Here is a 40,437-nt window from a genome sequence, read left to right as displayed (position 1 = left end):
GCGGGAACGGGCGCCGGCGCTTTCCCCGCGCGCTCCGGGACCGGGTTTTAAAGAAGAATCCTGAAGTCTTCCGCCGGCTCCGGAACGCGTCTGAAAGACAATGCTTTCAGACTTGAACGGTCCTCACCGTCGCGGAGCGATTCGCTCCAGACTTCAGGATTAAACCCTCTAAGGAGCGCGCGGGGAAAACACCGCCGCCCTTTGACTCTTCCCTTTTTTACAACAAGTTTCTCCCTTGAATAAATGGAGCGGGTGCCGCCGGAGCCGGGTTAGCGGGGCCTTCGCGAACCTGAGGCTTACGCAAGCGCCGAAGGTGAGTGATGGAAGCCGGCCACGGTGTGGACGGCTGTCCCCGCGTTCCGGTCCGGCGGCAAGCCCAGCCCTTTTGGCCCAGGAACCATGGCTAATTAGCTCCACCTTGTATAATTGACTGTTGCCGCGAAGCCAAAAGAGCTGGACAGGCCCCGCGAACCCGCAAGGCCGGCTGCCGGATAAAAAACATTCCTCCCTCTTACCCGTGAGGCGCCCGGATTTTAAGAGGGTTGCCAATGAAGAGACGGTGATTTTTAGGGGCCTGCGAAAGTCGGGAAATAGCAATTTTTGGAGGGGTTTTACAGAATAAAACGGGGTCCGCGGCGGCGTCAGTCAGGCCGCAGTCACCTGCCGGCAGGCAAGGCAGGCAGATTGCAAGTCACAAGTAAGAGATTGTCAGACGGTGGAGAAGACTGCCGGTTCGGGGCTTGGGCGCTATTTGGGATTATATTTCGTTTTGTACCCGGGATTTTCGTCTGGACGTAATTTATTAGGATAATTCCAGTCCGTTTTGATATTTACCATGACGGTCTTCAGCTGCTTGAAAACTTCGTAAGGGTTTTCCACCGCGATAAAATCTTCCGTAAGAGAATTGCCTTTGCTGTCGACTTTCCCGGCTGAAATACGCACCGTACCTACGCCCAACATGTTTTCCAGCGGGTTAACAGTAACCTGGACATCCGATATTTTGTCGTAATCCACCGCGTTAAAATCTATGCCCCAGAAACCACTTCTCATCATTACGCGTTTATTGGTAATGGCATAAAAAGTATTTTTATGCACCAATACAAGACGGAACATGTTAAGGATACTCCCCCAAAAAGGGAATAAATGCAAAGCAAAAAAAGGCACGATGAAGCCCAACGGCTCGGAGCTGTTCGCGCCGCCCATGGGCCTTATGAAACCGAAATAATCTATCGCCCCCCATAACAAACCGATGGCCAAAAACGGAATTCCGGTGCACAAGAACGGGAAGAACCGCGGTTCTCCCACCCAGATAATATTTTCATCCTCGTCTTTAACAGCCTGGAATTGCTGCGGGAGATCATTTTGAGTGAGCATTTTTCGACTCCTTCCCTGTCCGGCGCTATATGGCAAATGCCGCGGCAGTGAAAACAAGCGGGTTAACGGGGCTTTTTGTCCGCATTGCCCAATACTAGCATATTCATTTTTAAGACGGAAAAAACACGCCGGGCTATTTGCGGGAAAGGTCGGAAATCTCCATAAATTCTTTCACGCCTTTGTGTTCCGACTGGCGGAATTTGGCGGGCTCGGACACTTCCACGAACTCCCCCCCGTAAAGCATGGCCACCCGGCTTGAAATTTCAAGCGCGAGCTTCAGATCGTGCGTTACCACCACCGACGTGATATGAAGCTTGGCGCGCATATCAAGAATAAGGTCCTTCACCATACCCGTGGTCACGGGGTCAAGGCCCGTGGTGGGCTCATCGTAAAGGATATATTTAGGCTCCGCCGCCACGGAACGGGCCAGCGAAACCCTTTTTTTCATCCCCACAGACAATTCCGCAGGCTTTAACTGCTCGACATCTTTTAAGCCGACCAAAGCCAGCTTTTCTTTTACGATCCGTGGATAGTCGCTTTTAGGGACATCCGTAAGATATTTCAAGCCGAAGGCCACATTGTCCATAACCGTAAGAGAATCGAACAAAGCCCCCTCCTGGAACAGATAGCCGAAACTGCGCCGCACGCGCGCCAGAGTAAATTCGTTCACGGTGGACGCGATATCCTGTCCGTCCACGATTATACGCCCGCTCTCCGGCTTAAGCAGGCGTATGAGGCATTTAATAAAAGTGCTCTTGCCTATCCCCGACGGGCCTATAACGCTGAACAACTCGCCCTCTTTAATATCGACGGAGATATTCCTAAGCACGCGCTTCTCGCCGAAAGCCTTGTTTAAATTCCTTATTTTGATCATAAACTTTTCCAACTCACCCAAAGGGCCGGGCATGAGGCTGCTCTGGAGCCACATAGCGGATGGGGGGCCCCGCTTCGGGGGGAAACCACGGGAGGCCGTCTGAAAGCCATAGGCTCTTGAGACGGCACCTGCACAGGCATTGGGTTTCCCACGTGGCGGAAGGGCAGCCCCATGACTGGCCCGCACCACATCATATGCCCACCGCCACCAGCAGCGCGCTGATAAAGTAGTCCATAACCATCACCAGCACCATGCTGACCACCACCGCCTCAGTGGTGGCCTTGCCCACGCCCTCCGCGCCGCCTTTCGTGTTCAAGCCCTTGTAGCAGGACACCGTGGCTATCATGAAAGCGAAGAAAAAAGTCTTCAAAAAACCGTGCATAAAATCCTCTGTGCCCAGGTAGGTAAAAATATCGTCCTTGTAAACCGCCGGCGAAACGCCCAGCTTGACCATTCCGACAAGGCAGCCGCCCAGCACTCCCAGAAAATCCGCGAAGACGGTCAGCAGCGGCAGCGTGATCATGAAGGCGATATAGCGCGGCACAAGCAGGTAGCGCGTCGGGTTGGTGCCCAAAGTGTAAAGAGCGTCTATCTGCTCCGTCACCTTCATGGTGCCTATTTCCGCCGTGACCACCGCGCCGGCGCGGCCGGCCACCACTATGGAGGTAAGCACCGGCCCGAGCTCTTTCAGCATGGAGAAAGCGACCATGGTGCCGATATACATCGGCTCGTTGAAAAGATTTTTCATGGAATGGCCCATCTGCAGCGCCAGCACCATGCCGGTAAAAAAGCTGGTCAGCGCGGTAACCGTTATTGAGTCCACGCCTATCTTCATCGCCTGCTTAACGGCCTCGCCGGCCTCGAACCTGGACCTGAAAAGCCAGAAAACCACGGACTTGATCATAAGCGCCACGGCGCCCATAGTTTCGGCCAGGCTCATAAACTCCCTGCCCACATATTCCGTCAAACGGTGTTTCATAAAAGATAACTGTTCAGGTGGATAGGCTGTTAAATAACCATATGCCGTAGGCTTTAAGCCATAGGCGGATACAAAATAAGCCCTTAAGGGTTCCCTTACAGCTTACAGCTTATGGCTTATGGCTTATGGCATACGGCTTAAAGCAATTGCTCAGCCTGCAACCTATTCCACATACACCCGCGGCACTCTGGACGAGAGAAGCGTGGTAATTTCGTAAGGAATTGTAAGCGCCTTCACTGCCAGCTCGCGCGCCGTAATTTCTTCCCTGCCCTGCCGGCCTATTAAAACGGCTTCATCCCCGACCGAGACCTCTTTTACCCTGGTAACATCGATCATAAGCATGTCCATGGTAATATTGCCAAGCACCCTGCAGCGCCGTCCGCCCACCAGAATATCGGCCTTATTGGAAAGGGCGCGCGTGTAGCCGTCGCCGTAGCCGATAGGCAGCGTGGCTATCTTCATAGGGCCGGGAACCCTGAAAGACTTGTTATAGCTGATATAGGCGCCGCGCCGCACCGTTTTTACAAAAACTATTCTGGTTTTAAGAGTGAGAGCCGGTTTAAAACCTTCCATGCAGCCGTAAGCGGCAAGCCCTACCCGCACCATATCCCGGCGGCTTTGCGGATAGTTAAGCGCGGCGAAGGAATTGGCGGTGTGCTTTATAAGCGCGCCCCGGCCGGCGGATTCCAGTTCCCCGGCGGTCTGGCTGAAAATTTCAAGCTGCCGGGCGGTAAACTCAGGGTCGCTGTCGGCGCTTGAAAGATGCGTGTATAACCCCTCCGCCACGACGGTTTTGGAAGCGCCAAGCGCCTCAAAAATTTTAATGACGGCCGGCTTCCGCGCCCCTATGCGGCCCATGCCGGTTTCAAGCTTCACATGGCACAAGGCCTTTTTGCCCAAGCGCTGTGAAGCCCGCGCAGCCTGGCGCGCGCCCTGAAGGCTTGAAATGGTAAGAGTCAGATTCGCGTGGAGAGCCTCGACAAAGCTTTCGAACGGATAAAGGCTTCCAAGCACCAGCACGGGAGATCTAACTCCGGCCCCGCGCAGCGCGAGCCCCTCCTCCACCGACGACACGCCATACCCCCAGGCCAGCTTTTTCTTTTCGGCAAAAACGGCCGCTGCCGCGGCGCCGTGGCCGTAGGCGTCTGCCTTTACCACGAACATCACGCGGGTTTTAGCTCCCACGGTTTTTTTTATTTTAATGAGGTTGGCTGAAAGCGCAGGAAAATTTATTTCAGCGACGGTAGGCCTGTAAACTTTCATTGGAAGAATATATGATTTAGCACTGATACTAAAACACCGCTTCTTCCGCTATCTGCTCCAGTCCTGGAGGCGCGGGGTCGTCAAAGCGGGTGTATTCCTTGAAGAAATTCAGGTGCACATCCCCCACGGGGCCGTTGCGCTGCTTGGCTATTATAAGGATAGCCTTGTTTTTAAAGTTAGGGTCGTCCCTTTTATAAACTTCTTCCCTGTGTATGAGCGCCACCAGATCGGCGTCCTGCTCAAGCGAACCGGACTCGCGCAGGTCTGAAAGCTGGGGACGGTTTCCCTCGCGGGCCTTGTCCTCGCTGCGGCGGTTAAGCTGCGAGAGGGCGAGCACCGGCACTTTAAGCGTTCTGGCCAGATCTTTTAAAAGCCGGGAAATCTCGGACACTTCCTGCTGCCGGTTTTCAATGCGGCCGGTGCCGCGTATGAGCTGGATATAGTCTATGATGATCAGGCCGAGCTCTTTATTCTGGTTTTTAAGCAGGCTCATCAGCTTGCGGGCGCGCGTGCGGATATCAAGTATATTCAGGCTGGACGAATCGTCTATCCAAAGCGGCGATTCCGAGATCAGGGAGGAATACCTTGTAAGCTCGCTCCATATTTCCCTGGGAAAATACCCCTTGCGCACATTTCCAAGGTCCGCCCGGGCCGCGCCGCAAAGCATCCTCTGGAAAATGGCGTGCTTATCCATTTCAAGCGAAAAAACGGCCACGGGCACTTTCTTTTCAACGGCCGCGTGATAGGCCATATTAAGCGCCATGGCGGTTTTGCCCTGGCTGGGCCGGGCCGCCAGTATTATAAGGTCGGATTTTTGCAGGCCGCCGGTCATATCATCCAGCCGGCCGAATCCCGTCGCCACGCCGGTTATGGGGGAATGGTCGCCGTAAGATTTTTCAAGCCGCTCAAGCGTTTCTTTGGCAAGGACCTCGGCGGAAGTAAAGCCGTGATCGGTGTTGGTCTGGGCCACGGAAAGTATCTCTTCCTGGGCGTAATCAAGCTGGTGGGCCACGTCTTCGGGGCTCGTAAAGGACCTTTCTATAACCGTGGTGGACACGCGGATGAGCTCGCGCAGGATGGCTTTCTCTTTAACCAGCTGGGCGTAAGCCTGGGTGTGGGCCGGCGTTGAGACCTTTTCCGTCAGGTCCGCCAGATATTTCTGCCCGCCCAGATCGTCAAGGCGGCCGGCTTTTTTAAGTTCCTCGGTGAGCGTTACCATGTCAACCGGCTGATTTTTGGCGTAAAGGGCCCCGATGGCTTCAAAAATTTTCCGGTTGGAATCGTTATAGAAATGTTTGGCCTGCAGGATTTCGCTTACGGTCTCCACCGATTCTTTGGAAATAAGCATGGCGCCGAGGACGGCCATTTCCGCCTCAAGCGAATGGGGAGGCACTTTGGGAGTGTTCATTTGAAGAGATTACACGGATTAGTAAGAGAGATTACACTTTTTCCCCTGCAAAGCGATCTGTGTAATCACCGGGTTGCGGCAGCCCTACTTGCTTTGGGCTGAAACCGCAACTTTCACCTTGGCCGTGATGTTCTGCTTAAGGGCTATTTCCACTTCAAAATTCCCCACGGCTTTTATGGACGCGGGCAGCTTTATCATGTCTTTGTGAATTTTAATGTCGGCGGCCTGCAGATTCTTGATGATGTCGCTCTTGGCGATAGAGCCGAACATAACGCCTTCCTCGGACACCGGCCGTGAGAAGGAAAGGGTGATGGCGGTCAGGCGCTTGGCGATTCCCTCAAGGCCCGTGTTTTCCTGCGCCAGGCGCTTTGAGCGCCTGACTTCGCTGTTCTTCCACGCCTTGAGGGCGCCCTCGGTGGCCAGTTCAACCAGGCCGCGGGGCAAAAGGTAATTGCGGGCGTAGCCGTCTTTCACCTGCTTTATCTCGCCCGTCAGACCGATATTGGAAACGTCTTTCTTGAGTATAACTTTCATATTTAAGCCTCTTACTTGTGATTCGTAACTTGAAACTTGTGACCTGCGGCGCTTTGCGCCGCTCAGCCGTCGTAGGACATGAGAGAAAGGTTACGGTTTATTTTAACCGCTCTCGTTATCTGGCGCTGATGCTTGGCGCATGCGCCGGTAATTCTGCGCGACAGGATCTTGCCGGACTCGCTGCAAAAGCTTTTGACTATCTGTTGCTGCTTGAAGTCAATGAGAGCGATATGTTCGGCGCAAAGCCTGCAAACTTTTCTGCGAGGCGCGAAATGCCGCCTGCCCTGCGGCCGCCTGGCCATACTGCCGCCGGGACCGCCGCGTGAAGGCCCGCCTGTCGGGGGCAAGCCGGATGAGGGCCTTGACGCGCCGGCGTTCTCACCCTGGGCTCCGGCCGGTCTTGAATTATTCTGTTCTGTGTTGTCCATAAATCTCCTTAAAACGGCACTTCTTCTATGCCGGATGAACTTTCTTTAGCCGGAACGCCCGGCTGTTCCTCGGTCTCGGCGGTTTCCGCGGCGTCCGGAGCATCCGGAGCGGCGGAAGCCATGGCTAAAAATTGCACACGCCTGGCCGTCACTTTTAGAACTTTGCGCTTCTGCCCGGTCTTATCCACATATTCGGAACCGGCCAGACGCCCTTCCACATGTACGGGGCTGCCTTTTTGAAGCTTTTCCTTGCAGCGGTCCGCCATCGGCCCCCAAACGACTACGGGAACATAGGTGGTATCGTCTTTCCACTCGCCGGTAGCGATATCTTTGTAGCGGCGGTTCACGGCCACGTCAAAAAAACAACAGCCGCTGCCTTTTTGGGTTACGCGATGTTCCGGGTCCCGCGTAAGCCTACCCGCTATAATTACCTGGTTCTGTTCAGGAATTCGGATATTCATACTATTTCCCGACTTGTGCAGTCACAAGTCAGCTTAGTCTCAAGTTTCATGTCACAAGCAAACCATCACTCTTCACTTGTGCCCTGAAACATGAGACTTGCGCCTAACGGCGCATTGCGCCGTTAGGCTTTTTTGGCGGGCTCAAGCCCTGCCTTAAGCGTCATGGCCCTTAGGACATGCTGCTGAAGCTTCAGATTGCGGCTTATGGTTTTAATGGAGGAGGGGTCGGCTTTCACTTTAAGGTAAAAATAATAGCCGTCTCGGTGTTTTCCCACCTGATGATAAAACTTTTTACGGCCAAGCTTGTCTTCCGCGAGAACTTCGGCTTTCTCGTCGGTGATGATCTTCTTGGTCTTGTCCACAATTTCAATAACTTCGGCGTCGGAAACCTGAGGATTGATAATAACCATCAATTCGTATGCTTTCATATTAAGGTTAAGGATAGCAAATTAGGGTGCCCCGTTTCAATGGAAATTCAGCGGGGGCGCTAATGTGCTCTTACGGAGCAAACAAGTATCTGTTTGGGGCTGTCTGAACGGAAAGCGGAGCGGTCAAAATCTCCGTATTTGGCTTTTATTGTAAAACCGTTGTAATGCAGAAGCATTTCCAGCTCCAGCGGGAAAAAGCAGCGCATATTCAGCTTTTTAGCGCCGATATTGCGGCGGCCGCGTTTATAATGCCAGACAGGACGCGCCGCCTGCACAGCTTTGTCATAGGAATAACTTTCATTTATCAGTATATCGCCGCCGCCCGCCGGGTCTTTATAATGCCCTATCGGGATAAGCTCATCGGGGTCACGGACCAGATAATGCGGATTGGGATTGAAAACATCCAGTATAAAGCGCCCGCCGGGAGCCAAGTGTGCGCGCACGCGCTCAAAAAAGCGCTCTAGAGAAACCCTGTCATGGAGATGCTGCATTGAATTGAAAGGGATAAAAATAAGTTTAAACTTCTTTTTTAATTTGAAAGACCTGATATCGGCTTTGATAAAAATGGCTTTTACACCGGCTTTGGCCGCCTTTTCCCGCGCCCGCGAAAGCATCGGCTGAGAAATATCAACGCCCGCGATGTCAATGCCGGAGCGGGAGATCGGGATGGTCAGCCGCCCGGTGCCGCAGGCGAGTTCCAAAATGGGGCCTTTGGCTTTTTTAGCCTCTCTGATATAAAAAGGGATATCGGCCTGAATGGAGGTGTTATCGGCGTCATAGTGTGCGCCATCCCAGTAAACCTCGGAACCATCGGGGATTTTGTGTTTTAGCATAACCAGAGAATTCAGTAGTCAGAAGTCAGTAGACAGAAGAGTGGTAGACATTCCTTCTTAAATACCCTCCACCTTTAGTATATAGTTTTTTATTTGTGACTCCACTATTTACTGGTTACTGGCTACTTACTACTTTTCACATGCCGCCGTAAATTTTCAAGTTTATCGACACTGCCGATATCCTGCCAGTAACAGGCGTCATTTCTGAAACCCATTATTTTTTCGCCTTCCCCCGCCAGCCGCAAATAAACATCGGTAATGGAAAACACGCCGGATTCTGTCATTTTTCCAAAAATATCCGGTGAAATAACCTGAACTCCGCTGAATGCGAGCTGGGTAAGTTTGCCTGGGTCCGCCCCAGGTTGAAGTTTGCCTTTCAGGTTCAATCCGTCGTCAAACAGCAGTTGCCTGGCGGACGGTCTTTTTTTAACCGCCAGGGTGGCCAAGGCCCCGCTTTTCACGTGCGCGGCGTAAAGCGCGGAAAGGTCCAGGTCCGTAAAAACATCAGCGTTGTGCATAAAAAAAGGCTTCCCGTCGTCAAAAAAACAGGCCGCTTTTTTAAGTCCGCCGCCGGTTTCAAGCGGAAAATAGATTTCAGGCGAAATGTCTATATGCAGGCCGAAATATTCTTTTTCGGCCAGGAAAGAGAGTATTTTATGATGCAGGTGATGGACATTTATAACCAGAGAATCGGCCCCGGCGCTGATAAGGCGGCGTATGACTGTCTCAAGCATCGTCACGCCGCCCACTTCAACCAGCGCCTTTGGGACGCTGTCGGTGAGCGGCTTAAGCCGCGTGCCGCGGCCCGCGGCGAGTATCATGGCTTTCATGTTTTTTTGCTGCTTTCGGCCTCAAGTTCCCGGTGGGTTAAGTCCACTGTGGCCTTATATTTTTCCCTCAGGTGGCGGGCCAGGGCTTCGGCGCAGTAAACGGAGCGGTGCCTGCCGCCGGTGCAGCCAAAAGACACCATCAGGTCGGTAAAATTCCTGGAAAGATAATTTTCCACGGTGGCGTCAAGCAGACCGTATACATTTGTCAGAAATCCGGAAACCGCGGTTTCCCCATCAAGGAATTTTATCACCGCGTCGTCTTTGCCGGTAAGCGGGGCGTATTGTTCAAGCCGGCCGGGGTTCGGAAGGGCGCGGCAGTCGAACACAAAACCGCCGCCATGGCCTTTCTCGTCGGAAGGCACGCCGTTGCGGTAGGCAAAGCTGGTAACGCGGGCAGTAAGGCCCAGGCTGGGTTTTCCGAACTGGCGCAGCCGCGAGGACGAGCAGACGCGCCTGAAAACCTGCATGAGCTCAGGCAGTTTAAGCGGCAGTTCGGCGTTTTCCAAAAGCCACTCAATGTTCCTTACCGCGTAGGGCACGCTCTGGAGGAACTGCGTTTTCCCCTCATAAAAGCCGCGCAGGCCGTAGGCGCCCATGGCCTGCATGATGCGGATGAACACGAAAGCGTGAAAATACCGCATGAATACAGCCCTGTCCGTTTTGCCCTCAATTCCGGCGGCTTCCAGATAATATTTTATCAGCTCGGTCCGCTGCCGCGGACGTATATCCGCTTTGGCGTCATATAAAATGGACGCCAGGTCATACTGCAGCGCGCCTTTGCGCCCGCCCTGGTAATCTATAAACCAGGGTTCGCCCGCGACACCGGCCTGTTCAGCCTTAGACGGACTGTCCGCGGCTGCGCGCAGCATCACGTTCCTGGACTGAAAATCGCGGTAAAGAAAAAAGTTGGAATCCGCCTCCAGCAGAAAAGAGGCCAGACTGTTGAAATCATCCTCAAGCTTCTGCTCGTTAAAAGGGATCTTTGCGAGCCTGAGGAAATAATATTTGAAATAGCTGAGGTCCCACATTATGGACTGGCGGTCAAAACTGCCGCGCGGGTAGCAGCAACTGTAATCAAGAGTTTTGCCGGCGGACCGCTGAAACTTAGGCAGCCAATTAAGGGTTTTTTTATACGCCTCAACCACCTGAGGCGGCAGTTCCGAACCCGAACGCTCGCTTTGCATGAACTGAAAAAGCGTGGTATCGCCCAGGTCTTCTTCAAGGTAAAAACCGGTTCCCTCCTCAAAGGCGAAAATTTCCGGCACCGGCATGCCTTCCTGTCTGAAGTGCTTTGAAAACTCGATAAAAGCCCTGTTTTCAAGCTTATCGGGGCCGTATGCCCCTATCGCCGTGCGGGCGGCGGACCGGAGCCGAAATAACCGGCGGGCGGAACCGTCGCCGTTTAACGGTTCGATCAACTCCGGCTCAGTGCCGAATGTTTTTTTAAAAAGCTTTTTAAGCTCAATTTCAAACGCCTGCGGCGGTTTCTCTTTTTCATTGTTTTTTAAAGGCATAAACATGTTCCCCCCCCGGAAATCCAACAAATGCATAACTATTTTAGGTAGCCAGAAGTCAGAATTCAGGAGCCAGAATGAGAAAACCAACTACGAGAAAGATTCCAACATTCTGAATTCTGACTTCTGAATTCTGCCTACCTGAGCAGTTACCAAATTGTACTAAAATCCCCGTGATCCCTAATGCCTGAAATGCCTTATACCGGTCATCACCATGGAAAGCCCCAGCCTGTCGGCGGCGGCCACCACTTCCTTATCCCTCATTGAACCGCCCGGCTGAATAACTGCCGTTACACCGGCTTTAGCCGCCTCCTCAATGCCGTCCGGAAACGGGAAAAAGGCGTCCGAGGCAAGCGCCAGCGGTTTTGGCGCCGGATTATTTTTTAAAAATTCCTCATACTTGTGCCTGGCCATAAAAACGGCGTCCACTCTTGACATCTGCCCCGCGCCGATGCCCGCGGTGTATCCCGGTCCGGCCAGAACTATAGCGTTCGAGCGCACATATTTGGCAACTGTCCAGGCAAATTTAAGCGCCTCCTCTTCTTCTTTTGAGGGTTTTTTAAGCGTTGGCACTTCCCACTTGTCCCCGAACAGAACGCTGTCGCTTGAACTTACAAGTATTTCCTCCCCCACTGACCTGAACTGCAGGTGCTGCGCCGGGAAGTCTCTCCATTTCAAAAGCCGCAGATTGGGTTTCTTCGCGAAAACAGCCAGGGCCTGGGCGTCATAATCCGGCGCGCAGATAACCTCCACGAATTTCTTTGAGAGAAAGCCCGCTATCTCCCCGTCCAGTTTTCTGTTGACTGCTATAATACCCCCGAAGGCCGACAGCTGGTCGGTATTCCAGGCCCGTTCAAAAGCCTCGGAGAGGTTCAAGCCCGTACCCATGCCGCAGGGCGTAATATGCTTAAAGATCACGGCGGCCGGAACCGGAAATTCCAGCACGGCCTGGCAGGCGCCGTAGGCGTCAAGGATATTATTGTAGGAAAGCTCCTTGCCCTGCAATTGGTCGAAAGGCAGGCGTTTGTTTTTTGAGTAAAGCGCGCAGCTCTGGTGGGGGTTTTCTCCGTAGCGCAGGTCGTTTATTTTGTTCAGGCGGGCCTCAAAGAGATCAGCGTAATCCGCCTTTGCCGGCGTCGCATCTGTGTTTTGCCCCGCCCTTTTGGTATCGGAATTGTGATTTATCTCCCCGCCTATAATCTCACACGCCGTTGTTTGCTCCAAAAGAGCGGGGCTTTGCCCCGCCCTTTGGCCCGCTTCGGGAAAAAGGGCGGGGGCCAAAACGCCCGCGATGGCTGTGTCGTAGGCGGCGGTATGTTTAAAAGCTTTCAGCGCCAGCTCCTTCCTGAATTCCACCGGCAGAACGCCGCCGTTTTCCTTTAAATTTTTAATCACGGCGCCGTAATCCAGCGGGTTTGCCACAACGGCCACATCTTTATAGTTTTTGGCCGCAGCTCTAAGCAAGGCCACCCCGCCTATATCGATATTTTCTATCAGTTCCTCGGACCATGGCGCGGCTTTTTTTGCCGTTTCCTCAAAAGGGTAAAGATTCACCGCCACCAGATCTATGGACTCTATGGCGCAGCGTTTAACATCCTCGACATGGGCGGGGTTATCCCTGCGGTAAAGTATTCCGCCGTGCACCAGCGGGTGAAGAGTTTTCACCCTGCCGTCCAGTATCTCCGGAAATCCCGTAAACGTTTCAAGAGCGCGCACAGGCAGCCCCGCCTCTTTCAGCAGTTTATAGGTGCCGGAAGTTGAAATTATTTCAACGCCCATTTCCGTAAGGGCCTGCGCGAAATCCACGGCCCCGGTTTTATCGGAGAGAGACATCAGCGCCCTTTTGAGCGTGCGGCCGCTATCGCCCGGGGGAAGCACCAGCACCTTATTGCCCTCGATTTTCAGCCTGTCCTCGCAGAACAGCGCCGCGGCTTTGGGATAAAGCGCCAGCTCCTGGAAGTTCACCCTTTTAGCCAGCGATTCGGGCGTGTCGCCGGGTAAAACATTAACCGCGGCCTGGAGTATTATGGGCCCGCGGTCATAATCTTCGCTTACAAAATGCGCCGTGGCTCCGCTTAAGGCGGCGCCGGAGTTTATCACAGCTTCGTGGACTTTCATCCCGTAAAAACCCTTACCGCCGAAAGCCGGCAGCAAAGCGGGGTGGATATTGATTATTTTCTCATGCCACCCGGCAAGCATGCGGGGTCCGAGTTTAATCATATAGCCGGCCAGACAGACCAGGTCTATTTGATACTCTTTGCAGAGCCCGGCCAGGCGCGCGTCGTGCTCGGCAGGCGAGGCGAAATCCTTCAGCGGCAGGGCGACCGACGGAATATTTTCTTTTCCCGCGCGTTTCAGCGCGCCCGCGCCTTTCAGGCTTGAAATTACCAGAACCACTTTTCCTTTTATCCGGCCGCTTTTAACGGCGTCAATAATAGCCTGAAGATTAGTTCCTTCTCCCGAGGCGAACACGGCGATATTTTTCATGATTTTTTCAGCCTCTTACTTGTGACCTGTGACTTGCCGCTGCTCTTATTCCCAATTGGCCCTCAAGGCCAATTCCATCAATTCAAAAAATTTGTTTGCGTCCAGATCCTCTTTTTCGTTGTTCCAGGACGCGGACAGGCAATACCAGGCATTCCCCTTGCTTTTAAAAAGCCAGGTCATGTTCAGCACTCCGGGCTCCGCGCCGCCCTTATAGCCGGCATAAAGGAACTTGCCGGGCGGAATATCCAGCCCCGTGTTTATGGCCAGAATATCCAGCGCCTGCTTGTCGTTTTTTTTGTGGATATATTCCATCAGACGGCACAGATCGGCGGGCGAGGCAAGCCACTCTATTTTGTCTACGTGGAAAGGGCTTTTTTTTACGTCTTCCGCTTTAAGGGGTCTTGCCGCGAGTTTAGAGAGAAAACCGTATTTATCCCCAAGAGGCGGGTTAAAGTAGTTGAGGGCGGACTCAGTGTCGCTTTTCAGGCGGAAAATTTCCGAGGTTTTAAGGAACGGGCGCATGAGAGCGGGGTTTGAGTGGCCGAGTTTTTGCAGGTCCCCCTCCAGAGTTTTTCTGCCTACCGCATCAATAAGCAGGTCCGCGGCGGTGTTGTCGCTTTCAGATATCATCATGGCGGCAAGCGTGTGGACGGTAAGCGGCGCGCCGTCCGGCCAGTTTTGAAGGCGGCCGGAGGGGAGCGATTTTTGCTCATCCTTGAGATAAATAATTTTTTCCCATTCCGTGCCTTCCTCAAGCAAAGCGCCCAGAACATAAAGTTTGAAAGCCGAACCTATCGCGAAATAATCGTTTTCATTCGAACTTTCGATCCCCCTCTCGGCGTCGCCAAGCGCCGAGGAGGGGACACCGAAACGCCGCAGGCTAAAGCCGGTTTTACCGTCAAGCCGCCCCAGTTTTTCCTTAAACTCCCTGATAGAGAGGTTCTTTTTATAGGCCGTCTTGAAAAAAAGTACTGAAATTTTACCGGTGTCTGGGTTAATGGACAAGGCCGCCGGCAGTTCAAAATCATTTTCTGTTTCGAAAATGAAATGGGCGGATATCGCCGAGTCGATGCGTTCAAAGTGCACCGCCGTCACCCGGCCGTCGCTTTTATAGATACCCGAGAGTATATCGGAAAGTTTTTCAAGCGAGATATTGTGAAAAAAGTTGTTATCGAACAGCTCAGAAAGGTTCCGGGGCTTTTCCGTTATCTGGGCGGCAAGCAGGCGCGCGGCGGATGCAAGGGCCGGGTCAGGAACGTTTTTTTGGGTGAAACCGTTCAGGCAGAAAAAAAGCAGGCCCGTGCAAAGGATAAATTTTTTCATCGCTTCACTTCAAAAGAACTTTGCCGCGGCCTTTTACGATAGACCCCACAAGCCTTGTACCTTTGACGGCTTTCAGCGCCGCCGGCGCGTCGGCCGCGCGCACCGCGGCTATCATTCCAAGGCCCATGTTGAAAGTTTCAAACATCTCCCTCTCGCTTATGCGGCCCCGGCGCTGAACCTCGCGCATGAGCGGCGGCACGCTCCAGGAGGATTTTAAAATTACGGCGCCGGTCTTTTTGGGCAATATCCGTTCCAGATTCCCGGCGATCCCGGAGCCCGTTATGTGCGCCAATCCCAGAATATCCCCGCCGCGCCTTTTAAGGGCAGCGCGCAGGTCTTTAACATCTTTAACATAGATCTTAGTGGGCGCAAGCAGGCGGGCCGCGTATTTTTTAAGCGATCCGCCGGCAAGAGCTTTGCGGATGAGCGAGAACCCGTTCGAGTGGAATCCGCTGGACTCAAAACCGATAAGGGCGTCGCCCGGCTTTATTTTTGAACCGTCGATCATTTCGGTTTTTTTCACTATACCCACGGAAAACCCGGCCAGGTCGTATTCGCCGGTCTTGTAAAAGCCCGGCATTTCGGCTGTTTCCCCTCCGAGCAAAACCGACTCTCCCCGGCGGCAGCCTTCGATAATGCCGGCGATTATTTTTTTTGAACGTGCCAGGTCCAGCCTGGCGGTGGCGTAATAATCGAGGAACAACAGGGGCCTGGCCCCGCAGCAAACCAGGTCGTTTACGCACATCGCCACAAGGTCTATGCCTATGGTGTCGTGGCGGTCAAGCAGAAAGGCGAGCTTGAGCTTGGTGCCTACGCCGTCGGTGGAGGCGACCAGGCTGTAATCGCCGCCCGTTTCGGACAGCGGCAAAAGCCCCGCGAATCCGCCTATAAATTTCGATTTTTCTTCCAGGAATTCGGTAAATTTATCCGAGAGTTTCACATCCACTCCGGCTTTTTTATATGTAGTCATTTATTATCGCTCCGGCCAGATATCAAAGGATAAAACAACGCTCTGAAGTATAGTAGAATTATACAAATAGTGAATGCCGCCGCGCGCGGAAAGGATACTTTATCATGCCTTTAATAATCCCGGAAGTGAAAGAAAACATCGGTTCGCTCACGCTTAATAACCCGGCCCGGCGCAACGCGCTCAGCCTTGAGCTGTGCGATGAGATGGTGGAGGCCCTTAAAACTTTTGAGGCGCGCAGAATTCCGGTGATAATAATCCGGGCCGAAAAAAACGCGAAGGTCTGGTCCGCCGGCCACGACATAACACAACTGCCGCAGGTGCATCACGACCCGCTTGCCTATGACAGCCCCATGGAGCGGGCCTTCCGCCGCATACAGGAGTATCCGGGCGCGGTCATAGCAATGGTGCAGGGCAGCGTGTGGGGCGGGGCCACGGACCTTGCCGTCACCTGCGACCTTGCCATAGGCGATGAGACCGCCGCTTTCGCAATCACGCCGGTTAAAATGGGCCTGCCCTACAACGCCTCCGGCATTATGCATTTCATAAACCGCGTGGGCAGCAATATCGCGAAGGAAATGTTTTTCACAGCCGAGCCAGTGAAAGCCGAGAGAGCCTATCATTTCGGAATTTTAAACCATCTCGTCAGTTCCCGTGAAATTGAGCGGTTCACTTTTGAGCTGGCCCGCGTTATCGCCTCGAACTCGCCGCTCGCGGTATCGGTAATAAAAGAGCAATTCCGGATACTGGCGGAGGCCCACCCGATAAGCCCCGAAGCGTTTGAGCGCATCCAGGCCCTGCGGCGCAAGGTGTACAACAGCCGCGATTACGAAGAGGGCATAAAAGCGTTCATGGAAAAAAGAAAACCGCAATTTAAAGGGGAGTAATGACTACAGGGGAGAGGGGCTAGCGGATAGAGAACAGGGGTGGAATGGCTAATTTTATTCCTTCCCCAGCCACTATCCGCTAACCCCTCTCCCCTGCCCTTACGCCCCTATATCCTTGCGATACTGCATGCCGTCAAAATTTATCGCCTTTGCGGCGGCGTAGGCGTTTTCAGCGGCGGATGCGACATCCGCGCCAACAGCCGTAACGCCTAAAACCCTTCCCCCGTTTACAAAAAACTTTTCGCCTTCCGCTCTGGTTCCGGCGTGAAAGATCAAAGTCTGCGGCGGCACTTTGTCCAGCCCTTTTATCCCGGCGCCTTTTTCCGGGTTCTGCGGGTAGCCGCGCGCCGCGAGTGCCACACAAACACAGGCGCCCGCTTCGGTCTCAATGGTTTTCCCGGCAAGCTGCCCGTCCGCGCAGGCAAGCATGAGAGCGGCCAGGTCGGATTTTATCATCGGCATCAGGCACTGGGTTTCCGGGTCCCCGAAGCGGACATTGAATTCAAGCGCCCTGGGGCCCTTATCGGTCAGCATCAGCCCGGCGTAAATAACGCCGCGATAGGGGAGGCGGTCTTTCTTTATGCCCGCCGCAAAGCGTTCCAACACTTCTTTTTTTATGGTTTCAAGCGTCCGGGCGTCAAGCGGCACCGGGCAAAACGCGCCCATGCCGCCGGTGTTCGGGCCCTCATTATTATCAAGCAGGCGCTTGTGGTCGCGCGAAACAGGCAGCATCAGGAAAGTTTCTCCGTCAATCAGGGCCATTACCGAAACCTCTTTGCCCGTGATGAATTCTTCAATTATTATCTTTGAGCCGGAATAGCCGAAAACCCGCTTTTCCATGAAATCAGAAACGGCTTCCAGCGCCGAGGCCTCATCGCTGCAGATGCGCACGCCCTTGCCGGCGGCCAGGCCGTCCGCTTTTATCACCAGCGGGTATTTTTTATTTCCCCTTATTTTCTCTTTAGCGCAGCCCGCGTCGTAAAATACCTGGAAAGCAGCCGTGGGAATGTCGTGCCTGCTCATGAATTCCTTGGCGAATTGCTTTGACGCCTCGAGCATGGCGCCCTTCTGCGAGGGCCCGAAAACTTTTACGCCGCGGCCGGATAAAAAATCAGCCGCGCCCTTTGAAAGCGGCGCTTCAGGCCCTACCACCGCTAATTCGATTTTTTTTTCAAGGCAGAACTCCGCCAGCTTTTCGAAATCGTCAGGGGCGATGCCTGTGGGCTCGGCCAGCCCGGCCATGCCGGCCGAACCGGGGGCGGAGTAGAGTTTTTCAACCAGGGGGCTCGCTTTCAATTTCCAGGCCAGCGCGTGTTCGCGCCCGCCGCTTCCGATGATCAAAATATTCATAAAATCCCCGTTACCGCTAAAGTAGACAGAATTCAGTAGTCAGAATCCAGAATTCCGACTTCCGACTTCTGAATTCTGACTACTGGCTGCTTTACCTTTCTACCTGATTACCGGATACTTTCCGGTGAAACAGGCCGAGCAGAAATCCGCTCCGGAATTATTACCGCAGGCTTTCGCAAGATTTTCAGGCGAGAGGTAATAAAGCCCGTCGGCGCCTATGAATTTTCTCACCCCTTCCGGCGAAAGCCGGTTGGCTATAAGTTCGTCTTTGTCAGGCGTGTCTATGCCGTAAAAACACGGGCCTATAACCGGCGGCGAGGCCACGGCCATAATTACTTTTTTTGCGCCCGCGTTTTTCAGACTGCGGATTATCCGGCGCGAAGTGGTGCCCCGCACAAGGGAGTCGTCCACAAGAACAATGCTTTTTCCCTTTATCACGTCCCTTATGGGCGCGAGTTTTAAATGCGCCGTGAACTCCCTCAGCTTCTGGTCGGGCTGGATGAAGGACCGGCCGCTGTAATGATTGCGCATGAAAACCGTTTTATAGGGGATGCCGGACATTTGAGAAAACCCAAGCGCGTAGGCCGTGCCCGAATCCGGCACGCCCGAAACCAGGTCCGCTTTAAGATCTTTAAATTCGCTTGCGAGCAGGCCGCCTATATCATGGCGGGCCAGCTGCACGGTGCGGCCGCAAACGGCGGAATCGGGGCGGGCGAAATAAACCTGTTCAAAAACGCAGCGCGCCGCTTTCCCGCGCGGGGCGAATCTTTTTGAGAAAAGTTTTCCGCCTTTTATGGTCACCATCTCCCCCGGCTCAACCTCGCGGATAACACGCCCCCCCACAACTTCAATGGCGCAGGTCTCGGAAGAAAGCAGCCAGGCCCCGCCAAGCCGGCCAAGCACGAGCGGCCGGATGCCCAGCGGGTCGCGCGCACCTATAATTTTGCCGGGCGCCATAAAAGCGAAAGCGTAGCCGCCGCGCAGCCTGGGCAGGCTTTTTGCCACGGCGGCCTCGAGCCCGTCGCCGTTACACCTGGCCATAAGATGGACTATCAGTTCGCTGTCGGTGGCGGATTGAAAAATAGCGCCGCGGGAGCCAAGCTCTTTTCTTAATTTGGCAGCGTTGGTAAGATTGCCGTTATGTGCCACGGCGAGTTCGCTGGAGGCGGTTTTAAAGAAAAGCGGCTGGGCGTTTTTTATTTCGCTTGAGCCCGCAGTGGAATACCTTACATGGCCCACGGCGCTTTTCCCTTCAAGGTAAGCCAGGGCGGAATTTGAAAACACCCCGCCCACAAGGCCCATGCCGCGATGCGTCAGCAGGCGGCCCTTATGTTCGGTTACGATGCCGGCGGATTCCTGTCCGCGGTGTTGAAGGGTAAAAAGGCCCACATAGGCGAGCCTCGCGGCCTCTTTATTCCCGGCTATAGCGAATATTCCACACATAAAATCCGTGACCGGCGGCGGTGATCGGTGAAGTAAAAACAATAAGAATTTTTCCAAAAAACTCAATTTGTAATGTCTCAGGAACTTAGGGATATTCTACAACATTTGAATAATGTAGAATTTACAAGTAAGAAGGAGACACATACCATGAAAAAGTACTATGAATTGAAAATGGGGAAACTGCTTAGCTTCACCACTAAACTTGTTTACACTTGTTCTTTTCTGCCGGTCGTGATAGCGGCTTTCTATGCGTGGACCAAGCTGACTTATCCGGCACCTTTCCCCTACGACCCTTTCTCCGTCGCATCCCGCCCCATCCCCTGGGCGGCTCTGCCGATTTTTTTAGTCATTCCGGTGGTTGTCATGTTGTTCAGGGGACTTGCGCCCGACGGCTACGTTTTAAACGACGTTCAACTTATAATAGACCGGAAATTCAAGCCGATAGTCATACCGCTGATGGAAATTACCGAAGTGCGGTTATTAACGGACGAAGAATTGAGATGGACCGTCAAACTCAGCGGCTCGGAAGGTTTTTACGGTTATTTCGGGGTTTGCTGGAACAAAAAACTGGGAATATTTAAAATGTACGCCACCCGCAGAAAAAACCTGGTGGCGGTAAGAACCGCCAAAACGCTCTACGCTCTGAGCCCCGAAGACATAGAAGATTTTTTAACGACCCTGAAGAACCTGACAGGCCGCTAGTGTAGCGTCGCATAAATAACTTTACTTTTTTATAAAGTCCCGCCACGCCTCTACATGGACTCCAGAAGCTTCATTATCGTTTGGGAGCGGGGGCCGGCGGGGCCTTTCATAGGGTAAAAAACCTCCGGTCCGGGTCCAAAGCCGGTTAAGCCAATGGAATAGGGCTGACCGAGTTTTTGGGTTATAAAAGCGAAAGAAGCGAGTTCCGCCAAGTCCTCAGCCCAGCTCTTTGAGCCGTAAAGCGAAATGAACGGACTGAACGTCAGTTCACGGTACATGGCGGGGACCCCGTACATTTCAAGTTTTGGACCTCCGCCCAGGCCGTAAAAAGTTATATTTTCCCTGCCGTCTATAAGGCCGGGGATCAGCGGAACCCGGTAATCCGCCCACACTGTCCTGAAAAAGTCCCCGGCAAGCGGGCTTGCGGGAAAATATCCGGACGGCATACTGTCGTCCGCAAAAGGCGTTACGCCTTTTATGTAATCTACGGCGTGGGTGCCTTCGTGGAAAAGCGCGTAAAGAAGTCCCTTGTATTTTTGCCCGGCATTCACTTTTATATCCAGGCCGGGCCGCGCGATAAAACAACTGCGTTCCCTGTCGGTTAACGTTTTGGAGAGATTGTTTTTGAGCGAGGCGGGATTCAGTATCATGTAGAAATATATCACGCCTTTACCGTCAACCACCCAGCTGGTAACGCCGTTGCCCATGAAATTTTCAATAAAATAAACTCCCACGCACCTTTCCCTGAACACCCGGCCGTAAACCGGCGGCAAAAGCGCAAGATATTTTGAGAAAAGTTCCTTGTCGGCGGCGGTGGGATCGTAAGCTTTATAATCCGCGCGCCCGTCAGTCTCGGCCGCGCTTTTCAGCATATCAGGCGGAACAATAACTATGCGGTCCGCAAGGGGTATCGCGGGATCGAATTTGTAATTTTCCAGACTTGAGTAATACGGGATATCGGGTCCGGAAGCGGATTTTTTCCCGCAGCCGGCGGCCCCGAACACAGCGGTAAGGCAAAGAATTGAAATTATTATTTTTTTCATGGTATTTGCGGGAAATATAAGGTCCGTCCACCGCCGGCCTTTCCTTTTACTTCACCGGATGGAGTCCCAGTCGGAATCGAAGGTCTCTCTCAGGCCCTTAAGGACCGCGGAACTGACGGAAATTATGCCGAGTTCGCGGTTGTGGTCCAGCGAAGAGGCCGAAAAATTCTGCGAGCCCACGTAAGCGGCTGCGGACTGCGCGCCGTAATCAGCCAGTATCATTTTGCCGTGGACAAAAAGCGCCTGCATGGATTTGGCCGCCACCCCGGCCTCTTTCACTCGCGCGAGGCCGTCGGCGTTCACGTCCTTGTCTCCCTCCATAAGTTTGGCCGCTATCAGGCGGACCTTTACCCCCCGCTTGACCGCGGCGCCAAGGGCCTTCAGCGTGTCCGCGTCCTTGACCTCCAGGCTGTAGATGTCCAAGGTGGCCGAGGCGGAATTTATCAGGCCCAGCAGTTTCTGCCTGGCGTTATCCGGGCTCCAGACCAGCGGAGATGAGGGATGCCTGTAAACCTGGCCGTTCCAGTCCGCCTCGAAGGTTTTGGCTATATCGGCCACCTCGTTGGCGTCCGTGGTAAGTATGCCGAAATCCCTGGTGCCTCCAAAATAGCCCGGGCACAGGTTGAAGCTCATAACGATGGCGCTGGAATTATCGGCCACCAAAGTCTTCTGGTGCGTTATCGGGAAAAGCGCGGAAGAAGCCTCTTTCACGGACACGCCGCCGGCGGACATGATCTTCATGGTGGCCGGGTTCGGATTGGGGATGAAATGCTTGGAGCGGACGTCGAATATCGCGCGCACCTTTACGCCCCTTTTAGCCGCCTTTATCATGGCGTTGATGATGTCGGTGTCGTCCATTTCGTATATGACCAGATCGAGCGTGCTCTGCGCCTTGTCTATCATTTCCAGGATGGGGCCGCGGGAAGACGCCGGCTGTATCAGCAGCGAGTGTTTTGTGGAGGCTATGCGCCTTTCACTGGCCTGCTTGCGGACTTTCACCTGGGAAGGCGTCTCCGCGGAGAAAGCCGGCGTGCTGCATAGGCCTGCCGAAGCGGCGAGTATGGTTATAAGGATAGTTCTTTTAAAAAGCATATGTTCCCCCCTTTACGCATACAATATTTTACCACTTCAAACCTTACTTATCCGCAATAAATATAAAGCCCTATTATCGCAAGTTCTTTTCTCCTTTGAAGCTTCCAAGAGCGGCCAAAAATCCGCAAAAGGGGCGGCGTTTTTATCGATTTTTGCGCAGTCCCCCGCGCCGGGCTTTGTCCAGGCGGGTCAGGCCGCGGCAACTTGTTTATTTAGAGCCTATCCGCAATTAGGCTTTCATGGCGAAACAGGCCGTCTGATGGGCATAGCCCTTGTTACGGCACTGCCATAGGCTGGGCGATTTTGAAGCCGAGCCGAAGCGACGCGAAACGAGCAGGCTCGCAGAGGGTCTGTAAGTTGAGCGGCGCAAAGGCGCAGGCCAAAAGCGGCAGTTGCAGCCGAAATCGCTAATTGCGGATAGGCTCTTAGTCTTCAGCCGGGGTATTTATAAAGGATCGCCGCTCCTGCCCCAGGTGTAGGTAAGACTGATGCGGTGGGTAAGGCCAAGATCGCCGTAGGACACTATCGCGTAATCAAAATTAAAACTCTTATGGATCCATCCCAGTCCGGCCGAAAGGCCCGAACCCGCGCCATCGCGCGTATTAAATCCCAGGCGCACCGGCACCGCTTTGTCGGCGAATATTTCCAGCCCTAACCCAAGCAGGGCGCTCCCGCTCTTCTCTTTTGCGATATCTATTGCCGCGGTACTTTTCCGGTCGAGGAGAGTGAAGCCATAAGCGGCGCCTGCGCGCACATTCAACGGCAGACTTTCATCGGCGCTCTGAAATTTAACGGCAGGCCCCAGGTTTTGGATCGCCAGACCCAGAGTCAGTTTCGGGACGCCGGGCGGGGCGTAGAGAGCTCCAAGGTCCAAGGCAAATCCGGTGACCGAAACATTGTCTATAGATTCCTTGATAAGCTTTACCCCCGCGCCCACGCTCAGGGAATCGTTTATAGGCCGCCCATAGCCCGCGCCGAGGGCCAGGTCGGTCAGGCCGGCGGTGCCCAGCCCCGTCCCCCCGGGATTTGAGATGGTGGTTTTAGGCACATCCCCGAAATTTAAATAGTTGAGGCTTGCCCCCCATCCGCGCGGGTCGGCGAAACCGAGGTATTCCTGCGTTATGCTCTCGAAATGCTGATTGTGCATGAAGGTCGCTTCACGGTTGGCGATGCGGCCCAGTCCCGCCGGGTTATAAAGCAGGGCATTGGAATCAGCGGCAAGCGCCGTATAAGCGCCGCCCATGCCCACCGCCCTGGCATTGGCATCCAGGAACAGAAAATTAAACGGCTCGGCCCCGGCCGAAGAAGCGGCCGCGCAGGGCCGGGCTACGCAGAGAACCGTCATCAGGATACCCGCCAGCCTCAAATGTTTCATAAAATTTTTACCGCACTATCAGGATCTTTTTGACTACAGTGGAGTGTCCGGGGCTGGTGATAACGGCAATATAGCCGCCGGAGGCCACACTGCGCCCGCTGTCATTTTTCACGTCCCACTGGAGCCTTCCGCCGCTGTTTTCCGAACTGAGCCTGGCCACAAGCTGGCCGGTTATCGTATATATCTTTATAGCGGCCTGCTCGGTAAGATTATCAAAGATCACCCCGGAATTAAGGTTGCCGGCGCTGTAAGGAACCCCATTATCCGGATCGCCGCTGTTGGGTTTAAACGGATTGGGATAGACCCGCAGCGCGGATAAGTCGCCCGCGGCCCCGGTTCCGAAGGCGGTAAAGATGGAAAGGTGTCCGATCTGACCTATGATCACTTTATGCGTCCGATCCACCGTCGAGCCCGGCACCGCTTCCCACAGCCCGCTTGTCTCGTTGAGCACATAGAGCCGCAGGGTGTCGGCGCGCAAAGGCGGGGATATTCCATCCACAAAGCCGGTGTTGTTCGTGTCCGGATAGGGAACCTTTACGGTGACCGGCGCGGACAGCGTTCCCGTGTAGCGGACGCCGCCGGCGGCCACAATGAACTCGGTCAGAGAACTGCACGATTCCCGCAGGCCCGCGGGAGCGGCGGCCGCCGCTATCAGATCGGCCGTGTTGCTCATGAGCGGCAGTTGCGACGGCGTTTCAGAGAGGATCCAGCTGGTGGCTGCGCCCAGGAGAGCCGTTGGAATGTCTATTTCCGTTTTGCCGTTTGGTCCCGTCAGGGTGTTGCTGGCGACTCCGCTGATATAGGCCTGAAGATCGGGCGTGGCCACAGTTACGGTACTGGATAAAGCCTGGCCGCTGGGATTTGAGACCTCAATATAACGGGAATACAGCGTGCCGGTGGAAAGCCCGGTTTCCAGGTAAGAATTGCTGGAGCCGGGCAGGGAAACCACCAAACTGCCTGTCCCGGTGCGGAAATTAAAATTAGCGGCCGGCCCGGCCGCAGCCTGCCAGAGCCAGTGTATCGTGTCGCTGGACACGGTGAAGCCGGAAAGGACCGGAACCGCGACCAGAGAGGTGTCCACCAGGACGGTATAGACCGCGGCGGAAACGTTGCCGGTGAAATCCGAGGCGACGAAGGCGATCCGGTTGGTGGAGGCGGCCGGTCCAGTGGAAGTGACGACCGGGATATTGTCGGCCTGCAAAGTCTGAAGCGCGGCGGTTCCGTTGGAGCCGCCCAAAGTTACGCTGTTGGTGGAAACATAGTTCCAGGTGGCGCCGGCATTGGTGGAGTAAAGGACGCTGTAGGCCTGGCCCCGGTTGTGGGCGGCCAGGGTGTCGGACTGATAGTCGGCCATGATCTGAGCCGGCGAGCGGGCCACATTGAAAACGCGGAATTCGTCGATAGCGCCGAATTGCCGGGACTGTCCTGGTACGCCGCCTATATAGTCAATAGCGCCCGCGGGTTTGAGGTTTGAGGTCCCCCGGTACGAACCGTCCACATAGAAATCAGTCTGACTGCCATATGCCGCCGCGGCCAAATGGTGCCAGCCATCGGAAAGGGCGCCCAGGTTGAAGCCCGAGTCTCCGAACCCCGATGAAATGACTCCCAGTTCCATGTCGGAATACCTCACGACTATGTGATGTACGGTTGGCGACACGCCATAAGTGAGGATCCAATAATCCGCCCCCGAAAGCGCCGGCAGGGGGTATTGAAACCAGGTCTCGAGCGTGTAAGGCCCTGCCATTGAGATCTGGTTTACCGCCATGGCGTCCCCGTCATTGATAAATTTCAGCGCCGAACCGCTCTTGCCCGCCACCCAGACTGGATTGCCGACGAATGCGCCTTTATTGCCCGACATTGATGCGTCCAGCGCCACGGTGCCCGTGCCCTCATCCAAATGCCACTGGGCGACGAGGCCGTCGGGCAGGCCGGTTGAAACCAAAAGCCCCGCGCTCAAGTCCTGCACCGAAATCCTGGCCGAAACCACGTTGGTGGAAATATAAGCGTTCATGGGTAAATTCGTCCAGGACGGGGCGGCCGGGGTGGAAACCTGCGGGCCCGAAAAGACGGGAGGCACGATATCCACCACGAAGCTGAAAGTGGAAGACCAGTCAGTCCACTCGTTGATCAAGTTGTCGTATGCCTTTACCCGCCACCAATAAGCGGCGGCATTACTGAGCGAGCCTGTTGACGCATAGAAAGCGTTGACCGTGACCGAGTCGGCGATGATATTTGTGAATCCCTCATCCGTCGCAAGCTGCAGGCGGGAATCACCTATTACCCCGGTGGTCCAGAGCATAGCCGGATTTGTGGTGCTGATATAGGCCGCGTCGGCGGGAGCGGCCAGGGCCGGCGGACCCGTGAGGTCCCCCAAAACGGTGTAGACTGCGGTGGAAACGTTGCCGGCCATGTCGGAGACCGTGAAGGCGATCTGGTTGGTGGGCGCGCCCGGTTCCGTGGAGGTGACGATAGGGAAGTTGTCGGCCTCTAATATCTGCGTGGCTTTGGTCCCGTCGGCGCCGCTCAGATGGACGCTGTCGGTGGAGACGAGATGCCAGGTGCCGCCGGCGTTGGTGGAGTAAAGCACCTCATAGGCTTTGTCCTGGAACTCGGCCAATATCTCGGCTGGCGAGCGCGCCACGTTATAAACCCGGATATCATCCAGCGCGCCGCCCCATACCTGACTTGTCACCATAGCGTCTCCGCCGAACTGCGCGGTTTGCGCCGTTACGCCCGCGGCATTGCCTACGACCTGCCCTACGTTAAGTCCGTCCACATAAAAGTTAGTTAAGCCCTCCGAGGCTACGGCCGCGAGGTGATGCCAGCCGCTCAGAGTGCTCAAATCGAAGCCGGAAGTACAACCGCTTGGCCACTCGCACAACATGTTCTGATACGCGCATAGGGGCGAGTGCGTATCGCCGTAGCCCATGCGCATGAGAATGTGATAGCCGCCGGCGGCTAGAGGGAATTGCGACCAGGCTGTGACTGTATAGTTGGCGCCCAGAGTAATGGAGGGAACGTCCATGCGGGAAGCTCCGCTGAAGTTGACGGCCATGCCGCGGTGGCCGGCGACCCAGGCAGGGCCGTTGACCAGTGTGCCGTCAGCGCCGTTGCCGGAAGAGTCCGACGCCAGGGTGCCCGCGCCCTCATCCAGACGCCACTGTCTGATAAGGCCTTCGGGCAGCACAGCTGAAGAGAACAGCCCAGCGGAAACGAGGAGCCCCGCGTTCAAGTCCTGCACCGATACCCGGATAGAGGCGGGATTCGCTCTGAGGTACGCAGCCGTAGACACGAATAGCCCGGCAGGAGAGGTGGAAACCTGGGGCCCGGAATAGACCGGAGACGCAATGTCCACCATGAAACTGAATGTGGAAGACCAGACGTTCAGATCGGAGATTTCGGCTTCCTGAACCCGCCACCAATAAGTGGCCGCCTGGCTCAGGCTATTGGTAGAGATATAGAAATTATTGGCCGTAGTCGAGTCGGCGAGGATATCCGTGAAGCCAGGGTTCCTGGCGAGCTGCAGGCGGGAATTGCCTATTGCCCCGGTCCAGGTCATAAACGGGTTTATGGCGTTGATATAGGTAGTGTCGGCCGGGCTTAGCAAAGTTGGCGGGATTGTATCCACCAGAACGGTATAGACCGCGGTGGAAACGTTGCCGGCAAAATCAGAGGTAACGAAGGCTATCTGGTTGGTGGGCGCGCCCGGACCAGCGGAGGTGACCAGCGGAATATTGTCCGCCTCCAGAGTCTGAAGCGCGTTGGTCCCGTTGGAGCCGCCCAATGTTACGCTATTGGTGGAAACATAGTTCCAGGTGGAGCCGGCATTGGTGGAGTAAAGGACGCTATAGGCCTGACCGCGGTTGTGGGCGGCTAATGTATCGGACTGGTAATCGGCCAGAATATCGGCGGATGAGCGGGCGACGTTATACAGGCGCGCTTCATCGATCGCGCCCGGAAAATAACCTAAAAACCCGGCACCCAGCCGAAGGGGCTCAGTAGTGCTCGGGGCGCCGGAATTACCGTTCCAGGCGACATAGCCGCGCCGGAGGCCGTCCACATAGAAGTTGCCGCCCGTGGAATCAACTACAAAAGCAGCCTGATGCCATTGGGCATCGTCAAATCCGGGGATCCGGAACCCACAATACCCGTCATTATCCGGATCCACATAATCCTGGTTATTACCATTAATAAAATAAGAAGCGCAAAGAAGTCCTCCATACATATGGACGCTGTAGCCATTGAAATAGCCGCTCACATATTTGCTGAGGATCGCGCCGGTCGTGCTGCCGGACCCGTTCGTTTTGAACCATACTGAAGCGGTCAGGGGATAAGCGTTTAAGGCATCAGCGGAAGGAATGTCAACTTCTTGTGTGCCGTTCAACGCCAGAGCTTTGCCTTTGACGCCGCTGGTCCAAACCGGGTTATTGATCAGGTTCCCGTTAAAAGCGTTGGGCGAGGCATCCAGTGCTACGGTGCCCGCACCCTCATCCAGGTGCCACTGGGCGACGAGGCCGTCTGGCAGACCGGTGGAGACCAAAAGCCCCGAACTCAGGTCCTGTACCGAAATCTTTGCCGAGACCACATTGGTGGAAAGATAAGTGGCCATGGGCAAAGCCGTCCAGGACGAGGCGGCCGGGGAAGTTGAAACCTGCGGTCCGGAATAGGCCGGCGGGACGATATCCACCACGAAACTGAACGTCGGAGACCAGGGGCTTCCTACTTCCTGGACCCGCCACCAATAGCTGCCGGCATTCAGGCTGGCGGTCGAGACGTAGAAATTATTGGCCGTAGTCGAGTCGGCGATGATATCCGTGAAGCCCGCGTCCGTTGCGAGCTGCAGTTCGAAACTGCCGCTGGTCCCGTCCCACGTCATCACCGGATTGGCGGTGCTGACGAAAGCCCCGTTGGCTGGGCTGTTGGCTGTTGCCTGCCCGGCCGAGGCAAAACCGGCAAACGCAAATGAATAAAGGAAGAAAATAATGACCCGCGCCACGGAAGCGGTTTTAAAGGAAGATATAGATTCAATAGAAAAATATTTAAACATACCCGCCCTAACGTAAAAAGGATAATACCTTAAGGTGAAATTATTTGTCAACTGTTTTTTTACCTTAGTATCCAAAGTCACATTTTGGCTAATAGGGGACGGCAACCTGTTTTTATTAAAGGGTTATGGCGGAGTGAAAAAAACGATAAACAGGTCGTTTTTTGTGTGACCTGCGACTTGTGTCTTGTGACCTGTGACAGCGCGGATAGCGCGCTTATTCAAGCGTCAGCGTCGCCACGCAGGTCTCGCAGTCAAAATCCATGCGGAACTTATGCCCCTCTTCGTCTTCCAGGTACAGCGGCTCCACGGCTTTTCCTTTCTGGCACAGGCCCAGGCGGCGCCTTATGCAGTATTTCATGGTCATAAGGCGCTTCCCTTTCATGTCCAAGCCCTCTTCGGCCGCAAACGCTATCTCAGCCACCCCGTGACGCTTGTAAAAAGCCGCGGCTTTTGAATTTAAAACATTGCCAGTAAAATCCAGCTTTTTTGCGGGATACGGGTAATCGTTCGGTTTTATTTTTATTTCTTCGCGCTTTGCGGCTGCGGCCTGCTTAGAGAGAACCCCCAGCGTGTCGCGCCTCAGGTCGTTCAGCACCGACACGGGGATAAAAAAGGGCTTGGACAGTTTAACTTCAAGGGCCTGAAGATAATACTCGCTCTCGCCCAGTTTGGAAAGCTGTTTATTCACGGTTTCAACGGCCTGCTCCGGCTTTTTGGCAGTGACTTTTTTGGTTTTAATTTCCAGCACCGCCCCCGCGCCCAACTCGTCAATGGCTTTAAGTTTGAACCCGTCCCCGGTTTCCGAGAATTCAAGCTTGACGCCCAGTTTCCTCTGCGGCCCCTCCCGCCCCACCAGGCGGATGAACTCCCTGTCAAAATTGCGATAAATATAGGTTCCGTTCTCTATGCCTTTTAAACTTTCCGCCCTTACGCGCCCGTCTTTTACGCCGTTCACAAGCGAGCCGTCCAGCACGCCGTCTTTGTCAAAAAAAGAAATGCCGTCGCCGGGGTGCAGTTTTTCCGCGCCCTGCAGTTTAAAGGAACCGTTCTTTATCTCGTAAACGCTGCCAAGCGCCTCACCCACGAACTTCGGCGTGTCGGGCGCGGCGATATCGGCCGGATTGCCGTTGACGAAATATTCGCTGTAGCCGCGGTTGAAGGTTTTGGCGGGGTTAGGAGTAAAAGCTATAAAGCTTTTCCCATTTGAGCTTCTTTCCAGTTTTTTCTGCTCAAGGACTTTATCCAAAGCCCCCCGGTAATGCGAGACGATATTGCGCACATAAGCGCTGTCCTTCAGGCGGCCCTCTATTTTAAACGAGGTAACGCCGGCGTCAATTAGCGCGCCCAGCCGTTTCGTCAGGTTAAGGTCCTTAAGCGAGAGCAGGTGCTTGTTTTTTACTATAACATTGCTGAGCCCGTCCCGCAGGGTGTAAAGTTTGCGGCAGGGCTGGGCGCAGGCGCCCCTGTTGCCGCTGCGGCCGCCGAGCGCGAAGCTCGCGTAGCACTGCCCGCTGTAAGACACGCACAAGGCCCCGTGAATAAAGAACTCAAGCTCCACCGCGGTTTTGGCCCGTATTTTTTTTATTTCTTCTATGGAAAGCTCGCGCCCGAGTATCACCCGCTTAAAGCCGGCTTTTTCAAGGAACAGAACTTTTTCCGGAGTAGTGTTATTGGCCTGGGTGCTGGCTATCAGCGGCACCGGCGGCAGGTCCACTTCAAGCAGGCCCATGTCCTGTATGATAACGGCGTCCACTCCGGCTTCCCAAAGGCGCTTTATAAGCCTTTGTGCGCGGATAAGCTCATGGTCGGTCAAAATGGTATTTACGGCGGCGTACACCTTCGCGCCGTAGCGGCGGGAATGGGCGCAGAGCTTTTCGATATCGGCCACGGTATTGGCCGCGGCAAAGCGGGCGCCGAATTCCTCGGCGCCGATATAGACGGCGTCGGCGCCGCAGTTAATGGCGTCAAGGCCCACAGCCAGGTCCCGCGCCGGAGCAAGCAGTTCAATGGTTTTCACGGTTATATTCTAGCCTTTAGCTACAGCGGTATGCCAGAGGTAGGCTGAAGTGGAAAAAGGTACCTGGTACCTTTTTGCATTCCCTACTCTACCAGATAACTGGCACTTGGCGCGGTTTGAAAGGGGGGACTGGAACCGGGCTGAAGTAGCCTGCGCCAGTTTCCACCAACGTTTACTACAGATAGGCGTAACTGAATTTTCAATTGATCCATTGAACCAATTAAGCAAGGATCATTTGTATTTTAATACAAGCTTTTTGTAGCTCTCGGTTTGTCTTACATTAATCAGATCAGCGTCCGCTTCTATTTGAGGGATATTGGCTCGTCCTGTCTTCAAAGCCTTCTCCAGCAAATCGATGCTTTTATCCGTTTTGTTCAATAATGAATATGCCCCCGCAAGGTTGTAATAAACGAACGAATTCTCATTCTTCGTTAATTTAAGAGCTGTTTCGCAGTACTTTTCAGCCTCAACAGGGTTTTTCAACTTCATTTCACAAAGCGCGAGGCAAGAATAGGGTTCGGGATAATTGTTCACATCTTTTTCGACAGCTTTCTTCCAGTTGTCTCTGGCTTTTTCAAAATGATTTAATTGATAGTGGCTTAAACCAAGAAAGAAGTAGGGGACATCCACATTGGTCGACGCCATTGAAAGTATCTTCTCGTAAACTGGAATCGCATCGGTCCATTTTTTTGCATCAATTAAAATCCCTCCTTTAATATTGAGCGACTCTAGACTATTACCCGAGAGCTTGCACGAAATATCTGCCTGCTGCAAGGCGTCATCAAGCCTGCCGTCCTGCTTATAGAGATCAATAAGATTTCCCCTGAATTTAATTTCATCAGGCTTAAGTTCAAACCCCTTTTCGTAATACATCACTGCCTGATCCTTATCTTTATTGGATTCCCTTAAATACGCGTACATGAGATAGGCATCCCCATAAGGCACATTGAGGTCTATGGCTTTTTTTAAAGATTCTTCAGACCCTTCTTGACCCAGAGTGGCCAGACCTTTTTGAAAGTAGGCTTCGTAATCGGCGGGGTCGTTCTTAATGGCAATATCAAAATACTTGACGGCTTCCTCTTCTTTTCCCAGTCCTCTCAGGGCTATTCCGATCTGGCAGGCGCAGCCGTCGGGAATTATTTCGTTGCATTTCTTGAAATAGTCCAGGGCCTGCCGGTAATCCTTCTTCTTCATGGCTTCATTTGCGGCATTATAATATTGAAGGAATTTTTCCTTTTTGCCGGGAATTGTAATTCGCACCTTATATCGCTCAACCACTCTTTTCTCATCCTCTCCAACAGATGCTCCTTTACCGCCCAACGGTTTTCCGCACTTGGCGCAGACGTTTTTCGCCGCGCACTTGCTGCAAATTCTCATCCAGCCCTTGTAGGGGGTACCGCAACCATGGGCCCCGGATATAAAGCCGGTTTTCTTGAAGCATTCATCACATAAATGCGCAAAATCGGTCAAACGGTTGTCAGGTTCTTTGCACATATAACAATGATCTTTCCACTTTTTATGGCAGGAAGGGCAAAATGGAATCATCATTGCATTTGCTGCCTGAGCGTCGCGAATTGAAGGTGTTCCGGGAACACTGATAATAATTATTATTGCCGACAGTATCAGGCTGAATTGAATTAATTTCTTCATATTGCCTCCATTAAAGCACATTTAAATAAACTTATATCGAGTCCCCGCAGATAAGGGCGCTTATCGTTAGTTCCCCCCCCATCTGAAACTTCCGGACGCCTAAAAAAATTCGCAAAAGCATTACCCTCTCGCTATAATACAAAAAGTGAGGTGTTTTTCTGAAATTTTGAAAACCTCCCCCACTCCCGGCGGATGTCGGGCCAGTTAAGAGTTCTGGGATGGTTGGTTTAATCGCCAGCCGGGGCGGGCTCTATTTCTTCGTATAAGTCAGCCCGTGGGCCCCGCACTTTTTCCAAACGGGCCAAAGTGCGGGGCAGGTCCAGCTGGCAGTCTTCATCGGGTGGATCACAGGCTTTGGGAGCCGGTATTAATACAGGGAATTTCACGGGTAGGCCAAGGTGGGTTAAAAGTCTTACAAGCTCTTTGTCGTTGAGAATAACGGCAACCGGCTTCATTTCTAGTTTACATTTATAAATTGATTGTCAGTGCCCAGCCAGTTTTTGCACCAGCTTTTTGCATGCTCCCCTTAATTCCCTGGCCGATGATGCGTCATGGTCGTAGGACGCAGTTATTTTTCCGGTTTCCACATCAATTAAATTAACCGTGACAAAATAAATATCCAGAAGCTTGGATAATGAACCTACGGCAATAAACTGCACATTAAGTAATTTCCCCATTTGGACCGCGCATTCCTGCTCCGTACAGCCGCTGGACTGAAGTTTCTGCTCAGCCAGCACGGTTTCCATATTCGCTCTGTCCATCACATCAAACCCGCCTGCACCGACCATTTCGGTTCTAAGAAAATCCGCTACTATGGAAGCGTCCGCCTGGGAAACATTTTTGCCTGCGAAATCCGCCACAGCTATGTGAATTGTATCCCGTCCAGAGGATGGTTTAATAAGCGGCAAGACGGCTTCCGCTTCCGCTGATCCGGGCAATTCCGCCACAACCGGATACGTTTCAGCGGGGATTTTTACCGGGTATCCGCAAACCAGGCCCGAATCACATGAAACATTAAGTATGGCGGAAGCGAGCGTTTTGCCGGTTTCCACATCCGCAAGAACAAGCGCGGCATGGTACGCATCTGAAGACTTGGACATGATGCCAACAGCCGATTGCCGCACATCCAGCAACCTGCCTATATCGGCAGCGCAGTCGGTGTCGGCGCAAAGGCGGGTGTGATACTGCTTTTCAGCCAATACTCTGAGCATTTCACCCTTTTCTATAATTCGGTATGCTCCACTATTTGCCAACATGGTCCTGATAAAATTACCTATTGCCCCCGCATCTTCGTGTGGCACGTCCGCGCCAGTAATTAAGCCTACCGACGCGCTTGTCCGTTTAGTGTTTTTGGCGGATTGTTCCCTCGTGTTAAACAGCCGGTAAGCCTGCGGTAGTCCGCTTGATATCTCCAAATATACAGAAGCAAGCGTCTCTCCTTTTTCCGCCTCCGCCAGCTTCACCGAAATTACATATGTTTCCGAAGATTTGGAAACGGTTCCCACTAATAGCTGCTGCACGCCCAGCAAGCGCCCCATGGCGCTTATACATTTAGGAGTCAGGCAAGCTCGCTGGTTTATAGAAGAATCTGTCAGAACAGTATCAATATCCTCTGCCGATACGACGTTATACCGGTCGGATTCCGCGAATTCATTTTTAATAAATTTTGTTATCTGCGAAACCGCTTCCCGGGGAATTTCATCTCCGGGTAATTCCAGCACGGCAAGCCGTATTTTCCCGGCAACGCCTAGGGAGTTCAATCCGCCTCCCCCGGACTTTAGCGTTCCAGCAGGGCTTAATTCCGCACCGGCAGCAAAAATGCAAAGCGAAAGTGGCAAGACCATTAAAAAAAATTTGCGGGTGAATTTCATGTTTTATTATGTACGAGATATCATCCGGTTTTTTATCACAACCAGCTATCCCCCGAAGCCCTCCAGCGGCCTTATAGACCCAACGCCATTATAATACCAAAAAGGCAGTTGGGGAGTCTGTTTAAGGTTCTTTTATTACTTGGTTTTTATAGTCTTTTAGCAAGGCTTCTATCTGCGGGGCGTCGGGGATTTCATTTACCAACGGCGCTATCTCGTAGTCGTAATTCGAAAGTTTTTTATTACCGTCAAATCTTAGAACTATCTTGCCCGCGTGCTGCAAATTGCTGCCGGACTGGATTATTAAAGCATTCCCCGCTTTCAGCGGCTTGTTAAGCAACTCCTGCGAGTGGCCGCCTATAATCAGGTCAAACTCTTTAAATTCTTCGGCCATTTTCTTATTTACCTCAACGCCAGCGTGGGAAAGAAGTATAAGAAAATCGGCATTTTTTCCGCCTTTTAAAACTTCTTTCAAATCCCTGAACCCAATTTTATCCGTGAACGTCTCCGGGTAAAGTGAAAATGTTTCAGGGCTTATAAAAGACACGATCCGGATTTTAATACCGCCGGCAACCATGGTCTTATCCGCCTGGCCCGCTGGCAACGTGACAACACCGGAGGTAGAATCGCTTTTGTCCGCCTTCCAACCGACATTTGAGGCGATAAACGGAAGTTTCCCACTCCTGAGTACATCAATATACCCGCTGAAATAAAGGTCCTGGTCACCCACGGCTATGGCGTCATAGCCCGCCAGTCCCATGGCTTTAAGCGCTAAATCGGCCTGGGCGGCGGAAACCGCATAAGGCAGGAAATCACCCGAATCTAGCAGAATATAGCTGGGATATTTTTTGATTTGCTGTTTAAGGAAAGAAATAAGTTTAACAAAACCACCGTAGGTCTGTTTGTTAGAATAAGACGGCTCCAGGCAACCGTTAGCCGAACCGGTGAAAAAAACGGCGACTTCGGGGAGTTTCCTCCACTTTTTCGCGCTCACCTCAGCCAGCTTGTTCTTCAAGGCGGTCTTTCTTGCCTCATCATAAGCCTCGGAAACATATTCAATGGTGCCGGCGGGCGATATAATGAACACTTTGGGAACCACAAGAAAGGCCCCCCGGAATAAGTCATATTTCCGGCCTATTACCCGCGCTTTGGGATCCCACAGCACGGGAAACGGTATTTTGTGTTTTTCTACGAACCGAACCAGTTTGTCTTTATCGGCGTCAACTCCCACAAGATAGACGGCGGCGTTATATTTTGGGGCTATTTCAGCCAGATCGTTCATTTCTTTAAGGCAGCTGTCGCACCAGGTGCCGAAAAAAGAAAGAACCACCGGCTTGTCCTCGCGGAGTATATCGGAGAGCGAAATCGTTTTGCCAGTCAGGTCCGACAATTCAAAGTCAGGCGCCCTGTCACCGGGACTAAAGCCGCCCGCCCGGCAGGGCAGGCAGGATAAGGCTAATAGTCCCACAAAAATTACTTGCGGGACAATTTTTCCACTATTTTTTTGCATGCGTCTTTCAATTCTTTGGAAGATACGCCTTCGCTGTCATAAGACGCCATTATTTTGCCGGTTTCCACATCCACCACATTAACCGTTATATAATAGTTGTCCAAAAGCTTTGAGAGCGAGCCCACAAGCATCTGCTTTACATTTAGCAGTTTGCCCATTTCAACCGCGCATTGCTGCTCGGTGCAGCCGCTGTTCTGGAACTTCTGCTCGGCCAGCACGGTATCCATGTTGTTCCTGTCCATCACATTGAACAACCCTGTGGTTACCAGTTCTGTCCTTAAGAAATCGGTCACTATTGAAGCGTCCGCCTGCGACACGTTCTTGCCGCTAAAGTCCGCCACGGCCACATTCGTTCCGCCGGGGATATTTACAACTTCGGCCTGAGCAACTATCGGGCCGTTGACCGCCACAGTAGGCGCTCCCGCAGCCGCCGCGCCGGACGAATCTTTAGCTTCAAAATAATACGCATAATCATTGCCGGACGCCAGCCTTTGCATTCGAGCGTAAATAGCGCCATTCTTATTGTCGCCTGAAGAATATTCCATGGCAAACGGGCTGCCGGGAGCCTCGGCCCCGCCTTTAGTGATATGCACTTTAGGATAGCCGGCGGCCGGGGCGTCGTTATTCGCGTCCGCGTATTTCACGCGGTACACAAATGGCGTGGTGGTGTTCCCCGCGCCGGTGCTTAACCCCACGGCGACGTAATTCTCCTCACCGGTCCAGGCCAGTTCAGGAGCGGAATTTATAATTGCTTTCTCACTTATCTGCTCACTTACTCTTTTCTCTTCTTGCATACTCACTTTCGCACTTTCTTGCTCACTCACTTTCCTGGCGCCGAAAGCCCACGTAACCCCCGCCTTATGCGTTGTTCCCAAGTCTCCATAGCTTACACAAGCATAGTCAAAAGTCAGGCCCCCAAGATCAAGACCCAACCCAAAAGTGATTCCACTAAATTCGTCTTTAAGCTGCCAGCCTCCGCGTAATTTTAACAACTCGGTAAGGTTGTAAGCACCGCCAAACCCAAGGAAACTTTTACCCTCACCTTCTTTCTTTAAGTCCGCCGCGCCGGAATATTTAACGCCGGTATAAGCTACCCCGACCCGTTGTATTTTTGGTACATTGTAATCAAATATTTTTCCGCCTAAATTCTGCATTGCCGCCCCAAAACTAAGCCTGTCTAATTTATATATCGCTCCGACATCATAGGCGGTTGTAGCAGAAACCTGTCCGCCTATATTCTCGCTGTATGATTTGCCGGCAATACCAACAGCCAGGTTCCCATTCTTCCCCGCCAAGGCGACCGGGATTATTTTAGCTCCATACCCGAACTTTTCCCCTGTATCTCCCCCTAGAGAGTCATAAATCGGTTCCTCTTTCATGTTATAAAAAGTCGGCGCAATACCTATCGCCCAGTTTTTGAAAGGGTAAACAAAACCCAGCGAGTTCCCGCTTATGTCCTGCAAATATTTCTGATAAACCAACGAGACCGCGGGATGCTTTGCAAAAGCCATCCCGGCCGGATTATAGTAAAGGCCAAAAGGATCATCTGCAAGCGCGACAGAAGCATCGCCCATTCCGCCGGCACGCGGCGATACCGGCAGCTTTAGAAACACACCGCTTTCCTGGGCGGACAGGGAGCCGGCAGAAAGAATGAAAGCGAGTAAAAAAATTACTTTTTTCACTTTTTTACTCCGATTTTTCTGACTTCTTTCCCGCCGGGGTGCACATAATGCAGGAAATACACACTGGGGACAACATAGCGGCCGCTGTCATCCCTGCCGTCCCAGTCTTTCTGTATATTCCCTGAATTGGAATCGCCCTCAAAAAGCGTCCTTATAAGCTTGCCCGACAAATCATATATCTTCAGCGAGACCCTGCCCGCCGCCGGGACATTAAATTTAACCTTTGAAGTCCCGCCGGTTTTTGGGTTAAACAAATTGTCCCCCATAGTGGTTTTGTAATTCCCATGTTGTTGCACAACTTCAGCCACATCAGGGGAATCCACTGAATTTAGTGGCGAACCAGAGGCCATATTGCTGTGTATATCCTGCGCCTCAAAATAATAAGTGTAATCCGTTCCCACAGCAGCCAGTGTTTTTAGATAGGTGTAAATCGCTCCGGTATTATAGGCCCCTGAAACAAAAGTCATCGTAAACGGACTGCCGGATATATCCGTGCCGCTCTTTTCAATGTGCACTTTCGGATAGCCGCTCAAAGGGGCGTCATTATCCGCGTCCGTGTATTTCACGCGGTACACAAAACTTGTCAAAGTATCTCCGGTTTCGGGGTTAAGACCGTCAGCAGTGTAATCTCTTTCGTTGGTCCAGGCAAGCGTTGGAGGACTATTGCCTAATGACACATCCGGCGCGTCCACAGAAGATGTCGGTGTCCCTGTGGCGGTGGCGCCGATGGAATCCAGCGCTTCAAAGTAATAGGTATAATCCGTTCCCACCGCCAGTGTCTTTGAATAGTTATAGATTGCCCCGGTATTATAGGCACCTGAAACAAAAGTCATTGTAAACGGACTGCCGGATATTTCAGTGCCACCCTTTTTGATATGCACTTTCGGGTATCCGCTTCCGGGCGCGTCATTATCCGCGTCAGTGTATTTCACGTGATATGCAAAACTTGTCGCTGTGTCACCACTTTCCGGGTTAAGGCCGTCGGCAATATAATTGCTCTCGCCAGTCCAGGCAAGCGTGGGTACGCTGTTGCCAGCCGCAACCGTAGTGGTGGACCCAAGCGCTGTGTAAGCCGTTATTATCCCGTTGCCGTTTATGGCTGCTACGCAGGCGTAATAAACAGTGTTAGCCGAGAGGCCCGGTAAAACCGCGCTAAGATTATAAGTATCGGAAGACGCCGCCACCGTGCCAAAGGCTGAATTAACGGACGCCTGAGCCCGGTATAAGGTTGTGCCGACGGGATTGTTGTTTTGAGTCCAGTTAACTGTGATGGCGTTTAAATTTACACCTGTAAACGCCGGCGTTGCGGTGATAGGGACTGCGGCTAGGGTGTATGTGGAAACCGTCGGGCTTTCGGCTGTCTCCACACCGCTGGCATCGCGGGCTTTGGCGGTGAAGCTGTATTGCGTGTTGGGGCTTAAACCGGTAAACGAAGATGCCACGCCGGGGTCGTATTCTTCATTGGTATTCAAGTAACTACTACCATATCCCCCCACCGCATACAGTTTGCCGCCTATTACTCCGACTGACAAAGCATAACGGTCAGTCAGCATTGTCGCTTTTGTCGCCCAGGTATTAAACGCGGGGTCATACTCCTCGTTGATATTTAAGTGACTTACATTCCATCCCCCCACCGCATACAGTTTGCCGCCTATTACTCCGACTGACAAAGCATTACGGGCCGTCGGCATTGCCGCTTTTGTAATCCAGGTATTGGCCGCGGGGTCGTACGCCTCATTGGTGTTTTTGTACTCCGCATTATAATATCCACCCACTGCATACAGCTTACCACCTATTACTCCGGCAGACAAATAACCACGGGCCGTGGGCATTACGGCTTTTGTCGCCCAGGTATTAGACACAGGATCATACTCCTCATTGGTATTTAAGATAGTATTTCCACTATTTATCTCTCCCCCCACGGCATAAAGCTTGCCACTTATTACTCCGACTGCGAGCCAATCGCGGGCCGTTGGCATTACAGCTTTTGCAACCCAGACATTGCCGTTCCGCCAGGTTGAATAAATCCCGTCCTTCGCCACATTAACGCCTGACAAGCCTGTTTCAAGCCCGGTGAACCCGGTTGAAACGTAGCCAGAAGCGGTTATTGAATTACTGGAAACCTCATCAAAGTAAATACCTGTCGGCGTTGTCATAGCCGAGGACGAAGTTAAAGTCTTGGTTGACCCAAACACAGTATAAGTCGTTATTATCCCGTTGCCGTTTATGGCCGCTACGCGGGCGTAATAGACAGTGTTAGCCGATAGGCCCGGTAAAACCGCGCTAAGATTATAAGTATCGGAAGACGCCGCCACCGTGCCAAAGGCTGAATCAACGGACGCCTGAGCCCGGTATAAGGTTGTGCCGACGGGATTGTTGTTTTGAGTCCAGTTAACTGTGATGGCGTTTAAATTTACACCTGTAAACGCCGGCGTTGCGGCGATAGGGACGGCAGCCAGCGTGTAAGTGGAAACCGTCGGGCTTTCGGCTGTCTCAACACCGCTGGCATCGCGTGCTTTGGCTTTGAAACTGTATTGCGTATTGGGCGTCAGCCCGGTGAATGATAACGCCACGCCGGGGTTATACTCTTCGTTAGGACCCTGCCCACCCACGGCATACAGTTTGCCACCTATAACTCCGGCTGACAAAGTATAGCGAGCCGTAGGCATTACCGCTTTGGCCGCCCAAGTATTGGCCACGGGGTCATACTCTTCATTTGTATCCAATAAATTCACAGTATATCCCCCCACGGCATACAGCTTGCCGCCTATTACGCCAGATGACAAACCATAACGGGCTGTGGGCATTACCGCTTTTGTCGTCCAGGTATTGGATACGGGGTTATACTCCTCGTTGGCACTCAAATAACTGCTGCTACCATTAATAGTTCCCCCTGTTGCATATAGCTTGCCGCCTATTACTCCGGCAGACAATTGATAACGGGCTGTGGGCATTGACGCTTTGGTCGCCCAAGTATTAGAAGCGGGGTCATACTCCTCGTTGGTATCTAACATACTCCCAAGACTATATCCCCCTATGACATAAAGCCTGCCGTCTATTACGCCTGC

The 40,437-nt window shown here is 53.1% G+C and carries 30 protein-coding genes and 1 pseudogene (1 of these 31 only partly in view); 3 read left to right on the top strand and 28 right to left on the bottom strand.

The annotated features are described in order from the left end of the window. Window positions 1-747 precede the first annotated feature (747 nt). The 16 genes and pseudogenes from NTX59_05555 to purM all read right to left on the bottom strand — a co-directional run bounded on the left by NTX59_05555 (window position 748) and on the right by purM (window position 15,706). On the bottom strand, window positions 748-1,374 hold the full coding sequence (locus NTX59_05555) for a PH domain-containing protein (GenBank protein MCX5785133.1): 627 nt from the start codon (window positions 1,372-1,374) through the stop codon (window positions 748-750). Window positions 1,375-1,507: 133 nt separating this feature from the next. Continuing rightward, window positions 1,508-2,248, bottom strand: coding sequence for an ATP-binding cassette domain-containing protein (locus tag NTX59_05550; protein ID MCX5785132.1), 741 nt, complete (start codon window positions 2,246-2,248; stop codon window positions 1,508-1,510). A gap of 190 nt (window positions 2,249-2,438) precedes the next feature. After that, entirely contained in the window at window positions 2,439-3,227 is a 789-nt protein-coding gene (locus NTX59_05545; GenBank protein MCX5785131.1) for an ABC transporter permease, read from the bottom strand. Window positions 3,228-3,389: 162 nt separating this feature from the next. After that, on the bottom strand, window positions 3,390-4,490 hold the full coding sequence (gene alr, locus NTX59_05540; protein MCX5785130.1) for an alanine racemase: 1,101 nt from the start codon (window positions 4,488-4,490) through the stop codon (window positions 3,390-3,392). 28 nt (window positions 4,491-4,518) lie between these two features. Beyond that, the gene (dnaB, locus tag NTX59_05535) at window positions 4,519-5,898 is read right to left on the bottom strand and encodes a replicative DNA helicase (GenBank protein ID MCX5785129.1); all 1,380 of its coding nucleotides are present in this window, start codon (window positions 5,896-5,898) and stop codon (window positions 4,519-4,521) included. Window positions 5,899-5,982: 84 nt separating this feature from the next. Further along, on the bottom strand, window positions 5,983-6,432 hold the full coding sequence (rplI, locus tag NTX59_05530; GenBank protein ID MCX5785128.1) for a 50S ribosomal protein L9: 450 nt from the start codon (window positions 6,430-6,432) through the stop codon (window positions 5,983-5,985). A gap of 62 nt (window positions 6,433-6,494) precedes the next feature. Beyond that, entirely contained in the window at window positions 6,495-6,860 is a 366-nt protein-coding gene (gene rpsR / locus NTX59_05525) for a 30S ribosomal protein S18 (protein MCX5785127.1), read from the bottom strand. A gap of 8 nt (window positions 6,861-6,868) precedes the next feature. After that, window positions 6,869-7,321 carry a single-stranded DNA-binding protein gene (locus NTX59_05520; GenBank protein ID MCX5785126.1) on the bottom strand — a complete coding sequence of 151 codons (453 nt, stop codon included), beginning with the start codon at window positions 7,319-7,321 and terminating at the stop codon, window positions 6,869-6,871. Between the two features lie 122 nt (window positions 7,322-7,443). Continuing rightward, the gene (gene rpsF / locus NTX59_05515; protein ID MCX5785125.1) at window positions 7,444-7,749 is read right to left on the bottom strand and encodes a 30S ribosomal protein S6; all 306 of its coding nucleotides are present in this window, start codon (window positions 7,747-7,749) and stop codon (window positions 7,444-7,446) included. Window positions 7,750-7,808: 59 nt separating this feature from the next. Then, entirely contained in the window at window positions 7,809-8,582 is a 774-nt protein-coding gene (locus NTX59_05510) for a class I SAM-dependent methyltransferase (protein ID MCX5785124.1), read from the bottom strand. A 122-nt stretch (window positions 8,583-8,704) separates the two neighbouring features. After that, window positions 8,705-9,412: a nucleotidyltransferase family protein gene (locus NTX59_05505; GenBank protein ID MCX5785123.1), complete on the bottom strand. Its 708-nt coding sequence runs from the start codon at window positions 9,410-9,412 to the stop codon at window positions 8,705-8,707. Then, complete coding sequence (locus NTX59_05500) at window positions 9,409-10,926, bottom strand: phosphotransferase (GenBank protein MCX5785122.1); 1,518 nt, start codon at window positions 10,924-10,926, stop codon at window positions 9,409-9,411. Before NTX59_05500 ends, NTX59_05505 begins: the two co-directional genes overlap by 4 nt. A 180-nt stretch (window positions 10,927-11,106) precedes the next feature. Beyond that, window positions 11,107-12,804, bottom strand: a complete 1,698-nt coding sequence (gene purH, locus NTX59_05495) for a bifunctional phosphoribosylaminoimidazolecarboxamide formyltransferase/IMP cyclohydrolase (GenBank protein MCX5785121.1) — start codon at window positions 12,802-12,804, stop codon at window positions 11,107-11,109. A gap of 30 nt (window positions 12,805-12,834) precedes the next feature. Beyond that, a pseudogene (purN, locus tag NTX59_05490) lies at window positions 12,835-13,413 on the bottom strand (phosphoribosylglycinamide formyltransferase). Window positions 13,414-13,458: 45 nt separating this feature from the next. Next, entirely contained in the window at window positions 13,459-14,736 is a 1,278-nt protein-coding gene (locus NTX59_05485) for a serine hydrolase (GenBank protein ID MCX5785120.1), read from the bottom strand. Between the two features lie 4 nt (window positions 14,737-14,740). Continuing rightward, window positions 14,741-15,706 carry a phosphoribosylformylglycinamidine cyclo-ligase gene (purM, locus tag NTX59_05480; protein ID MCX5785119.1) on the bottom strand — a complete coding sequence of 322 codons (966 nt, stop codon included), beginning with the start codon at window positions 15,704-15,706 and terminating at the stop codon, window positions 14,741-14,743. Window positions 15,707-15,810: 104 nt separating this feature from the next. Here purM and scpB point away from each other — a divergent pair, with 104 nt between their 5' ends. After that, window positions 15,811-16,590 carry a methylmalonyl-CoA decarboxylase gene (gene scpB, locus NTX59_05475; GenBank protein MCX5785118.1) on the top strand — a complete coding sequence of 260 codons (780 nt, stop codon included), beginning with the start codon at window positions 15,811-15,813 and terminating at the stop codon, window positions 16,588-16,590. 99 nt (window positions 16,591-16,689) lie between these two features. Here scpB and purD read toward each other — a convergent pair whose 3' ends face one another. Together purD and purF are read right to left on the bottom strand one after the other, a co-directional pair. Beyond that, a complete protein-coding gene (gene purD / locus NTX59_05470; GenBank protein MCX5785117.1) occupies window positions 16,690-17,940 on the bottom strand; it encodes a phosphoribosylamine--glycine ligase in 1,251 nt (416 codons plus the stop codon). Between the two features lie 99 nt (window positions 17,941-18,039). Continuing rightward, a complete protein-coding gene (purF, locus tag NTX59_05465; GenBank protein MCX5785116.1) occupies window positions 18,040-19,383 on the bottom strand; it encodes an amidophosphoribosyltransferase in 1,344 nt (447 codons plus the stop codon). A gap of 147 nt (window positions 19,384-19,530) precedes the next feature. Here purF and NTX59_05460 point away from each other — a divergent pair, with 147 nt between their 5' ends. Continuing rightward, window positions 19,531-20,085 (top strand): PH domain-containing protein, encoded by a 555-nt coding sequence (locus NTX59_05460; protein ID MCX5785115.1) that lies wholly within the window; start codon window positions 19,531-19,533, stop codon window positions 20,083-20,085. 50 nt (window positions 20,086-20,135) lie between these two features. On the opposite strand, the gene NTX59_05455 is transcribed toward NTX59_05460, so the two are convergent. After that, complete coding sequence (locus NTX59_05455) at window positions 20,136-21,128, bottom strand: hypothetical protein (protein MCX5785114.1); 993 nt, start codon at window positions 21,126-21,128, stop codon at window positions 20,136-20,138. A gap of 51 nt (window positions 21,129-21,179) precedes the next feature. Next, window positions 21,180-22,220 (bottom strand): phospholipase D-like domain-containing protein, encoded by a 1,041-nt coding sequence (locus NTX59_05450; protein ID MCX5785113.1) that lies wholly within the window; start codon window positions 22,218-22,220, stop codon window positions 21,180-21,182. Between NTX59_05450 and NTX59_05445 the strand changes: the two genes are divergently transcribed. Further along, window positions 22,189-22,512, top strand: a complete 324-nt coding sequence (locus NTX59_05445; protein ID MCX5785112.1) for a hypothetical protein — start codon at window positions 22,189-22,191, stop codon at window positions 22,510-22,512. The genes NTX59_05450 and NTX59_05445 overlap by 32 nt on opposite strands. A 153-nt stretch (window positions 22,513-22,665) precedes the next feature. Here NTX59_05445 and NTX59_05440 read toward each other — a convergent pair whose 3' ends face one another. From NTX59_05440 to NTX59_05405, 8 genes are all read right to left on the bottom strand, one after another. Then, window positions 22,666-23,595 (bottom strand): PorV/PorQ family protein, encoded by a 930-nt coding sequence (locus NTX59_05440; protein ID MCX5785111.1) that lies wholly within the window; start codon window positions 23,593-23,595, stop codon window positions 22,666-22,668. Between the two features lie 7 nt (window positions 23,596-23,602). Next, complete coding sequence (locus tag NTX59_05435; protein ID MCX5785110.1) at window positions 23,603-28,642, bottom strand: hypothetical protein; 5,040 nt, start codon at window positions 28,640-28,642, stop codon at window positions 23,603-23,605. A gap of 214 nt (window positions 28,643-28,856) precedes the next feature. Further along, entirely contained in the window at window positions 28,857-30,659 is a 1,803-nt protein-coding gene (locus NTX59_05430; GenBank protein ID MCX5785109.1) for a U32 family peptidase, read from the bottom strand. Between the two features lie 231 nt (window positions 30,660-30,890). After that, window positions 30,891-32,309 (bottom strand): tetratricopeptide repeat protein, encoded by a 1,419-nt coding sequence (locus NTX59_05425; GenBank protein ID MCX5785108.1) that lies wholly within the window; start codon window positions 32,307-32,309, stop codon window positions 30,891-30,893. A gap of 482 nt (window positions 32,310-32,791) precedes the next feature. Then, window positions 32,792-34,069, bottom strand: a complete 1,278-nt coding sequence (locus NTX59_05420; GenBank protein MCX5785107.1) for a hypothetical protein — start codon at window positions 34,067-34,069, stop codon at window positions 32,792-32,794. Window positions 34,070-34,301: 232 nt separating this feature from the next. Further along, on the bottom strand, window positions 34,302-35,687 hold the full coding sequence (locus NTX59_05415) for a redoxin domain-containing protein (GenBank protein ID MCX5785106.1): 1,386 nt from the start codon (window positions 35,685-35,687) through the stop codon (window positions 34,302-34,304). Further along, entirely contained in the window at window positions 35,651-37,369 is a 1,719-nt protein-coding gene (locus NTX59_05410) for a PorV/PorQ family protein (GenBank protein ID MCX5785105.1), read from the bottom strand. The genes NTX59_05415 and NTX59_05410 overlap by 37 nt, the downstream gene beginning before the upstream one ends. Next, a protein-coding gene (locus NTX59_05405; protein ID MCX5785104.1) for a hypothetical protein crosses the window boundary here: on the bottom strand, window positions 37,366-40,437 show its 3' end. The gene runs 3,390 nt beyond the window's last position; only the last 3,072 of its 6,462 coding nucleotides appear in the window; its start codon lies beyond the right edge, outside the window; its stop codon occupies window positions 37,366-37,368. The genes NTX59_05410 and NTX59_05405 overlap by 4 nt, the downstream gene beginning before the upstream one ends.

This window comes from Elusimicrobiota bacterium (assembly GCA_026388155.1).
Classification (GTDB): Bacteria; Elusimicrobiota; Elusimicrobia; order Elusimicrobiales; family UBA9959; genus UBA9634.
This window is presented reverse-complemented; position numbering and strand designations above follow the sequence as displayed.

Coding starts and splice junctions, on each gene's coding strand:
- NTX59_05555 (MCX5785133.1), bottom strand. CDS start 1,374: ATGCTCACTCAAAATGATCTCCCGCAGCAATTCCAGGCTGTTAAAGAC.
- NTX59_05550 (MCX5785132.1), bottom strand. CDS start 2,248: ATGATCAAAATAAGGAATTTAAACAAGGCTTTCGGCGAGAAGCGCGTG.
- NTX59_05545 (MCX5785131.1), bottom strand. CDS start 3,227: ATGAAACACCGTTTGACGGAATATGTGGGCAGGGAGTTTATGAGCCTG.
- alr (MCX5785130.1), bottom strand. CDS start 4,490: ATGAAAGTTTACAGGCCTACCGTCGCTGAAATAAATTTTCCTGCGCTT.
- dnaB (MCX5785129.1), bottom strand. CDS start 5,898: ATGAACACTCCCAAAGTGCCTCCCCATTCGCTTGAGGCGGAAATGGCC.
- rplI (MCX5785128.1), bottom strand. CDS start 6,432: ATGAAAGTTATACTCAAGAAAGACGTTTCCAATATCGGTCTGACGGGC.
- rpsR (MCX5785127.1), bottom strand. CDS start 6,860: ATGGACAACACAGAACAGAATAATTCAAGACCGGCCGGAGCCCAGGGT.
- NTX59_05520 (MCX5785126.1), bottom strand. CDS start 7,321: ATGAATATCCGAATTCCTGAACAGAACCAGGTAATTATAGCGGGTAGG.
- rpsF (MCX5785125.1), bottom strand. CDS start 7,749: ATGAAAGCATACGAATTGATGGTTATTATCAATCCTCAGGTTTCCGAC.
- NTX59_05510 (MCX5785124.1), bottom strand. CDS start 8,582: ATGCTAAAACACAAAATCCCCGATGGTTCCGAGGTTTACTGGGATGGC.
- NTX59_05505 (MCX5785123.1), bottom strand. CDS start 9,412: ATGAAAGCCATGATACTCGCCGCGGGCCGCGGCACGCGGCTTAAGCCG.
- NTX59_05500 (MCX5785122.1), bottom strand. CDS start 10,926: ATGCCTTTAAAAAACAATGAAAAAGAGAAACCGCCGCAGGCGTTTGAA.
- NTX59_05485 (MCX5785120.1), bottom strand. CDS start 14,736: ATGAAAAAATTTATCCTTTGCACGGGCCTGCTTTTTTTCTGCCTGAAC.
- purM (MCX5785119.1), bottom strand. CDS start 15,706: ATGACTACATATAAAAAAGCCGGAGTGGATGTGAAACTCTCGGATAAA.
- scpB (MCX5785118.1), top strand. CDS start 15,811: ATGCCTTTAATAATCCCGGAAGTGAAAGAAAACATCGGTTCGCTCACG.
- purD (MCX5785117.1), bottom strand. CDS start 17,940: ATGAATATTTTGATCATCGGAAGCGGCGGGCGCGAACACGCGCTGGCC.
- purF (MCX5785116.1), bottom strand. CDS start 19,383: ATGTGTGGAATATTCGCTATAGCCGGGAATAAAGAGGCCGCGAGGCTC.
- NTX59_05460 (MCX5785115.1), top strand. CDS start 19,531: ATGAAAAAGTACTATGAATTGAAAATGGGGAAACTGCTTAGCTTCACC.
- NTX59_05455 (MCX5785114.1), bottom strand. CDS start 21,128: ATGAAAAAAATAATAATTTCAATTCTTTGCCTTACCGCTGTGTTCGGG.
- NTX59_05445 (MCX5785112.1), top strand. CDS start 22,189: ATGGTTATAAGGATAGTTCTTTTAAAAAGCATATGTTCCCCCCTTTAC.
- NTX59_05450 (MCX5785113.1), bottom strand. CDS start 22,220: ATGCTTTTTAAAAGAACTATCCTTATAACCATACTCGCCGCTTCGGCA.
- NTX59_05440 (MCX5785111.1), bottom strand. CDS start 23,595: ATGAAACATTTGAGGCTGGCGGGTATCCTGATGACGGTTCTCTGCGTA.
- NTX59_05435 (MCX5785110.1), bottom strand. CDS start 28,642: ATGTTTAAATATTTTTCTATTGAATCTATATCTTCCTTTAAAACCGCT.
- NTX59_05425 (MCX5785108.1), bottom strand. CDS start 32,309: ATGAAGAAATTAATTCAATTCAGCCTGATACTGTCGGCAATAATAATT.
- NTX59_05415 (MCX5785106.1), bottom strand. CDS start 35,687: ATGCAAAAAAATAGTGGAAAAATTGTCCCGCAAGTAATTTTTGTGGGA.